General features: G+C 70.8%; 57 protein-coding genes (1 of these 57 only partly in view). 31 read left to right on the top strand and 26 right to left on the bottom strand.

All coding sequences use genetic code 11. The annotated features are described in order from the left end of the window. Window positions 1–34 precede the first annotated feature (34 nt). From FV234_RS05300 to FV234_RS26075, 11 genes are all read left to right on the top strand, one after another. The gene (locus tag FV234_RS05300; RefSeq protein WP_147763491.1) at window positions 35–1,246 is read left to right on the top strand and encodes an aminotransferase class V-fold PLP-dependent enzyme; all 1,212 of its coding nucleotides are present in this window, start codon (window positions 35–37) and stop codon (window positions 1,244–1,246) included. A 142-nt stretch (window positions 1,247–1,388) separates the two neighbouring features. Next, window positions 1,389–2,327 carry a D-2-hydroxyacid dehydrogenase gene (locus tag FV234_RS05295; RefSeq protein ID WP_147750975.1) on the top strand — a complete coding sequence of 313 codons (939 nt, stop codon included), beginning with the start codon at window positions 1,389–1,391 and terminating at the stop codon, window positions 2,325–2,327. Between the two features lie 211 nt (window positions 2,328–2,538). After that, window positions 2,539–3,399, top strand: coding sequence for an NADP-dependent methylenetetrahydromethanopterin/methylenetetrahydrofolate dehydrogenase (locus FV234_RS05290; protein ID WP_147828293.1), 861 nt, complete (start codon window positions 2,539–2,541; stop codon window positions 3,397–3,399). 18 nt (window positions 3,400–3,417) lie between these two features. Next, window positions 3,418–4,044 carry a methenyltetrahydrofolate cyclohydrolase gene (gene fchA / locus FV234_RS05285; RefSeq protein ID WP_147828292.1) on the top strand — a complete coding sequence of 209 codons (627 nt, stop codon included), beginning with the start codon at window positions 3,418–3,420 and terminating at the stop codon, window positions 4,042–4,044. Between the two features lie 233 nt (window positions 4,045–4,277). Next, window positions 4,278–5,450 carry a malate--CoA ligase subunit beta gene (locus FV234_RS05280; RefSeq protein WP_147750978.1) on the top strand — a complete coding sequence of 391 codons (1,173 nt, stop codon included), beginning with the start codon at window positions 4,278–4,280 and terminating at the stop codon, window positions 5,448–5,450. Window positions 5,451–5,479: 29 nt separating this feature from the next. Further along, window positions 5,480–6,370 (top strand): succinate--CoA ligase subunit alpha, encoded by an 891-nt coding sequence (sucD, locus tag FV234_RS05275; protein WP_147750979.1) that lies wholly within the window; start codon window positions 5,480–5,482, stop codon window positions 6,368–6,370. Between the two features lie 180 nt (window positions 6,371–6,550). Continuing rightward, window positions 6,551–9,310, top strand: a complete 2,760-nt coding sequence (locus tag FV234_RS05270) for a phosphoenolpyruvate carboxylase (protein WP_147828291.1) — start codon at window positions 6,551–6,553, stop codon at window positions 9,308–9,310. Window positions 9,311–9,424: 114 nt separating this feature from the next. Further along, entirely contained in the window at window positions 9,425–10,399 is a 975-nt protein-coding gene (locus tag FV234_RS05265) for a CoA ester lyase (RefSeq protein WP_147828290.1), read from the top strand. 163 nt (window positions 10,400–10,562) lie between these two features. Continuing rightward, window positions 10,563–10,997: a heme-binding protein gene (locus FV234_RS05260; protein WP_147750982.1), complete on the top strand. Its 435-nt coding sequence runs from the start codon at window positions 10,563–10,565 to the stop codon at window positions 10,995–10,997. A 266-nt stretch (window positions 10,998–11,263) separates the two neighbouring features. After that, the gene (locus tag FV234_RS05255) at window positions 11,264–11,980 is read left to right on the top strand and encodes a cache domain-containing protein (RefSeq protein WP_147828289.1); all 717 of its coding nucleotides are present in this window, start codon (window positions 11,264–11,266) and stop codon (window positions 11,978–11,980) included. A 92-nt stretch (window positions 11,981–12,072) separates the two neighbouring features. Beyond that, the gene (locus FV234_RS26075) at window positions 12,073–12,249 is read left to right on the top strand and encodes a hypothetical protein (protein ID WP_187273587.1); all 177 of its coding nucleotides are present in this window, start codon (window positions 12,073–12,075) and stop codon (window positions 12,247–12,249) included. 7 nt (window positions 12,250–12,256) lie between these two features. On the opposite strand, the gene FV234_RS05250 is transcribed toward FV234_RS26075, so the two are convergent. The 6 genes from FV234_RS05250 to FV234_RS05225 all read right to left on the bottom strand — a co-directional run bounded on the left by FV234_RS05250 (window position 12,257) and on the right by FV234_RS05225 (window position 17,734). Next, window positions 12,257–12,652, bottom strand: coding sequence for a hypothetical protein (locus FV234_RS05250; protein WP_147828288.1), 396 nt, complete (start codon window positions 12,650–12,652; stop codon window positions 12,257–12,259). Between the two features lie 117 nt (window positions 12,653–12,769). Then, window positions 12,770–12,976 carry a hypothetical protein gene (locus tag FV234_RS05245; protein WP_147828287.1) on the bottom strand — a complete coding sequence of 69 codons (207 nt, stop codon included), beginning with the start codon at window positions 12,974–12,976 and terminating at the stop codon, window positions 12,770–12,772. 308 nt (window positions 12,977–13,284) lie between these two features. Then, entirely contained in the window at window positions 13,285–14,079 is a 795-nt protein-coding gene (locus FV234_RS05240; protein WP_147828286.1) for a formylmethanofuran dehydrogenase subunit C, read from the bottom strand. Next, window positions 14,076–15,029 carry a formylmethanofuran--tetrahydromethanopterin N-formyltransferase gene (gene fhcD / locus FV234_RS05235; RefSeq protein ID WP_147750987.1) on the bottom strand — a complete coding sequence of 318 codons (954 nt, stop codon included), beginning with the start codon at window positions 15,027–15,029 and terminating at the stop codon, window positions 14,076–14,078. Before fhcD ends, FV234_RS05240 begins: the two co-directional genes overlap by 4 nt. A gap of 33 nt (window positions 15,030–15,062) precedes the next feature. Continuing rightward, window positions 15,063–16,706 (bottom strand): formylmethanofuran dehydrogenase subunit A, encoded by a 1,644-nt coding sequence (locus FV234_RS05230; protein WP_147828285.1) that lies wholly within the window; start codon window positions 16,704–16,706, stop codon window positions 15,063–15,065. Further along, the gene (locus FV234_RS05225) at window positions 16,706–17,734 is read right to left on the bottom strand and encodes a formyltransferase (protein WP_147828284.1); all 1,029 of its coding nucleotides are present in this window, start codon (window positions 17,732–17,734) and stop codon (window positions 16,706–16,708) included. The genes FV234_RS05230 and FV234_RS05225 overlap by 1 nt, the downstream gene beginning before the upstream one ends. A gap of 380 nt (window positions 17,735–18,114) precedes the next feature. On the opposite strand from FV234_RS05225, the gene FV234_RS05220 reads away from it, so the two are divergent. From FV234_RS05220 to FV234_RS26070, 8 genes are all read left to right on the top strand, one after another. Then, on the top strand, window positions 18,115–19,092 hold the full coding sequence (locus FV234_RS05220; protein WP_147828300.1) for a beta-ribofuranosylaminobenzene 5'-phosphate synthase family protein: 978 nt from the start codon (window positions 18,115–18,117) through the stop codon (window positions 19,090–19,092). A gap of 95 nt (window positions 19,093–19,187) precedes the next feature. Next, a complete protein-coding gene (locus tag FV234_RS05215) occupies window positions 19,188–20,081 on the top strand; it encodes an NAD(P)-dependent methylenetetrahydromethanopterin dehydrogenase (protein ID WP_147828283.1) in 894 nt (297 codons plus the stop codon). 7 nt (window positions 20,082–20,088) lie between these two features. Beyond that, a complete protein-coding gene (locus tag FV234_RS05210; RefSeq protein WP_147828282.1) occupies window positions 20,089–21,288 on the top strand; it encodes an ATP-grasp domain-containing protein in 1,200 nt (399 codons plus the stop codon). Next, on the top strand, window positions 21,224–22,192 hold the full coding sequence (mch, locus tag FV234_RS05205) for a methenyltetrahydromethanopterin cyclohydrolase (RefSeq protein ID WP_147828281.1): 969 nt from the start codon (window positions 21,224–21,226) through the stop codon (window positions 22,190–22,192). The genes FV234_RS05210 and mch overlap by 65 nt, the downstream gene beginning before the upstream one ends. 253 nt (window positions 22,193–22,445) lie before the next feature. Continuing rightward, window positions 22,446–23,354 (top strand): RimK family alpha-L-glutamate ligase, encoded by a 909-nt coding sequence (locus tag FV234_RS05200; RefSeq protein WP_147828280.1) that lies wholly within the window; start codon window positions 22,446–22,448, stop codon window positions 23,352–23,354. Further along, the gene (locus FV234_RS05195; protein ID WP_147828279.1) at window positions 23,354–24,202 is read left to right on the top strand and encodes a triphosphoribosyl-dephospho-CoA synthase; all 849 of its coding nucleotides are present in this window, start codon (window positions 23,354–23,356) and stop codon (window positions 24,200–24,202) included. The genes FV234_RS05200 and FV234_RS05195 overlap by 1 nt, the downstream gene beginning before the upstream one ends. Before the next feature lie 222 nt (window positions 24,203–24,424). Beyond that, entirely contained in the window at window positions 24,425–24,937 is a 513-nt protein-coding gene (gene fae, locus FV234_RS05190; protein ID WP_147750994.1) for a 5,6,7,8-tetrahydromethanopterin hydro-lyase, read from the top strand. 216 nt (window positions 24,938–25,153) lie between these two features. Further along, window positions 25,154–25,327 (top strand): hypothetical protein, encoded by a 174-nt coding sequence (locus FV234_RS26070; protein WP_187273586.1) that lies wholly within the window; start codon window positions 25,154–25,156, stop codon window positions 25,325–25,327. A 13-nt stretch (window positions 25,328–25,340) separates the two neighbouring features. On the opposite strand, the gene FV234_RS05185 is transcribed toward FV234_RS26070, so the two are convergent. Together FV234_RS05185 and ccrA are read right to left on the bottom strand one after the other, a co-directional pair. Then, complete coding sequence (locus tag FV234_RS05185; protein ID WP_147828278.1) at window positions 25,341–25,640, bottom strand: alkylphosphonate utilization protein; 300 nt, start codon at window positions 25,638–25,640, stop codon at window positions 25,341–25,343. A gap of 139 nt (window positions 25,641–25,779) precedes the next feature. Continuing rightward, window positions 25,780–27,078, bottom strand: a complete 1,299-nt coding sequence (gene ccrA, locus FV234_RS05180) for a crotonyl-CoA carboxylase/reductase (protein ID WP_147750996.1) — start codon at window positions 27,076–27,078, stop codon at window positions 25,780–25,782. A gap of 519 nt (window positions 27,079–27,597) precedes the next feature. Here ccrA and FV234_RS05175 point away from each other — a divergent pair. From FV234_RS05175 to FV234_RS05165, 3 genes are all read left to right on the top strand, one after another. Next, window positions 27,598–29,649 carry a protein meaA gene (locus FV234_RS05175; RefSeq protein WP_147750998.1) on the top strand — a complete coding sequence of 684 codons (2,052 nt, stop codon included), beginning with the start codon at window positions 27,598–27,600 and terminating at the stop codon, window positions 29,647–29,649. 77 nt (window positions 29,650–29,726) lie between these two features. After that, entirely contained in the window at window positions 29,727–30,734 is a 1,008-nt protein-coding gene (locus FV234_RS05170) for a glycosyltransferase family 4 protein (protein WP_147828277.1), read from the top strand. Next, the gene (locus FV234_RS05165; RefSeq protein WP_246686120.1) at window positions 30,731–31,666 is read left to right on the top strand and encodes an NAD-dependent epimerase/dehydratase family protein; all 936 of its coding nucleotides are present in this window, start codon (window positions 30,731–30,733) and stop codon (window positions 31,664–31,666) included. Before FV234_RS05170 ends, FV234_RS05165 begins: the two co-directional genes overlap by 4 nt. On the opposite strand, the gene FV234_RS05160 is transcribed toward FV234_RS05165, so the two are convergent. From FV234_RS05160 to FV234_RS05125, 8 genes are all read right to left on the bottom strand, one after another. Beyond that, on the bottom strand, window positions 31,660–31,923 hold the full coding sequence (locus FV234_RS05160) for a hypothetical protein (RefSeq protein ID WP_147751001.1): 264 nt from the start codon (window positions 31,921–31,923) through the stop codon (window positions 31,660–31,662). The genes FV234_RS05165 and FV234_RS05160 overlap by 7 nt on opposite strands. Window positions 31,924–31,996: 73 nt before the next feature. Next, window positions 31,997–32,326 (bottom strand): PepSY domain-containing protein, encoded by a 330-nt coding sequence (locus FV234_RS05155; protein ID WP_238271584.1) that lies wholly within the window; start codon window positions 32,324–32,326, stop codon window positions 31,997–31,999. 107 nt (window positions 32,327–32,433) lie between these two features. Continuing rightward, a complete protein-coding gene (locus tag FV234_RS05150) occupies window positions 32,434–34,425 on the bottom strand; it encodes an SDR family NAD(P)-dependent oxidoreductase (protein WP_147828275.1) in 1,992 nt (663 codons plus the stop codon). Window positions 34,426–34,475: 50 nt separating this feature from the next. After that, window positions 34,476–35,348 (bottom strand): DUF1206 domain-containing protein, encoded by an 873-nt coding sequence (locus tag FV234_RS05145; RefSeq protein ID WP_246686119.1) that lies wholly within the window; start codon window positions 35,346–35,348, stop codon window positions 34,476–34,478. Next, complete coding sequence (locus FV234_RS05140) at window positions 35,345–35,686, bottom strand: hypothetical protein (RefSeq protein ID WP_147751003.1); 342 nt, start codon at window positions 35,684–35,686, stop codon at window positions 35,345–35,347. The genes FV234_RS05145 and FV234_RS05140 overlap by 4 nt, the downstream gene beginning before the upstream one ends. A 74-nt stretch (window positions 35,687–35,760) precedes the next feature. Then, a complete protein-coding gene (locus FV234_RS05135; protein WP_147828274.1) occupies window positions 35,761–36,327 on the bottom strand; it encodes a Uma2 family endonuclease in 567 nt (188 codons plus the stop codon). Window positions 36,328–36,400: 73 nt separating this feature from the next. Beyond that, the gene (locus tag FV234_RS05130) at window positions 36,401–36,961 is read right to left on the bottom strand and encodes a Uma2 family endonuclease (protein ID WP_147828273.1); all 561 of its coding nucleotides are present in this window, start codon (window positions 36,959–36,961) and stop codon (window positions 36,401–36,403) included. Between the two features lie 72 nt (window positions 36,962–37,033). Next, window positions 37,034–38,491 carry a saccharopine dehydrogenase NADP-binding domain-containing protein gene (locus FV234_RS05125; protein WP_147828272.1) on the bottom strand — a complete coding sequence of 486 codons (1,458 nt, stop codon included), beginning with the start codon at window positions 38,489–38,491 and terminating at the stop codon, window positions 37,034–37,036. A gap of 380 nt (window positions 38,492–38,871) precedes the next feature. Between FV234_RS05125 and FV234_RS26065 the strand changes: the two genes are divergently transcribed. The 4 genes from FV234_RS26065 to FV234_RS05110 all read left to right on the top strand — a co-directional run bounded on the left by FV234_RS26065 (window position 38,872) and on the right by FV234_RS05110 (window position 43,904). Further along, window positions 38,872–39,042: a hypothetical protein gene (locus FV234_RS26065; protein WP_187273585.1), complete on the top strand. Its 171-nt coding sequence runs from the start codon at window positions 38,872–38,874 to the stop codon at window positions 39,040–39,042. A 106-nt stretch (window positions 39,043–39,148) separates the two neighbouring features. After that, window positions 39,149–39,850, top strand: coding sequence for an invasion associated locus B family protein (locus FV234_RS05120; RefSeq protein WP_147828271.1), 702 nt, complete (start codon window positions 39,149–39,151; stop codon window positions 39,848–39,850). 79 nt (window positions 39,851–39,929) lie between these two features. Then, window positions 39,930–40,319 (top strand): hypothetical protein, encoded by a 390-nt coding sequence (locus FV234_RS05115; RefSeq protein ID WP_238271580.1) that lies wholly within the window; start codon window positions 39,930–39,932, stop codon window positions 40,317–40,319. A 198-nt stretch (window positions 40,320–40,517) separates the two neighbouring features. After that, on the top strand, window positions 40,518–43,904 hold the full coding sequence (locus FV234_RS05110) for a hypothetical protein (RefSeq protein ID WP_246686118.1): 3,387 nt from the start codon (window positions 40,518–40,520) through the stop codon (window positions 43,902–43,904). Window positions 43,905–44,003: 99 nt separating this feature from the next. Here FV234_RS05110 and FV234_RS05105 read toward each other — a convergent pair whose 3' ends face one another. From FV234_RS05105 to FV234_RS05085, 5 genes are all read right to left on the bottom strand, one after another. Further along, entirely contained in the window at window positions 44,004–44,351 is a 348-nt protein-coding gene (locus FV234_RS05105; protein ID WP_147815716.1) for a DUF6883 domain-containing protein, read from the bottom strand. Further along, window positions 44,348–44,599: a DUF4926 domain-containing protein gene (locus tag FV234_RS05100; protein WP_147828269.1), complete on the bottom strand. Its 252-nt coding sequence runs from the start codon at window positions 44,597–44,599 to the stop codon at window positions 44,348–44,350. The genes FV234_RS05105 and FV234_RS05100 overlap by 4 nt, the downstream gene beginning before the upstream one ends. 68 nt (window positions 44,600–44,667) lie before the next feature. Then, a complete protein-coding gene (gene fliP / locus FV234_RS05095; protein WP_147828268.1) occupies window positions 44,668–45,429 on the bottom strand; it encodes a flagellar type III secretion system pore protein FliP in 762 nt (253 codons plus the stop codon). Window positions 45,430–45,571: 142 nt separating this feature from the next. Then, window positions 45,572–46,630, bottom strand: coding sequence for a lysylphosphatidylglycerol synthase domain-containing protein (locus FV234_RS05090; RefSeq protein ID WP_147828267.1), 1,059 nt, complete (start codon window positions 46,628–46,630; stop codon window positions 45,572–45,574). Beyond that, window positions 46,627–47,001, bottom strand: coding sequence for a (2Fe-2S) ferredoxin domain-containing protein (locus FV234_RS05085; RefSeq protein ID WP_187273584.1), 375 nt, complete (start codon window positions 46,999–47,001; stop codon window positions 46,627–46,629). Before FV234_RS05085 ends, FV234_RS05090 begins: the two co-directional genes overlap by 4 nt. Window positions 47,002–47,213: 212 nt before the next feature. Here FV234_RS05085 and FV234_RS05080 point away from each other — a divergent pair, with 212 nt between their 5' ends. The 3 genes from FV234_RS05080 (at window position 47,214) to FV234_RS05070 (ending at window position 50,233) form a co-directional block, all read left to right on the top strand. Continuing rightward, a complete protein-coding gene (locus tag FV234_RS05080; RefSeq protein ID WP_147828266.1) occupies window positions 47,214–48,521 on the top strand; it encodes a capsule biosynthesis protein in 1,308 nt (435 codons plus the stop codon). A gap of 61 nt (window positions 48,522–48,582) precedes the next feature. Further along, window positions 48,583–48,867, top strand: coding sequence for a hypothetical protein (locus tag FV234_RS05075; protein ID WP_147750165.1), 285 nt, complete (start codon window positions 48,583–48,585; stop codon window positions 48,865–48,867). Between the two features lie 190 nt (window positions 48,868–49,057). After that, window positions 49,058–50,233: a M20 aminoacylase family protein gene (locus FV234_RS05070; protein ID WP_187273588.1), complete on the top strand. Its 1,176-nt coding sequence runs from the start codon at window positions 49,058–49,060 to the stop codon at window positions 50,231–50,233. Between the two features lie 6 nt (window positions 50,234–50,239). Here the strand turns inward: FV234_RS05070 and FV234_RS05065 are convergent, their stop codons facing one another. Both FV234_RS05065 and FV234_RS05060 read right to left on the bottom strand, forming a co-directional pair. Continuing rightward, window positions 50,240–50,452, bottom strand: coding sequence for a DUF4287 domain-containing protein (locus FV234_RS05065; protein ID WP_147828265.1), 213 nt, complete (start codon window positions 50,450–50,452; stop codon window positions 50,240–50,242). 120 nt (window positions 50,453–50,572) lie between these two features. Continuing rightward, window positions 50,573–51,973 (bottom strand): leucyl aminopeptidase family protein, encoded by a 1,401-nt coding sequence (locus tag FV234_RS05060; RefSeq protein WP_147828264.1) that lies wholly within the window; start codon window positions 51,971–51,973, stop codon window positions 50,573–50,575. Between the two features lie 104 nt (window positions 51,974–52,077). On the opposite strand from FV234_RS05060, the gene FV234_RS05055 reads away from it, so the two are divergent. Next, window positions 52,078–52,869, top strand: a complete 792-nt coding sequence (locus FV234_RS05055; protein WP_147828263.1) for a tetratricopeptide repeat protein — start codon at window positions 52,078–52,080, stop codon at window positions 52,867–52,869. 206 nt (window positions 52,870–53,075) lie between these two features. On the opposite strand, the gene FV234_RS05050 is transcribed toward FV234_RS05055, so the two are convergent. The 3 genes from FV234_RS05050 to FV234_RS05040 form a co-directional block, all read right to left on the bottom strand. After that, window positions 53,076–53,474, bottom strand: coding sequence for a hypothetical protein (locus FV234_RS05050; RefSeq protein ID WP_147814897.1), 399 nt, complete (start codon window positions 53,472–53,474; stop codon window positions 53,076–53,078). Window positions 53,475–53,590: 116 nt separating this feature from the next. After that, window positions 53,591–54,334, bottom strand: coding sequence for an RNA methyltransferase (locus FV234_RS05045; protein ID WP_147828262.1), 744 nt, complete (start codon window positions 54,332–54,334; stop codon window positions 53,591–53,593). Between the two features lie 73 nt (window positions 54,335–54,407). Further along, window positions 54,408–54,956: a formaldehyde-activating enzyme gene (locus FV234_RS05040; protein ID WP_147750169.1), complete on the bottom strand. Its 549-nt coding sequence runs from the start codon at window positions 54,954–54,956 to the stop codon at window positions 54,408–54,410. 212 nt (window positions 54,957–55,168) lie between these two features. Here FV234_RS05040 and FV234_RS05035 point away from each other — a divergent pair, with 212 nt between their 5' ends. Next, on the top strand, window positions 55,169–55,201 hold the beginning of the coding sequence (locus tag FV234_RS05035; RefSeq protein WP_147814903.1) for an NADP-dependent isocitrate dehydrogenase. The gene runs 1,182 nt beyond the window's last position; the window shows 33 of its 1,215 coding nt (coding positions 1–33); its start codon is at window positions 55,169–55,171; the stop codon falls past the right edge of the window.

Here is a 55,201-nt window from a genome sequence, read left to right as displayed (position 1 = left end):
GGCCAACGTATCTTGGTAATCGGAGGACACACCCATGGCTGCAACGCGGCGCCCCGGACGCAACCACCTTTTCATTCCCGGCCCGACCAACATCCCGGACCGCGTGCTGCGCGCGATGCACGTCCCCTCGGAGGACCACCGCTCGCCGGACTTCCCGGCGCTGGTGAAGCCCCTGTTCCAGGACGCCAAGATCGTGTTCGGCTCCGAGGCCGGCACGATCATCTTCTATCCGTCCTCCGGCACCGGCATCTGGGAATCGGCGCTCGCCAACACCCTCTGCCGCGGCGACAAGGTCCTGACGGCCCGCTACGGCCAGTTCAGCCACCTCTGGGTCGACATGGCCCAGCGCCTCGGGCTCGACGTGATCGTGCAGGACGAGGCCTGGGGCACCGGCGCGGACCCGGAGAAGATCGGTGAGGCCCTGCGCGCCGACACCGACCACAAGATCAAGGCCGTGATGGTCGTCCACAACGAGACGGCGACCGGCGTCACCAGCGACATCGGCGCCGTCCGCAAGGCGATCGACGCCGCCGGCCACCCGGCGCTGCTGTTCGTCGACGGCATCTCGTCGATCGGCTCGCTGCCGTTCAAGATGGACGAATGGAAGGTCGACTGCGCCATCGCCGGCTCGCAGAAGGGCTTCATGCTGCCGGCCGGCCTCGGCGTGCTCTGCGCCAGCGCCAAGGCGATCAAGATCTCCGAGGGCGGCGGCGCGGGCGGCAACGACCGTCTCGGCCACGTCTACTTCGCCTGGTCGGACCAGCTGAAGCAGAACCCCACCGGCTACTTCCCCTACACCCCGCCGCTGCCGCTGCTCTACGGCCTGCGCGAAGCTCTGACGTGCATCCGCGAAGAGGGCATCGACAACGTCTACCACCGCCACCACGTGCTCGCCGAGGCGACCCGTCAGGCCGTGGCGGCGTGGGGCCTGAAGACCTGCGCCAAGGAGCCCAAGTGGAACTCCGACACGGTGACGGCGATCCTGGCGCCCGAGGGCGTCGACGCGGCCAAGATCATCAAGCACGCCTACGACCGCTACAACCTCTCGCTGGGCGCAGGCCTCAGCCAGGTCGCGGGCAAGGTGTTCCGCATCGGCCACCTCGGCGACCTGAACGAGCTGTCGCTGCTGGGCGCGATCGCCGGCGCCGAGATGGCGATGATCGATTGCGGCGTGCACGTCACGCCGGGCTCGGGCGTCGCGGCGGCGTCGAGCTACCTGCGCGAAAACCCGCTCTCCCGCGGCTGACGACGAAGGCCATCGCGCGGGGGCGGCGACGCCCCCGCGCACACCCGGACGAGAGGGGATCATCTCGAACTGGATCGGGATCGCCGCGGCCGACGCGTCGCGGGCTTGAGACTCGATCCGGCCGTCGCATGAAAGGCGTTCCATGACGAAGAAGATCGTATTCCTCGACCGCGAGTCCCTCGACGCCACGGTCCGGCCGTTCAACTTCCCGCACGACTACAAGGAATACGATTCGACCTGGACGCCGGAGGAGATCGTCTCCCGGCTGGCCGGCGCCGAGATCGCGCTGATCAACAAGGTGCCGATGCGCGCCGACACGTTGAAGCAGCTCCCCGACCTCAAGCTCATCGCGGTCGCCGCCACCGGCACCGACGTGGTCGACAAGGCCCAGGCCAAGGCTCAGGGCATCACCGTCGTCAACATCCGCAACTACGCCTTCAACACCGTGCCCGAGCACGTCATCGCGCTGATCTTCGCCCTGCGGCGGGCGATCGTGCCGTACGCCAACTCGGTGCGCCGGGGCGATTGGAACAAGTCCACCCAGTTCTGCTACTTCGACTACCCGATCCACGACATCGCCGGCTCGACGCTCGGCATCGTCGGCTACGGCGCGCTCGGCAAGTCAATCGGCCAGCGGGCCGAGGCGCTCGGCATGAAGGTCATCGCCTACGACGTCTTCCCGCAGGAGGGCCTCGTCGACTTCGAGACGATCCTGACCCAGTCCGACGTGATCACGCTGCACGCGCCGCTCACGCCCGAGACCCGGAACATGATCGGCGCCGAGCAGCTGGCGAAGATGAAGAAGCACGCCATCCTCATCAACACCGCTCGCGGCGGCCTCGTGGACGAGGCGGCGCTCGCCGAAGCGCTCAAGGCCGGCACGATCGGCGGCGCCGGCTTCGACGTGGTGGTGCAGGAGCCGCCCAAGGACGGCAACATCCTGTGCGACCTCGACCTGCCGAACCTCATCGTCACGCCGCACGTGGCCTGGGCGAGCAAGGAGGCGATGCAGATCCTGGCCGACCAGCTCGTCGACAACGTCGAGGCCTACGTCGCCGGCACGCCGCAGAACGTGGTCTAGGCCCCGAAGCGCGTCGGAAGTCTCACCGCGGGGCCGCAAAGCGGAGCCCGGAAGCTAGACACGCAGGGATTGTTCCAACCGTCCGCATCCGCGGCTCTGGATTCTGGACTCGCCTTCGGCGCCCCGGAGTGACGTCGCGGGGGAGGGCGCCCGAACCTCGAATTCAACACCAAACGCCAGCCGCGCCGAGACGCGGACGAGAGGACGCACCATGAAGAAGCTTCTGTTCCTGTTCGACACCGATGCGATGCCGTCCGTGTTCGACACGGTCGTCGGGTACGACGGCGGCGCCGACCACATCACCGGCTACGGAGGCGTGACCCCGGAGAACGTCGGGGCGCTGGTCGACGGCACGATCTACACCCGCGGCGGCTCCGAGAAGAAGTCGACGGCGATCTTCGTCGGCGGCGGCAACATGGCGGCCGGCGAGGCCGTCCTCGCCGCGGTGAAGAAACGCTTCTTCGGCCCGTTCCGCGTCTCGACCATGCTCGATTCGAACGGCTCGAACACCACCGCCGCAGCCGGCGTCGCATTGGTGGCGAAGGCCGCAGGCTCGCTCGAAGGCAAGAAGGCCGTCGTGCTCGCCGGCACCGGCCCCGTCGGCATGCGCTCGGCCGCGCTGCTGGCCAAGGAAGGCGCCGAGGTCATCATCGCCGCCCGGCAGTTCGACCGGGCACAGGCCGCGGCCGACGCCGTCAACAAGCGCTTCGGCGTCGCCGTGACCGCGGCCGCCACCCCCGACGAGGCCTCGCGCGCCGAGATCGTCAAGGGCAAGAACCTCGTGTTCTCGGCCGGCGCCATCGGCATCGAGCTGCTGCCCGAATCGGCCTGGAAGGACGAGGCCTCGATCGAGTTCGTGGCCGACTACAACGCCCAGCCGCCGCTCGGCTTCGGCGGCATCGACGCCATGGACAAGGGCAAGGATCGCCACGGCAAGAAGTCGTTCGGCGCGTTGGGGATCGGCGGCCTCAAGCTGAAGCTCCACCGCGCCTGCGTCGGGCAGCTCTTCGACAGCACCGAGCAGGTGCTGGACGCCGAGGAGATCTACGCCCTCGCCAAGAAGATGGCCTGAACAAAGGGAGTGGGGCGCATGGCCGAGCACGATACGATCGCCACCTTCCTCGACGGGCTGGCCAGCGCCGCCCCGACCCCCGGCGGCGGCGGTGCCGCTGCCATCTCCGGCGCCATGGGCGCAGCCCTGGTCTCGATGGTGTGCAACCTCACCATCGGCAAGAAGAAGTACGTCGAGGTCGAGGCCGAGCTCGAGGACATGCTCGCGCAGTCCGAGGCACTGCGGGCGCAGCTCACCGGCATGATCGCCGAGGACGTCGCCGCCTTCGACGCGGTGATGGGCGCCTACGGGCTCCCGAAGGCGACCGACGAGGAGAAGGCCGCCCGGGCGGAGAAGATCCAGGCGGCGCTCAAGGTCGCCACCGACGTTCCGCTAGCCTGCTGCCGCGCCTGCCGCGCGGTGATCGACCTCGCCGAGGTGGTGGCCGACAAGGGCAACCTCAACGTCATCTCGGATGCGGGCGTGGCCGTGCTCACGGCCCATGCCGGCCTGCGCAGCGCCGCCCTCAACGTCTACGTCAACGCGAAGGGCCTCGACGACCGCGACTTCGCGGACGCGCGCCTGAAGGAACTCGAAGGGCTGCTCGGCGACGCCGGCGACCTCAACGAGAAGGTCTACGACGTGGTCAAGGCCAAGGTGAACTGAGGCGCGTCCGGGTCGGCGGCGTTCTCACGGAAGCCGTCGATCCGATGCCGCGTGGTTCGCGACCCGTCTCGGCCGCGATATGCTGCGTCGCAGCAAGCACAATCCAAGCATTCCTTCGCCGATCAAGGCGAACTCAACGAGAATGCAAAAAAATTTGATGCGGCATCGGCCTCCCCCAAAGTAAAATGAGGGCGTAGAACCGTATCGAAGAACAATACGGAAGGAGGCGCCCGATGGACGTGCACGAGTACCAGGCCAAGGAACTGCTCGCGAGCTTCGGCGTCGCGGTTCCCAAGGGTGCCGTCGCCTTCAGTGCCGACCAGGCCGTCTACGCGGCGACCGAGCTCGGCGGCTCGTTCTGGGCGGTGAAGGCGCAGATCCATGCCGGCGCCCGCGGCAAGGCCGGTGGAATCAAGCTGTGCCGGACCTACAACGAGGTCCGCGACGCAGCCCGCGAGCTTCTCGGCAAGCGCCTCGTCACCCTGCAGACCGGCCCTGAGGGTAAGCCGGTGCAACGGGTCTACGTCGAGACCGCCGACCCGTTCGAGCGCGAGCTCTACCTCGGCTACGTCCTCGACCGGAAGGCCGAGCGCGTCCGCGTCATCGCCTCGCAGCGCGGCGGCATGGATATCGAGGAGATCGCGGCGAACGAGCCCGAGGCGCTGATCCAGGTGGTGGTCGAGCCGGCCGTCGGCCTGCAGCAGTTCCAGGCGCGCGAGATCGCGTTCCAGCTCGGGCTCAACATCAAGCAGGTCTCGGCCGCGGTGAAGACGATCATGAACGCCTACCGGGCGTTCCGCGATTGCGACGGCACGATGCTGGAGATCAACCCGCTCGTCGTCACCAAGGACGACCGCGTGCTGGCGCTCGACGCCAAGATGTCGTTCGACGACAACGCGATGTTCCGGCGTCGCAACATCGCCGACATGCACGACCCGTCCCAGGGCGACCCGCGCGAGGCCCAGGCCGCCGAGCACAACCTCAGCTACATCGGGCTCGAGGGCGAGATCGGCTGCATCGTCAACGGCGCGGGCTTGGCCATGGCGACGATGGATATGATCAAGCACGCGGGCGGCGAGCCGGCGAACTTCCTCGACGTCGGCGGCGGCGCCTCGCCTGAGCGCGTCGCCACCGCCTTCCGCCTCGTCCTCTCGGACAAGAACGTGAAGGCGATCCTCGTCAACATCTTCGCCGGCATCAACCGCTGCGACTGGGTCGCGGAGGGCGTGGTCCAGGCGGCCCGCGAGGTGAAGATCGAGGTGCCCCTGATCGTGCGGCTGGCCGGCACCAACGTCGAGGCCGGGCAACGCATCCTCGCCGAGAGCGGGCTCGACCTGATCACCGCCGAGACCCTGTCGGACGCCGCGCGCAAGGCCGTCGAGGCCTGCGACGGCACCAAGCACTGACGTCCGTGAGATAAGCGAAGGAACCCGCCATGAGCATTCTCATCGACGAGACCACCCCGATCATCGTCCAGGGCATCACCGGCGACAAGGGCACCTTCCACGCCAAGGAGATGAAGGAGTACGGCGCCAACGTCGTCGGCGGCGTCACCCCCGGCAAGGGCGGCAAGACCCATCTCGGCCTGCCGGTGTTCAACACCGTGAAGGACGCGGTCGAGGCCACCGGCGCCACCACCTCGATCACCTTCGTCGCCCCGCCCTTCGCCGCGGACGCGATCATGGAGGCGGCCGACGCCGGGCTGAAGCTGGTCTGCTCGATCACCGACGGCATCCCGGCCCAGGACATGATGCGGGTGAAGCGCTACCTGATGCGCTACCCCAAGGAGCGCCGCACCATGGTGGTCGGCCCGAACTGCGCCGGCATCATCTCGCCCGGCAAGTCGATGCTCGGCATCATGCCGCCCCACATCTACCTGAAGGGCAACGTCGGCGTGATCTCGCGCTCGGGGACGCTGGGCTACGAGGCCGCCTCGCAGATGAAGGCGCACGGCATCGGCATCTCGACCTCGGTCGGCATCGGCGGCGACCCGATCAACGGATCGTCCTTCCTCGACCACCTCGCCCTGTTCGAGCAGGACCCCGAGACCGAGGCCGTGCTGATGATCGGCGAGATCGGCGGCCCGCAGGAGGCCGAGGCCGCGGCCTGGATCAAGGCGAACTTCTCCAAGCCCGTGATCGGGTTCGTCGCCGGCCTCACCGCGCCGAAGGGCCGCCGCATGGGGCATGCCGGCGCGATCATCTCCGCCACCGGAGACAGCGCCGCCGAGAAGGCCGAGATCATGCGCTCCTACGGCCTCACCGTGGCGCCGGACCCGGGCTCGTTCGGCGACACCGTGGCCGAGGTGATGCGCCGGGCGGCGTAACGCTCGACGCGCGAACCTGAAAGCGCGAGTTCCCTCACCCGTCCGGTGAGGGACAGGATGAGGGGGATGCCCTCTCCGGATGGACCTGCATCCCTCACCCCAACCCTTTCCCGCACGGGAGAGGGGGCCGCGCGGTGCCACCCCCGCCAGAACGACATCCGCCCCAGGTGGCTTGATCCGATGCCAAAGACCCTCCACGCGTCCCTCAGCCATGCCGAAGAGAACGCCTTCGCGCCGCCGGTGATCACCGGCACCTCGTCGAAGGAGGCGCTCGACATCCTGTTCCACGCGCTGCTCGACGTGGCGCGCCGGCACGAGCCCGAACTCGAGGCGGTGCTGCACGGAACCGCCGACATCTCGACCTTCACGCCCGAGATGCTGGCCCGCGCCCTCCAGGTGCAGGGCATCTGGTTCCAGCTGCTGTCGATCGCCGAGCAGAACGTCGCCATGCGCCGGCGCCGGCACGTCGAGCGCACGGAAGGCCGCTCGGCCCTCGGCGGTTCGTTCGCCAAGGTGCTGGCCGAGGCCTCGGCGAGCGGCATCCCCGCGCATCAAATCCATGCGCTGCTGAAGGACCTGCGCATCCGCCCGACGATCACCGCCCACCCCACCGAGGGCAAGCGCGTGACCGTGCTGGAGAAGTTCCGGCGGATCTACCTCGTGCTGCGCGAGCTCGAACTGCCGCGCTGGACCACGCGGGAGCGCAACGGCCTGATGAACGAGCTGCGCGACCAGATCGAGCTCGTCTGGATGACCGGCGAGCTGCACCTGGAGAAGGCCACCGTCGAGCGCGAGGTCTCCTGGGGCCTGCACTTCTTCGACGAGACCCTGTTCGAGATGCTGCCGGAGGTGGTCTACTCGCTCGAGGAGTCGCTGGCGCAGTACTACCCGGACGAGAAGTTCGAGGTGCCGGCCTTCTTCCAGTTCGGCTCTTGGATCGGCGGCGACCGCGACGGCAACCCCTACGTCACCGCGAGCGTCACCCGCGAGACGCTGAAGTGGAACGCCCTCGCCTCGCTCAAGCGCTACCGCGACGGCGTGCTGCATCTCGGCCGTGTGCTCTCGCTCACCGAGCGCTCGATGCCCGTCCCCGAGACCTTCCGGGCCGAGCTCGCGCGGGCTTTGTCCGAGAGCGGCGACGCCAAGGCGATCGCCGGCCGCAACCCGGGCGAGGCTTATCGCCAATACCTGTCCTGCATCCTGCGCAAGCTCGAGGCGACGATCCGTCGCAACGAGGGCGGCCGCGCGAACGGTCCGGACTACCCGAGCGCCGACGGCCTGATCAACGACCTGCGCACCCTGGAGCAGGGACTCTCGGACGCCAAGTGCACCTCGCTCGCCACCGACCTGGTGCGGCCGGTGCGGCGGATGGTGGAAATCTTCCGATTCTCCACCGTCCGGCTCGACCTGCGCGAGAACACCACCCGCACCACCAAGACCCTGCACGCGCTCTATGCCCGCCAGAACGGCGGCAAGGCGCCGCCGGACCTCGACGCGCCGGAATGGAAGGCCTGGCTCGTCGCCGAGCTGGCGCGACCGCGGACCGGCGAGACCTCGTTCGAGGGCCTGCCGGACGACGCCCGCGAGACCCTAGCCACCTTCGCGCTGGTCGGCGAGATGCGCGACACCCTCGACCGCGAGGCCTTCGGCGCCTTCGTCCTGTCGATGACCCGCTCCGTCCCCGACATCCTCGGCGCGTACCTGCTGGCCAAGGAGGCCGGGCTCTACCTCGACGCGGCCGGCACCGAGATCTGCCCGCTGCCGATCGTGCCGCTGTTCGAGACCATCGAGGATCTGCGCGCGGCGCCTGCGATCATGAAGGAGCTGATCGCCGTCCCGGTGGTGCGCCGCTCGACCCGCTGGCAGGGCGGCGTGCAGGAAGTGATGATCGGCTACTCGGATTCGAACAAGGACGGCGGCTTCGTCGCCTCGAACTGGGAGCTGTACAAGGCGCAGTCCAAGCTGACGGCGCTCGGCAAGGAAGCCGGCGTGCCGATCGCCTTCTTCCACGGACGCGGGGGCTCGGTAAGTCGCGGCGGCGTGCCGACCCAGCGCGGGATCGACGCGCAGCCGCCTGGCTCGATCAACGGCCGCTTCCGCACCACCGAGCAGGGCGAGGTGGTCTCGTTCAAGTACGCCAACCGCGGCACCGCCGCCTACCAGATGGAGCTGCTCGCCGCCTCGGTGTTCGAGCACGCGCTGCAATCCGAGCGGCAGCGGGCGAACCAGCCCCGCCACGAGTTCGACGACGCCCTCGAGGCGCTGTCGGGCGCCTCGCGCGCGGCCTACGTCAACCTTCTCCAGGCCGACGGCCTCGTCGACTACTTCCAGTCGGCGAGCCCGCTGGACGAGATCGCGCTGCTCAACATCGGGTCGCGACCGGCGCGCCGCTTCGGCGCGAAGTCGCTGAGCGACCTGCGCGCGATCCCCTGGGTGTTCGCCTGGGCGCAGAACCGGCACGTGGTCACCGGTTGGTACGGCGTCGGCTCGGGCATCCGCAGCTTCCTCGACGTGCGCGGCGACCCGGGCGAGGCGCTGCTCAAGCGCCTGTTCCAGGAATGCCGGCTGTTCCGGCTGATCCTCGACGAGGTCGAGAAGACGCTGCTGATGGTCGACCTCGGCATCGCCCGCGACTACGCCGGCCTCGTCGCCGACCCCGAGATCCGCGAGCGCATCTTCGGGATGATCGACGCCGAGTACGCGCTGACGCGCGAGATGGTGCTGCGGATCACCGGCGGCCGGGAGCTGGCCGAGCGCGCGCCGCTGTTCCGCGACAGGCTCACCGGACGCCTGCCGACGATCAACCAGGTCGGCCGCGAGCAGGTCGAACTGCTGCGCCGCTTCCGCGCCGAGGCCGACGAAGACAAGCGCGAGGCGGTGAAGTCCGCCCTGCTGCTCTCGATCAACTGCATCGCCGTCGGCTTCGGCGCCACCGGCTGAAAACGTTCCGCCGGGCCTGTCGCGCGGTGCGACGCGGCCCATGTTGAAACACGACGCGCGTGCCCCTTAGCTGCGCCCGCGCTCCGACGACATCCACCCCATCAGGAGAGACCCATGAGCTTCACCCTCGTCCAGCAGGCCACCCCGCGGCTCCACCGTTCCGAGCTCGCCGTGCCCGGCTCGAACCCGACCTTCATGGAGAAGTCGGCCACCTCGAACGCCGACGTGATCTTCCTCGACCTCGAGGATGCGGTCGCGCCGGACGACAAGGAGAAGGCCCGCACCAACATCATCGCAGCCCTCAACGACATCGATTGGGGCACGAAGACCATGATGATCCGCATCAACGGTCTCGACACCCACTACATGTACCGCGACGTCGTCGACATCGTCGAAGCCTGCCCGCGCCTCGACATGATCCTGATTCCCAAGGTCGGCGTGCCGGCCGACGTCTACGCGATCGACGTGCTGGTGACGCAGATCGAGCAGGCCAAGAAGCGCGAGAAGAAGCTCGGCTTCGAGGTGCTGATCGAGACCGCGCTCGGCATGGCCAACGTCGAGGCGATCGCGACCTCCTCCAAGCGCCTCGAGGCGATGTCCTTCGGCGTGGCCGACTACGCCGCCTCCTGTCGCGCCCGCGCCCAAGTCATCGGCGGCGTGAACCCCGATTACAGCGTGCTCACGGACAAGGACGAGAGCGGCAAGCGCGAGACCCATTGGCAGGACCCGTGGCTGTTCGCCCAGCAGCGCATGCTGGTCGCCTGCCGCGCCTACGGCCTGCGCCCGATCGACGGCCCGTTCGGCGACTTCTCCGATCCCGACGGCTACACCTCCGCTGCCCGCCGCTGCGCGTCGGCCGGCTACGAGGGCAAGTGGGCGATCCACCCCTCGCAGATCGATCTTGCCAACGAGGTGTTCACCCCGTCCGAGGCCGAGGTGACCAAGGCCCGCCGCATCCTCGTGGCCATGGAAGATGCCGCCAAGGCCGGTCGCGGCGCCGTCTCGCTGGACGGCCGCCTGATCGACATCGCCTCGATCCGCATGGCCGAGGCGCTGATCGAGAAGGCCAACGCGATGTCGGCCAAGTAAGGACCGCAGACGTCGATCAATCCGCGGCCGCTCTGGACCATCCGGGGCGGCCGTCCTCGTTTTCGGCACCGGGCGCAAACCCGGCCGTTGTCGATTGGTATCCCCGCCGACCCCGCGGGGACGACGCGCCCCGGCCTGGCGGCGCCAACAGGGAGTGAACACCATGCACGTCACCATCGAGCAGGCGGAAACCGCGATCACTGCCGCGAAGGCCAAGGCGACCGAGCTCGGCACCCAGATGTGCATCGCGGTCGTTGATTCCGGCGGAAACCTGAAGGCGTTCTACCGGATGGACGGCGCCTGGGTCGGCTCGATCGACATCGCCCAGAAGAAGGCCAAGACCTCGGTGTTCTTCGGCATGATGACCGGCCAGATCGGCGCGCTGTCGCAGCCGGGCAAGCCCCTCTACGGCATCGAGCACTCGAACGAGGGGCTGATCACCTTCCCCGGCGGCATCCCGATCGTCGACGCGGACGGCGAAATGTCGGGCGCCATCGGCGTCAGCGGCTCGACCGTCGAAGACGACCACGCGGTGGCCGAGGCCGGCGCCAGCGCGATCGGCAAGACCGCGCTTCCGGCCCACCCCTGGCGGACCTGATCCCAGCAGGCGGCGCCGCCCTTCTTAAGAAGGGTGGCGCCGTCGAAGACGATGCATTGTTTTTCGGCCGCGCGATGCCTGCATTTCGAGCTTGAAGATTTGAAAAAATCAATGGATGCTGTCGATCGTCAGGTCCAGGCCGACGGCGAACAGTCGTCGGCCGGACAAATCGAGGCTCCCTTGCGTGAGGCTCCTTTGCGCGAGGATCCCTTGCGATGGTGCCTTCGCCGCGCAGGTGCCTCCGCTCGACCGTCGAGGCGCGACCGATGGGACCGTTCCGTTCGACCTTCGCCTTGACCCTCCTCGTCGCCCTTGGGCTGGCGGCTTCGCCCCAGGGCGCCCGCGCCTGCGGCGACGGCGAGGCGCCGACGTCCTGTGGCGACGTCGGCGCGGAAGCGAGCGCCAAATGGATGCTAAAGCACGTGGTCGCGGCGCTCGCGGCCGACAAGCCGGCGGCGCTCGCGCATTTTACCAAGGGCGAGGCGGGATTTCGCACCGCGGACACCTACGTGTTCTGCGTCGGGCCGGACGGGGTGATGAGCGCCCACCCCAACCCGGTCCTGCAGGGCCAGAACGTACGCGACCTGCACGACAGCGACGGCACCTACTTCATCCGCACGATGATGGAGACGGCGGCGCCGGGACAGGTCTCAGCGATCCGCTACCTTTTTCCGAAGCCGGGCAGCACCGTCGCGCTTCCGAAGACCACCTACTACACCCGCGCCGGCGACCAGGTCTGCGGCGTCGGGATCTACGAGTCGGATGCGGCCGCGCCGACGGACAGCCCCGGCGCTCGCGCCGCCCACCTACGCGACCGGCTGGACGGCGCGATGCCGCCGGCGCTGCGTGCGGACTGGAGGGCCTTCCTCGAAGCGCTGAACGCCGAGGCCGGCGCGAAGGCGGCGGCGATGGAGAAGGCGCGCGCCGGGCTGCAGGCGGCGCAGGCCGCCCTGGCGCCGCCCACGACGACGCCGGACGACTGATCCGCGCCTCGGCAGGCGGCTCGCACACCAACGGTTAAGCCTGTCGACCTATCACCGAACCTCCCCCAAGCGTCGTGCCGGGAGAGGCGCCGTTGACCCGTGACCAAGTCGCCACCGCACTCCGGCGCCTCGCCGCCTCGCAGGTCGAGGACATCGAGCGCGCCGTCAAGGACGGCCACAAGACCATCGCTTTGAACGAGCTGGCGGACCTGAACCGCCAGCTCAAGGCCTTCGCCGCAGCGCTGAAGAAGGCGCCGATCCGCGCCTGACGCCCGGCTACCAGCGCGGACCGCCCCATTCGCGATCCGGGATGTCGGCCGGCGGACGCGGCGGATGGTCGTAGAACACCGGCCGCCGCCGTGGACCCTCGTCGTAACCGCCGGGCTCGTCGCAGACGCGAACCCGGCGCAAAACCTCCTCGCCGTACGCGTAGATTCGGCGCTTCACGAAGCTGCGGCAGCGTTCGGGCGGCTCGAAGTCCGGCCCGACCGTGAAGTGCGGGCGGCGGAACGTCGGCGGGGGAGGCGGCTCGCGATACGCGGGCTCGGCGTATTCCGGCGGGCGCGGCGGGTAGGGGCCGTCGAAGTCCGCGGCCCGCGCGGCGGTGGCGAGGCCCTGGCCGGCAAGCGCCAAGGCGCAGAGCCCGGCCAGACGAAAACGGAGAAGCGACACGACATGTCCTCGCGGAGTGCGTGGCCGGCGGCCATCGAAGTCCGGAGGATGATCGCCCGAGTCTGAACCGTGCGCGAGCGCGTGGGTCGGCAACCGTTCAGCTTCGGCGGACGCCGGTCACAGGTCCCTCGGCACCGTTCCGCGCACCGCGCAGCGCCACTTCGCGACGTGGAGCTCGGGGTGGGCCGCCTGCCATTCGGCCAGCACGCTCTGGGCGTGCCGCAGGCAGACGAACGGGTTGGTGCCCTGGTAGGACATCGGGATCTGGTCGTCGTGGCACTGCGTCGGTTGCGACAGCAGGCAGGCGGACAGCAGGATCAGCATCGGCGGGGCGTCCTCGCATCGTCCCGGCTCCGTGGCCGGGTTGCGCCGACCTTAAGGCGCCGCCGCGGCACGGCAAACGGAGATATCTCGCGGCGCGCCGACGCGAATCACCGCATGTCCAGCGCGGCTCATCCGCCCATTCGGAGGCTCGCCTTCACGTATCCCAATGCGTCGCCTGATCGAACGTGGGTCCCCTCTCCCGTTCGGGGAGAGGGGACCGCGATAAGTGACCTGCGATCCAGTCGCCTCGGCGGACGCGTTCGACGCGGTGTGAATGCGGCATGCCCCTCCATGTGAGGGGCCGCGCTTCAAGCCGCCGCCCAGATCTCGCCCTTGGCGATCGTCGCGAGGTCGCCGGAGTAGCGGCGGAGCGGGCCGGCGGCGATCTCGGCGTGGCGTGGACTTAGGCGCTGCAGCGAGCGCGCCAGGAGGCGGAGGAAGACGAGGTCGTGGGTGCCGGTCTCGACGAAGGTCGGCGTCAGGCGGCCGTGGCTGCCGAGAAGGAGGGTGCCGCGGCGCATGCCGAAGCCGGGGTGGTCGCCGACGGAGCCCGCCGCGATCGTTCCGGCGATCATCCGCGAGCCGGCGTGGTCGCCGGCCCGCTCGACGAGGATCAGCCCGCGCCGCATGCGGTCGCCGAGGTGGCGGCCGGCCGTGCCCTTGACGATCAGCGTCGCGCCGTCGAGCCCGGCCTTGGCCGCGTAGACCGCGCCGCCGGCATGGTCGCCGGCATCGCCTTCGATCGTGATGGTGCCGCCGGTCGCGCCGGTGCCCGCATACGGGCCGGCGTTACCGGTGACGGTGAGCGTGCCGCCGGCCATGCCTTCGCCGAGGCGCTGCCCGACATCGCCGACGACGCGGATCGTGCCCTGGCCGAGCGCGGCCCCGACGCGGTCGAGGCGCTCGTGACCGCCCTCGATGGTGAGGCTGTCGCCACCGTCGAGCGACACCTGGAAGCAGTCGCCGAGGACGAGGCCGCGCCGGGTGGTGCCGATCGGCAGGCGCTCGGCCTCGCCTTGCGACAGCGCGGCCAGGGTCGCGGGGGCGATATTGAGGAAGTCGAGGCGCTCCGGGGGGGCCTGCCGCAGGGAGAGGACGCTCACGCTTCGGTCTCCTTCACGGCAGGATTCTTTTCAAGCAGATCGCGAAGGCGATAATGGTGCCGCCCGAGGTTGCCGCCGTAATTGCCCGCGGTGATCGCCACGAGTCCGTGCTGCGCGCCGACCTCGGTCGCCGCGTGCAGCGCCGCCCGCATCGAATCGGAAACGCCCTGAGAGGTCAGCGCGTCGATGACGATCTCCAGCACCACGCCGCATTCGGCCGGCAGCGCCGAGCCGGCCCGGCCCTTCAGCGTCGGGCAGTAGGCGTCGTTGGTCGAGGCCATCATGCCCTTGGTGCGGGCGCCGACCTTCGAGCCGGAGCGGACGATGCCGCCGGGGAAGGGCAGGATCGCCCCGGGGATCGCCTTCGCGGCCTCCACGGCGACCTCGGCCACCTTCAGGGTCTCGGCGTGGTTGCGGCCGAGGAACAGCAGGTTGCCGCCGCCGACCGCGCCGTCGACCGCGCGCACCGAATCCTCGCACAGGAACTCGCCGTCCATCACCGGGATGCGCCAGTAGCGGCGCATCTTGCCGGTGTGGTCGGGCAGGCGCTTGGCGATGGCGAAACCGTCGCCAAAGTAGCGGATCGCGCCGCCGAGCTTGATCTTGGTCGGCCCCTCGACGCCGGCGAAGCATGCGGTGCCGGGGCAGGTGAGGATGCACTGCCCGACGCGCTTCAGGAGCTGCTCCTTCAGCCCGTTCGGCTCGAAGCCGAACAGCAGGATGCGCACGCCCGGGCGACCGTCCGGCGTCTCCTCGGGCGAGAGCTCGGCGTCGATCCCGGCCTCGGCGCCGCAGCCGATCACCGAGGTGGCGAAGCCCGTCATCGTGGTGGCGGCGATCATCGCCCACTTCGCGGTGTCGTTGGTGACGACGATCGCGGTGCCGGCGACGTCGAACGCCTCCGCGAAGGTGTCCTCGACGCGGATGCCGTTGAGGGTGAGGTCAGACATTCGGGTTCAGGTCCCTCACGCGAAGCCGCTCGTTCATGCCCGGCATGCCACGTCCTCGAACACCTCGGCCTCGGGGAAGGCCGCATCCGGGACAGTGAAGCTGTCGAGGCCCTGGCCGAACCGGTCCTGCAGGTAGGCGTCGGTGCGGCGCTCCATCGCCTTGTCGGACTCGACGACGAGCGAGAGCGAACGGCCGACATGCCAGTTCACGATTTCGCCGTCCTCGACGATCGCCACCCCGTCCTTGAGCACGAGCTTGGCGCTCGCGAACATCGCGGTGCGGTTCTTGTCCTCGCGGTAGACCGCGATGTCGGCGCGCGCGCCGTCGCGCAGGTGCCCGCGGTCGGCGAGGCCCAGCAGCTTGGCCGGCCCGGAGCGCGTCAGCTCGGCGATCTCGGAGAAGGAATACTCGCGCTCGATCTCGGGCAGCGAGGAGCGCTCGTGCACCACCTTGGGCAAGGTCGCGATCTCGCGGTCGCGCTCCTCCTTGTCCATCAGCAGGTGGATGATGCGCGGGTAGGCGGTGAACGGGCCGCCGTTCGGGTGGTCGGTGGTCAGGATCGTGCGCTCGGGCTCGTTCGAAAGCAGCATGATCTCCAGGCCGATCGCCCATTGCAGCGAGCTCGTGGGCCCGCGCGGCTTGTAGAGGAACGGCACCACGCCGCCGCCCTCGGCGTCGCCCGCGTTCAGCACCCACTTCTTCGGGTTGGCGCCCTTGCGGCCGCCGAACTGGCGCAGGATGTCCATCGAGACGGTGACGGTCTGGCCGAACACCACCTGCCCGATGTCGAGCGTCGCGTGCGGGTTCGCGTGCATCGCATCGACGATGCGGCGGGCGGCTGAGCGGAAGCCGCCGGTGCCGGGGTTCGCCGGGTCCGCGGCGCCGTAGGCGTAGAACTGCGCGTGGGCGAAGTGGATGCGCCGGCCTTCCGCCGCCTCCAGCGTCTCGACGAAGCTGTCGTCGGCGCCCGGCAGGCCGAGGTTGTTGCAGTGGACGTGCAGCGGGTGCGGCACGCCGATCTCCTCGACCGCGTCGAGAAGCGAGCCCATGATCTTGCGCGTCGAGAGCCCGTAGACCGGGATCTCGTCGTCGAGGCTGAGCTTCAGCACGCCGTCCTTGAAGGCGGAGGCGCCGCCAGCGTTGATGCACTTGACGCCGAGCGCCCGGCTCTGTGCCACGTTGAGCGCCACGAGGTCGCGGATCGCGTCCTTGCTCTCGCCGTCGCGCAAGAGTTGCAGCAGCTGGTCGTCGTTGCCCATCACCGCGAGCGCGCCTCGGTCGAGGAGCGGGATGTCGGCGAGCTCGAGCTGAGTCGCCAGCGCGTGGGTCGGCGGCATCGCCGGCTCGACGGCGGTGGTGTAGCCCATCTTGGCGTAGGCGGCGCCGATCCAGGCCGCCGCCCCGCCGGCATGGGCGAAGGGGTGGCCGTTCGGCGCCGTCTCGCTGACGTAGAGGTCCGGCAGCAGCAGCCGCGAGGTGATGACGTTGCCGCCGGCGATGTGCGAGTGCACCTCGACGCCGCCGGCCATCACCACGCAGCCCGTCGCGTCGACGGTGCGGTCGGGCGTCCGCTCGGAGGGGGCGACGACGCGACCGTCCTCGACCCAGACGTCGCCGACGCCGTCGCGGCCGGCCGTGGGGTCGACCACCCGGCCGCCCTGGATCCGGATCAGCATCAGGAATCCTTCCCAGCGATATGGTGTTCGATGCGCGCCAGCACGTCGGCGGCGGACGGGCCGCCGCCCGCGCCGGGCCGGTAGGTGAGGGCCGCTCGGCCCTCGTTCCAGAGGACGCCGCCCGCGCTTGCGCCGGGCACGCCCACCGCGATGACGATCTCGGCGGTGCCGGGCACGGCCTCGGGGCTGCCTTCGCCGACGATGGCAATCGAGGGCAGGGCGCCGAGCCAATCGGGGCGCGCGGCCGGGAGCGACGAGAGCCAGAGCGCGGCGTCGGCCTCCCCGGCCGAGACCTGGCGCACGGCGTCGAAGCGCCAGGGATCGTGCTCGGGCACCTTGCGGCCGAAGCCCGTGCGCGGGGCCTGACCCGTGGTCCAGGCCGAGACCTGGACGACCGCGCGGTCCTGGTCGGAATCACCGAGCGAGAGCGCGAAGCAGCGCGTGACCTCGTTCACGTCCCGCACCAGACCCTGCAACATCTCGACGCCGAGCTCGCCCAGCTCGGCCGGGTCGTACAGGACCACGCCGTACTGTGCGGCGTAGAGGGCGCGGGCGATCCCGTTGAGCGGCGACTCGTCCTTCAGGTGGCCCTTCGCGTAGGCGCGGAGCAGGGCGAGGTCGGAGGGCAGGGTCTCAGCGGAGGCGCCCCCGACGGAGAGCACCTGGCGGTCGGCTCCGGCCGCCCGGCCGCGCACCGGCTTGCCGCCGCGCAGGGCGGCAACGAGGGCGGAGGCTTCGGGCTTCGCGCCGACGACGAGCGCCACGTCGGCGCGCCCGCGCGCCTCGGCCGGGGTCGTAGTCATCGCACCGACGCGGGCGAGCGCGCCGAGGTCGGCATAGGTGCCGGCGGCCCCTTGCGTGTCGAGGGAGGCGCCGATCGTGCCGGCGAGGCGGTAGGCTGCGCGAATCGCGGCGACGTCGGCGTTCAGGCCGGCGAAGACCGGTGCGTGCGCGGCGGCGAGCAAAGCGGCGGCGGCCGCGATGGCGCCCTCCGCATCGGTCGCGTCACCCTTCACCCAGGCTGTCATGCGTCCTCACCCGAACCGTTTCTGGAGGCGTCGCAGATCGTCGCCGTAAGACCGGGGAGGACGGCGGAAAAGCCGTCGAAGCCGGAATGGCCTGCCCGAACGGGATGCGATCCCGCCCAGGCGGCACTCGGAATGCCTGCGCTGGAAGGCACGTTTGCATCGCTCGCACGCCGCAGGCAACCCTTTGCCCGCGATTTGCGGGCGCCCGGCTCCGTCAGGCGGTTGCCCGGCGGGGCGCCTCCATGGGAGAAGCCGGCTTCCGCGCGGACCATTCCTGGAGGTTCGGAGCGACGACAGGGCGAGGCGGCGTGGCGAAGGCGGCAGGCATCGCGGAAGGCATCGCGGAAGGCATCGCGGAAGGCATCGCGGCAGGCATCGACATGTCGGAATCCGACCGCAGCCCATCCTGGGCCGCCGCGTCGCGTTCCGTTCGCGTCCACGCGCCGGCGCGATTGCATTTCGGGTTCCTCGACCTGCATGGCGGCCTCGGCCGTCGCTTCGGCAGCATCGGCCTGGCGATCGACGCCCCCGCCGTGCGCCTGACCGCGACCGCGGCCGAGACGCTGAGCGTCACCGGGCCGGAGGAGGCGCGCGTGCGCGGCTACGTCCAGGCGGCGGCGAGCCATCTTGGCGTGCCGGAGGCGGTGGCGATCCGGGTGGAGGAGGCGATCCCCGCCCATGCCGGCTTCGGCTCCGGCACCCAGCTCGCGCTCAGCGTCGCCGCGGCCCTGGCGAAGCTCTCCGGCAAGCCGTTCTCGGCGGAAGACTTCTCGAACGCGCTCGATCGGGGCAACCGCTCCGGCGTCGGCCTGTCGGCCTTCACCGAGGGCGGCCTCATCGTCGACGGCGGACGCGACGCCACCGGTGCGCCACCACCGGTGATCGCGCGGCTCTCCTATCCTGAGGCGTGGCGCGTGGTGCTGATCCTGGACGAGAGCGCCACCGGGATCCACGGCTCGCGCGAGCAGCGCGCCTTCGCCGAGCTGCCGCGCTTCCCCGAGCGCCAGGCCGCGGAAATCTGCCGGATCGTGCTGATGCAGGTGATGCCGGCCGCGGTGCTCGCCGAGCCCCAGGGCTTCGGCGCCGGCATCACCCAGATCCAGCGGCTGATCGGCGACCACTTCGCCCCGCACCAGGGCGGCCGCTACGCGAGCCCCGCCGTCGCCGAGGCGCTGCGGACGATCGCGGACCAGGGCGTGGCCGGCTACGGCCAGAGCTCCTGGGGCCCGACCGGCTTCGCGCTGATGCCCTCGGATGCCGAGGCGAACGCCCTCGTCGCCGGGCTGGCGCGGCCGGGCCCGCTGCGCTTCCTGATCGCACGCGGCCGGAACGCGGGCGCCGAGATCGCGGACGCATGATTCGTCACGCCTGAACCGTTACGCTTGACCACGAGCCGCGATTGCGACTCACACCGACGTCGAACGACGCTCCTCGCACCAGACAGGGAAACGCCATGGCCCGCTCGATCCTGCACATGCTGACGCCGCTCAAGCACATGAGCCCGTTCGACGTGAACATGGCCGTGGATGCCGGGTTCGAGACCATCGTCACCTACACCGACGTGACGCTGCCCGACGTGGTCTCGCTGACCCAGGACTCGATCTTCTCGCGCGCGCCCGGCGACGGCGCCCGCACCGGCATCTTCATCGGCGGCAAGAACGCCGAGGACGCCCTCGACATGATGGACCGGGCCAAGAAGGCCTTCGTGCCGCCCTTCGCCAACCACCTGTTCGCCGACCCGGCCGGATCCTTCACCACCGGTGCGGCGATGGTGGCGCAGGTCTCGCGGGCGCTGCGCGAAAAATTCGGCACCGGCCTGAAGGACAAGCGCATCGTCATCTTCGGCGGCGCCGGCGTCGTGGCCTACGTCGCCGCGGTGATCGGCGCGCTCGAAGGCGCGAAGACGGTGATCGTCGGGCACGATGGCGAGGAGCGCGTCTCGAAGATCGCCTTCACCATGAAGTGGCGCTTCGGCATCGAGGTCGGCGCCGTCGACGGCACCACCCCGGACGACCGCCGCAGGGGGATCGCCGACGCCGACGTGATCCTGTCGGCCGGCCCCGCCGGCATCCCGATCCTCTCGGCCGAAGACCTGAGCTTCGCGCCGAACCTGCTCGTCGCCTCCGATGTCAACGCCGTGCCCCCGGCCGGGATCGCCGGTATCGACGTCAACGCGGTGGACGTGGCGCTACCGGTCGGCAAGGGCGTCGGCATCGGCGCGCTCGCGGTCGGCAACGTGAAGTACCAGACGCAGAAGCAGCTGTTCGGGCGGATGCTCGCCTCGGAGACGCCGCTCTGCCTCGATTTCCGCGACGCCTACACCCTGGCGGTCGAGGTCGCCGGCTGACCTTGGCATGGCCGGCGACGCGGTCCTGATCGCGGCGCAATCCGGCCGCGCGCTGGCCGAGGCCGCGCGCCGCGCCGGGTTCCGCCCCTTCGTCGCCGACCTGTTCGCCGATTCGGACACGCTGGAGCTGGCGGAGGCGCATCGCCCGCTGGAGGGCCGATTCGGGACAGGGCGCCTCGGGGAAGCGGTCCTTGCGCGCCTCGACGAGCTGTCGGCGGTGGCCGGCGGGCGACCGCTCGGCGTGATCCTGGGAAGCGGGTTCGAGGCGGCGCCGGCTCTGATCGACGCGATCGGCGCGCGTCATCGCCTGCTCGGCGCGGGCGCCGCCGCCGTCTCGGCCCTGAAGGACCCGCTGCGCTTCGCGGCCCTCTGCCGAAGTCTCGACATCCCCCATCCGGCCGTGACGCTGGCGCGGCTCGACGAACCGAAGGCGTGGCTGCTCAAGCGCGCCGGCGGTTCGGGCGGGGGCCACATCCGGGCCGCGACCCGCGGGCCGGCCCCGCCGGGCGCGTATTTCCAGGCGCGGGTGCCGGGGCGGGCCTTCGCCCTGAATTTTCTCGCCGACGCGTCCGAGGTCCACGTGCTCGCGCTCACCGAACAGTGGAGCGCAGCCTCGCCCCTGCGCCCCTACCGCTACGCCGGCGCGCTGGCGCCGGGGCGGAACGAGGCGTCGCCGCTCGCCCCTGCGATCGTCTCGGCGATCGTGGAGGCGGCCGGGCGCCTCGTCCGCGCGACCGGCCTGCGCGGGCTCGCCAGCGCCGACGTCCTGTCCGACGGCACGAGCTGGCGGCTGACCGAGATCAACCCGCGCCCCGGCGCCACCCTCGACGTCCTCGACCGCCGCGGCGTGCCGCTGCTTGGCGCCCACGTCGCGGCCTGCCTCGGCGAGGCGCCCGCCCTCGGACCCGCCCCGGAGGATGCGGCGGCGTCCCAGATCTGTTACGCGGCGCGGGATCACGCCGTCATCCCGGCGGTCGCCTGGCCGGACCACGTGCGGGACCGGCCCCGCGCCGGGACACGCGTGACGCGGGACGCACCGCTCTGCACCGTCCTGGCGGGGGGGCCGGACGGGCCGGCGGCACGACAAGAATTGTGGACCCGGATCGCCAGCTTGCGCGACCGGCTGTCCGAGGAGGAAACACATGAGCACCAAACAGCCGAGCCTGAACGCCCTCGCGACACCCCTGGTGGAGCGCTTCGTCGCTGACGCCGGCGTGCTGCGCCTGTCGGTCACGCAAGAGCCCGGCGGCGCGCGCATGGTCGACGCCGGCGCCTCGGCCCGCGGCTCGATCGAGGCCGGGCGCCGTATCGCCGAGATCTGCCTCGGCGGCCTCGGCACCGTCTCGATCAGCCCGTCGGGCCCGATCCCGTCCTGGCCGTACTCGGTGGTGGTGCACGCGACCGACCCGGTGCTCGCCTGCCTCGGCAGCCAGTATGCCGGCTGGTCGCTGGCCGACGAGGACGGCGATTCCGGCTTCTTCGCCCTGGGCTCCGGCCCGGGCCGCGCCGTCGCCGTGGTCGAGGACCTCTACAAGGAGCTCGGCTATCGCGACACCGCCGAGAAGACGGCCCTGGTGCTCGAAGCCGCCGGCGGCCCGCCCGCGAGCGTCGTCGCAAAAGTCGCCGAAGCGTGCTCCCTGCGGCCGGAGGACCTGACCTTCATCTTCGCGCCGACCCAGAGCCTCGCCGGCGCGACCCAGGTCGTCGCCCGCGTTCTCGAGGTCGCCCTGCACAAGGCGCACACGGTCGGGTTCGACCTGCACCGGATCGTCGACGGCATCGGCTCGGCCCCGCTCTCGCCGCAGCACCCGGACTTCATCAAGGCGATGGGCCGCACCAACGACGCGATCATCTACGGCGGCCGCGTCCAGCTTTACGTCGACGCCGACGACGCGGAGGCCAAGCAGCTCGCCGAGCAGCTGCCCTCGACCACGTCGAGCGACCACGGCGCGCCCTTCGCCGAGATCTTCTCGCGGGTGAACGGCGACTTCTACAAGATCGACGGCGCGCTGTTCTCGCCGGCCGAGGCGATCGTCACCTCGATCCGCACCGGCGCCACCTTCCGCGGCGGCAAGCTGATGCCGGAGCTGGTCGAGGCGTCGTTCTCGTAGCATCGGACGAGGCCGGCTTTCTCGAAACGGTGGCCCTTGCCTACGGCTCTCCCTGGGTTTCCCCGCCACCGTCATTCCGGGGCGCCGCAGGCGAGCCCGGAATCCAGATCCGCCGAGGCGGCAAGCTCGGGCGCCGTCGGCGGCTTTGGATTCCGGGCTCCGCTTCGCGGCCCCGGGATGACGGCGTGGAGCGTGAGGGCGCTGCGGGTCGGCGGAGCCGGCGGCCTGAACCATCGTTAGGGTGAACGACAGCATGCGCATCGCGCTCGCGGCCGACAACGGCAATTGGCACAAGGCCCGGCTCCTGACGGCGCTTCGCGCCCAGGGGGTCGAGCCGGTGCTGTTCTCGCTCGCCGACGTGGCGATCGTCACCGGCGGCGGCGAACCGCTGCGGGTACCGGGCTTCCCGGAGACCCTGCCCGACGGCGTGTTGCTGCGGACGATCGCCGGCGGCACCTTCGAGGCCACGACGATGCGTCTCGGCGTGCTGCATGCGCTCGTCGCGTCCGGCGTCACCGTCTGGAACGGCCCCGTCGCGATCGAGCGCTCCGTCGACAAGGCGGCGACCAGCCTGATGATCGCCCGCGCCGGCCTGCCGACGCCCGACACCTTCGTGCTCTCCAAGCGCGCCGCCGCCGCCGAAGTGGTCGCGCGCGAGGCCGGTCCCGGCCGTCCCTTGGTGCTGAAGCCGCTGTTCGGCTCGCAAGGGGAGGGCTTGCAGCTCATCGAGCGGCCCGACGACCTGCCGCCGGAGGATGCGGTCTCGCGGGTCTACTACCTCCAGCGCTACGTCCCCCGCAGCGACGGGCTGTGGCGCGACTACCGGGTCTTCGTGTGCGAAGGCCGCGCCATCGCCGGGATGATCCGCGAGGGCGACGGCTGGATCACCAACGTCCACCTTGGGGGCCGGCCCCTGTCCTGGGCGATGCCGCCGCGCGCCGCCGAGCTCGCCGAGGCCGCCGCCGCCGCGGTGGGCGTCGACTACACCGGCATCGACCTGGTGGAGGACGGTGAGGGCGGCTTCCTCGTGCTCGAGGTGAACTCGATGCCGGCGTGGTCGGGCCTGCAGAAGGTCTGCGAGGTCGACATCGCCGGCGCCGTCGTGCGCGGCTTCGTCGCCGCCGTCCGCGCCGCGCACCGGCCGCGCCTCGTGGTCGCCTGATGCGCCTCGCGCCGGCGACGATCGCGGCTCTGTACCAGGCGGCGTGCCTGGCCGAGCTCGACGCCCTGAAGCCCGGCAACGTCCATGCCTACGCGGCCGGGCACCGGATGGCGGTGTCGGACTTCGTCGCCAGCGCCGCCGCCTCGGCACCGGCACTCGCGGGTGCCGGGACCGGCGTCGGCGCACGGGTCCGCGATGCGGTTGCGGCGACGTTTGCCGCGGTCGGCCAGAACACGAACCTCGGCATCCTCCTGCTCTGCGCGCCGCTTGCGGTGGCCGCCGAGCGCGCGAGCACCGTGGCCGCGGTGCTGGCCGGGCTCGAACCGGCAGATGCGCAGGGCGTCTTCGAGGCGATCCGCCTCGCCAACCCCGGCGGGCTAGGCCAGGCCGCCCGGCACGACGTGGCCGCGCCGGCCCCGGATTCGTTGCGAGCGGCGATGGAAGAGGCGGCGCCGCGCGACCGCATCGCCCGCGCCTACGTCGACGGATTCGGCGACCTGTTCGCGGTCGGGCTTCCGGCGCTGGCGGGCGCACGCGGGCAGGGGCTCGATCCGGCCTGGTGCACCACCGCCGTGCATCTGGCCTACCTGCAGGCCTTTCCCGACAGCCACGTAGCGCGCAAGCACGGGGCGGAGCGGGCTGAATCCGTTCGTGCGCAGGCCGTGGCGGCCTTGGGTGGGCTCGATCTGCGCACCCGGCCGGTCGCGCCGCTGCTCGCCCTCGACGCGGCCTGGAAGGCAGCCGGAATCAATCCCGGCACCAGCGCGGATTTCACGGTGGCGACGCTCTTCGCCGACGCGCTGGCATCCGCCGGCGCCCGGTTGGCGGACGCGGTGCGCGTCGCCTGAAAAAGTTCCCCGCGTCAAGCGCCGGGCCGCACTTTTAATATCGATTCCAGCGCGTTGCCATGGGTTGTGACGGGCCGGACCGCGCTGTAGGGTCCGCGCCGCTATCCGGGCTAACCGGCCCGGCTTTTCCAAGGCCGGGCGTCGCGAACAAGGATGGCTTCCGGCCGCGCCCGACACGACGGGCCGCGGTCCTCGAGTTTGGAATCCAGGGAGAAAACCCGAATGGCAAAGATCACCAAGGTCCAGGTCGGCGAAGCCCTCGTCGGCGACGGCAACGAGGTCGCCCACATCGACCTGATCATCGGACCGCGCGGTTCGCCGGCCGAGACGGCCTTCTGCAACGGCCTCGTGAACAACAAGCACGGCTTCACCAGCCTGCTCGCGGTCATCGCGCCGAACCTGCCGTGCAAGCCCAACACCCTGATGTTCAACAAGGTGACCATCAACGACGCCCGCCAGGCCGTCCAGATGTTCGGCCCCGCGCAGCATGGCGTCGCCATGGCCGTGCAGGACGCCGTCGCCGAGGGCATCATCCCCGCCGACGAGGCCGACGACCTGTTCATCCTGGTCGGCGTGTTCATCCACTGGGAGGCGGCCGACGACGCCAAGATCCAGAAGTACAACTACGAGGCCACCAAGCTGTCGATCCAGCGCGCCGTCTCCGGCGAGCCGAAGGCCGCCACGGTCACCGAACAGCGCAAGTCCGCGACCCACCCCTTCGCCGCGAACGCTTAGATCGGGGACAGTCCTGGGCAGAGCGCGCCTCCGCCCGCACCGCGGGGCCTGCTCCAGCGACTGGCCTCTATCTTCCTCGGACGATAGAAACACGAAGGCGGGACGGCGAAAGCCGCCCCGCCTTCTTTCGTCTGTCGCGTTCCCTTGCGATGGGCCTGCCGCGGGCGATCCCGACCCGGGCACGCCGATCCCAACGATCCCGAAGCGAGGCCGGGCATGAGCGAGACGAACAACACCTTCAAGAAGGCGCCCAAGCGCAAGGCCGAGAAGGCGCGCACGGTCTCGGTCTCCCCGGAGATGCGGCAGGCCTATGCCGACCTGATCACCGAGAAGGCGACCAAGCAGGAAAGCTACGGGCGCCACCTGCCGGGGACCGAGACGAAGCGGTAGCGCCGTCGGCAGGCTATCGCTTGCGCACGAACTCGGTGCGCAGGACGAGCCCCTTGATCGCGTCGTGGCGGCAGTCGATCTCTTCGGGATCGTCCGTCAGCCGGATCGCGCGGATCACCGTTCCCTGCTTCAGGGTCTGGTTGGCGCCCTTGACCTTCAGGTCCTTGATCAGCGTGACCGAGTCGCCATCAGTCAGCAGGTTGCCGGAGGCGTCGCGCACCTCCGCCCGCGCGGAGGTCGCGGCAGCCGCGCCCGGGGCCAGCCACTCGCCGGTGGCCTCGTCGTATACGTAAGACTCGTCGTCGCCAGCCACGTCCGTACCCTCCCGCCCAAGCTCGGCCCTTCTCGATGCCGGACCGGGCGGAGACAAGAGGTGCGAGACGCGTTCCGGCCATGCGACCGATGAGAGATATTGGGAGCGGGCCGGCCGCTCGGCCGGCCCGCGCGGGGGCTCAGCGCTTGAGCGGTCCCGCCTCGATCACGTCCTCGACCGTGCGCAGGCCGGCGCGCGGAGCGTTGACGAGGCAGGCCATGTTGCCGGGGGCGTGCTGGTTCTTCCACATCTTGGTGTGGGCCTGGGGGATCTTATCCCAGGGGAAGACCTCGCTCATGCACGGGTCGATGCGCTGGTCGAGGACGAACTGGTTCGCGGCCGACGCCTGCTTGAGGTGGGCGAAGTGCGAACCCTGGATCCGCTTCTGGCGCATCCAGACGTAGCGGGCGTCGAAGGTGATGTTGAAGCCGGTGGTGCCGGCGCAGAACACGATCATGCCGCCGCGCTTGGCGACCAGCGTCGAGACCGGGAAGGTCGACTCGCCCGGGTGCTCGAACACGATGTCGACGTCGTTGCCCTTGCCGGTGATGTCCCAGATCGCCTTGCCGAACTTGCGGGCTTCCTTGAGCCAGGTGTTGTACTCAGGCGAGTTGACCTTCGGCAGCTGGCCCCAACAATCGAACTCCTTGCGATTGATCACGCCCTTGGCGCCGAGGCTCATGACGTAGTCGCGCTTGGTGTCGTCGGAGATCACCGCGATGGCGTTGGCGCCGGACGCCGCGCAAAGCTGCACCGCGAACACGCCGAGGCCGCCGGACGCGCCCCAGACGAGGACGTTCTGGCCCGGGCGCACGGTGTGCGGCGCGTGGCCGAACAGCATGCGGTAAGCGGTGGCGAGCGTCAGCGTGTAGCAGGCCGCCTCCTCCCAGGTGAGGTGCTTCGGGCGGACCATGAGCTGGCGCGACTGCACCCGGCAGTACTGGGCGAAGGAGCCGTCACCGGTCTCGTAACCCCAGATACGCTGCGAGGGCGAGAACATCGGGTCGCCGCCGTTGCACTCCTCGTCGTCGCCGTCGTCGCGGTTGCAGTGGACGATGACCTCGTCGCCGACCTTCCAGCGCTTCACCTTGGCGCCGACCTTCCAAACGATGCCGGAGGCGTCCGAGCCCGCGATGTGGTACTCGCCCTTGTGCACGTCGAAGGGCGAGATCGGCTCGCCGAGGCCGGCCCAGACGCCGTTGTAGTTCACGCCGGCGGCCATGACGTAGACCAGCACCTCGTCGTCGCCGATGTCCCAGACCGGCAGGATTTCGAGCTGGTGCGACTGCTCCGGCGGCCCGTGCCGCTCACGGCGGATCGCCCAAGCGTACATCTTGGCGGGCACGTGGCCCAGCGGCGGGATCTCGCCCATCTCGTAGAGGTCCTTGACCTCGCCCGTCCCGGCACCGGCCGGTTGCAATGCCGCGCTGGCAGCCATCGTCGCTCTCCTGATCGTTTCGTGTCCACGCGCGGTTCTGACGACGCCGCGGTTCCGGCTTAGCGCTATAACGACGAAGCAGAGGGCGTCCAAGGGTCTGCAAGTCGTCCAAAAGGCCAGGAACCCGGCGACCGACAAGAAAAATGGCGCCGGCTTAGGCCGAGGCGCGCTGGATACAAAATTAACTTGGTTGCCGACCAAAAACTATTCGCGGACCGTGCACTTCGTCTGAACGCTCAAGACCTCGGTGAAAGAATTCGGCTTGCACCTGGTACCTGTAGCCGATCACCGAACCCTGGACAGGCCGGCCCTTGTCCAGCAGCGCGCACCGATTCCGGGACGCGCACGTCCTCAAATTTCCTTAGCGGCCGCCCTCAGTATTTTGCGCATCCAGCGCGCCACGGGAACGAAAGCCGACGCCCGGCATGTGATGACGGCTCGCGGCCGCTTCGCTACGGTGCGCCGCAAGGGGCGGGGCGAGCGGGCCGCGCGACGAACAAATCAGCGGAGACGGGTGACATGAGCGCGAGCGCGAGCGTCGACGAGGTGAAGCGCGACAAGCCTCAGCGCGACAAGCCCTGGATCATCCGCACCTATGCGGGCCATTCGAACGCCAAGGAGTCGAACGCGCTCTACCGCGGCAACCTGGCCAAGGGGCAGACCGGCCTGTCGGTGGCCTTCGACCTGCCGACCCAGACCGGCTACGACCCCGACCACGAGCTCGCCCGCGGCGAGGTCGGCAAGGTCGGCGTCTCGATCGCGCATCTCGGCGACATGCGGACCCTGTTCGACCAGATCCCGCTGCAGCAGATGAACACCTCGATGACGATCAACGCCACGGCGCCGTGGCTGTTGTCGCTCTACCTCGCGGTGGCCGAGGAGCAGGGCGCGCCGTTCTCGGGGCTGCAGGGCACCACGCAGAACGACATCATCAAGGAATACCTCTCGCGCGGCACCTACGTGTTCCCGCCCGCGCCGAGCCTGCGGCTGACCAAGGACGTGATCCTGTTCACGACCAAGGAAGTGCCGAAGTGGAACCCGATGAACGTCTGCTCCTACCATCTGCAGGAGGCCGGGGCGACGCCGGTGCAGGAGCTGTCCTACGCGCTCGCCATCGCCATCGCGGTGCTGGACACGGTGCGGGACGACCCCGATTTCGATCCCGAGAGCTTCCCCGAGGTGTTCGGCCGGATCTCGTTCTTCGTGAACGCGGGCCTGCGCTTCGTCACCGAGATCTGCAAGATGCGGGCGTTCTCGGAACTCTGGGACGAGATCGCCCAGGAGCGCTACGGCATCGACGACCCGAAGAAGCGCATCTTCCGCTACGGCGTGCAGGTCAACAGTCTCGGACTCACGGAACAGCAGCCTGAGAACAACGTCCACCGCATCCTGATCGAGATGCTGGCGGTGACGCTGTCGAAGCGGGCCCGCGCCCGCGCCGTGCAGCTTCCGGCCTGGAACGAGGCGCTCGGCCTGCCGCGCCCGTGGGACCAGCAATGGTCGATGCGGATGCAGCAGATCCTCGCCTTCGAGACGGACCTCCTCGAATACGACGACATCTTCGACGGCTCGAAGGTGATCGACGCCAAGGTCGAGGCCTTGAAGGTCGAGACCCGGGCCGAGCTGGAGCGCATCGGCGGCATCGGCGGCGCGGTCGCCGCGGTCGAAACCGGCGCACTCAAGCGCTCGCTCGTCGAATCCAACGCTCGCCGCATCTCGGCGATCGAGGCCGGCGACCAGATCGTCGTCGGCGTCAACAAGTGGCAGCAGGGCGAGCCTTCGCCGCTGACCGCGGGCGAGGGCGCGATCTTCACCGTGTCCGAGACCGTCGAGATGGAGGCCGAGGCCCGCATCCGCGAATGGCGCACCAAGCGCGACGACGCCGCCGTCGGCAAGGCGCTCGAGGAGCTGGAAGCCGCCGCGCGCTCGGGAGCCAACATCATGCCGGTCTCGATCGCCGCCGCGAAGGCCGGCGTCACCACCGGCGAATGGGGGCAGCGTCTGCGCGAAGTGTTCGGCGAGTACCGCGCGCCGACCGGCGTCACCCTGCAGACCGTCTCGTCCGGCGCGGCGGAGGAGGCGAAGCTCCTGATCGCCGACCTCGGCGAGCGCCTCGGCGAGCAGCCGCGCCTCGTCGTCGGCAAGCCCGGCCTCGACGGCCACTCGAACGGCGCCGAGCAGATCGCGCTCCGCGCCCGCGACGTCGGCTTCGACGTGACCTACGACGGCATCCGCCAGACCCCGGCCGAGATCGTCGCGAAGGCGAAGGAGACCGCCGCCCACGTGGTCGGGCTCTCGATCCTTTCGGGCAGCCACGTGCCCCTGGTGCGCGACGTGAAGGCGAAGATGCGCGAGGCCGGCCTCGACCACATCCCCCTCGTCGTCGGCGGCATCATCTCGCCCGACGACGAGCTCGTGCTCAAGAACATGGGCGTCTCGGCGGTCTACACCCCGAAGGACTACGTCATCGACACGATCATGATCGGCCTCTGCAAGGTGGTCGAGCGCTCGATCGACAAGACCAACCGCACCGCCGGCGCCGCCAAGGACGAGGCCGCGCAGGTCTATTGAGGCGGCGACGCCGCCGGGGCGAGGCCATGCGCGCCCGGCGGCTTCACCCGTCGGGCCGGCCGGCGTAGAGCGGCGTCATGCTCGCTCCCCTCATCGCAGTTCCTATGGCGGCGGCCCTCAGTGCCGGCCTGATCGTCCGGCTGCGACCGCTGCTGGTGCGCTACGCGTTGGCCCGGCCCAACGCCCGTTCCAGCCACACCGAGCCGACGCCCCAGGGCGGGGGGATTGCCGTCGTCGCGGCGACGCTGGCCGTCACCGGGTTGCTAATCGCCGCGCCGGAAGCGAGCCGGGACGTGCTGGTGCTGGGGTTCGGCGCCGTGGTGCTGGCGCTCGTCGGCGCCGTCGACGATATCCGGCCGCTGCCGGCTTGGGCGCGGCTGATGCTGCAGGCCGTCGTGGTCGGCGGGGTGGTGGCCGGCGTCGACGGGCGGCTGGTTCCGGCCCTGCCGCCGGCGGTGGAGCGCACGCTGGCGGTGCTCGCCGGCATCTGGTTCGTGAACCTCGTCAACTTCATGGACGGGCTCGACTGGATGAGCGTGGCCGAGACGGTGCCCGTCGCCGCCGCCCTGGCCCTGTTCGGCGGGTTCGGCGCCTTGCCGCCGGCCGCGATCCTGGTCGCCGCCGCCCTGCTCGGAGCGATGCTCGGCTTCGCGCCGTTCAACCGCCCGGTGGCAAAACTCTTCCTCGGCGACGTCGGCTCGCTGCCGCTCGGGTTGATCCTCGCCTGGCTGCTGTACCGGCTCGCCCTGGAAGGCGGGCTCGCCGCGGCGATCCTGCTGCCGCTTTACTATCTCGCCGACGCCACCCTGACGCTGATCCGGCGCGCGGCCCGGCGGGAGCCGGTGTGGCAGGCCCATCGCAGCCACTTCTACCAGCGGGCCACCACGAACGGCCTCACGGTCGGCGGCGTGGTCGGACGGGTGTTCGCGCTCAACCTCGCCCTCGCCGCCCTCGCGGCCGCGACCTTGCTTTGGCCGTCGCCGGTCGTCACGCTCGGTGCGCTGGCGGCCGGATGCGGGCTGGTCGCGGCCCTGCTGATCCGGTTCTCGCGGGCGCCGACGGCGGACGGAACGAGGGTGCCTTGAGCCAACTGATCGCGCTGACCGGGGCGACCGGCTTCATCGGTCGGCATGTCCTGCGGGACCTGACCGCGCGGGGCTACCGCGTCCGCCTGCTCCTGCGCCGCCCGGTCGACGCGATGCCGGAGGGCGCTTCGAGCGCCGTCGTCGGCGACCTGACCCGGCCGATGAACATGGCGGCGGCGCTGGCCGGCGTCGACGCGGTGGTCCATTCGGCCGGGCTCGCGCACGCCATGTCGGGCGCGCCGGAGGACGATTACCGCACGCTGAACACCGAGGCGACGCAGCGCCTGGCCGAGGCCGCCGCGCGCGCGCGGGTGCGCCGCTTCGTGTTCCTGTCCTCGATCCGCGCGCAAGCCGGCCCGTCCGCGCCCGGCATGGTGACGGAGGCCGACGACCCGGCCCCGACCGACGCCTACGGCCGGTCCAAGCTCGACGCCGAGCGGGCGCTCGCCGCCATCGGCATCGATTGGGTCGCGCTGCGGCCCGTCCTCGTCTACGGCGCGGGGGTGAAGGGCAACATGGCCGCCTTGGTGCGGCTCGCCCGCTCGCCGTATCCGCTGCCGCTCGCATCGCTCGCCGGGCGCCGATCGCTGGTCTCGGTGGAGAGCCTGTCGGCCGCGATCGACGCGGTGCTGCGAACGGACACGTCGCCGAACCGGCCGCTGGTCGTCGCCGACCCGGATGCCCAGACGTTGCCCGAGATGCTGACGGCCCTGCGCGCCGGACTCGGCCGGAGGCCCGGCCTCGTTCCGCTGCCCTCCGCCGCGATCGGGCTCGCCTGCCGGCTCACCGGGCGCGAGGCCCTGTTCTCGCGGCTGGCCGAGAACCTGGTCGCGCGCAGCGACGGATTGTCGGCGCTGGGCTGGGCGCCGGCCGGCACGACCCGCGACGGCCTCGCCCGGCTCGCGCGGGGACACGCGTCCGCAAATCAGTAGTCCCGGCAGAATGCGGGTGCGGTGCCGTCGTCGAACAGGCGGCAGCTGCGGACGATCTCGGATTCGATCAGCGCGCAAGCGTTTGACGCGTTGCAGGGCGGATGCGTCGCCGGCGAAACGGCGAGGCAGCGTTCGACGAGGCGGGCGGAGTCGCGTTCGCCGACGCTGGCGCGGCAGCTCTCGGCCCGGGCGGCGACGGACCCGAAGGTCACCACCGAGACGGCGACGACGAATGCACCGGCGCGGGACGACATCATCGATCAGGCCTCGGCCAAAAGAAAACCCCGGCCTCGCGGCCGGGGTCTTTGTTACGATGCCGAGGCGCCGATGTCAGCGGCGGACGTCGATCACGTCGCCCGAGCGGCTGTCCACCACCACGGTGATGTCGTCGCCGCGCCGGTCCGAACCGCGGACGATGATGCGCGGACCGCGACGATCGACGTTGTCGACGTCGGTGAGACCCTGGCGGCGCGCGATGCGGATCGCCTCGCCGCGGCTGAGGTCGACGTCGTCGCGCGGGCCGCGCTCGCGATAGCCGGGGTCGACGCGGACGCCGCCGGGTCCGATCTGGATGCCCTGAGCCGAGGCGGGGGCGGCGAGCCCGGCGACTCCCAGTCCGGCAACCATCATCAGGCCAGCGAGTACCGTCTTCGTCCGCATTGCTTCGTCCTTCTCTCGGCACGCTCCCTGTTCGGAAACTGCGCTCGGTTCGGTCGTCGCCTCAATCTGCGGGGCGAGGAATAGTTCCCGACCGGGACGTTCGCGAATCAACAGGGCTCGGCGTGGACTGTTCCGGTCGCGCGCTGGTCCGGGCTCGCCGGGGCGGCTTCGACCGGCTTGTCGAAGCGCTCGCGGAAATGCGGGATCGCCGCCTCGAACACCGCCTCGGCGGCGGCCCGGTCGCCGCGCGCCACCGCCTCGCGCAGGGATGCCGTCCAGACGTCGAGGCGGGCGCGGTCGGCGAAGACGGGCTTGGCCGCCATCACCCCGTCGATGCCGTCGAGGCTGACGCGGGGCTCCTCGCGGGCGAACAGGATCTCGTTCAGGCGTTCCCCGGGCCGGGCGCCGGAGAACACCAGCTCGATCTCCGCGCCGGGCTCGAAGCCGGCCAACCGGATCATGCGCTCGGCGAGCTCGGCGATCTTCACCGGCTGGCCCATCTTGAGGACGTAGACGGCCGCGCGCTGGTCGGCAGCGCCGGGCACGAGGCTGCGCGCCTCGCCGTCGGCATGCGAGGCTGCGGTGAGGACGAGGTCGGCGGCTTCCCGCACGGTCATGAAGTAGCGGACCATGTCGGGATGGGTGACGGTGACGGGGCCGCCGCGAGCGATCTGAGCCTTGAACACCGGCACAACCGAGCCGACCGAGCCGAGCACGTTGCCGAAGCGCACGGCGATCAGCCGGGTCGGGTGGCCGGGGATCGCTGCCTGCTCGGCGTCGCGGGCCTGCGCCACCATCTCGGCGAAGCGCTTGGTGACGCCGAGCTGCGAGACCGGCTCGATCGCCTTATCGGTGGAGATCATCACCAGGGCGCGGGCGCCGGCCGCCACCGACGCGTCGGCGACGTTGATCGAGCCGAACACGTTGGTCTTGACGCCCTCGCTCCAATCGCGCTCCAGGTAGGGCACCTGCTTCAGGGCGGCGGCGTGGAAGACGTAGTCGGGGCGGAATTCGGTGAAGACCGCGTGCAGGCGCTCGCGGTCGCGGATGTCGGCGAGCGAGCCGGCAACCTCGGCCTGGGCGTTGAGCAGGGCCGGCTGGCTCAGGATGCCGTGGAGTGCGGGCTCCGAGCTTTCCACCACCATCAGCGCCGAGGCGCCGAAGGCGAGCGCCCGGGCGCAGATTTCCGAGCCGATCGAGCCGCCGCCGCCGGTGACGAGGACGCGCTTGCCGGCGAGGAACCGTTCGAGCCGCGGCCGGTCGATCGCGACGGTCGGGCGCAGCAACAGGTCCTCGATCTCCAGCGGCGCCAGCTCGGCGTCGCGCATGCCCTCGCCGAGGCTGACGACCCGCGCAAGCGGCAAGCCGAGGCGCCGGGCGCGGGCGATCAGGTCGTCGGGCTCGGCCTCCGGCGCCAGGGCGCTCGGCGTCGCGACGAGGCGGCGCACCGGCTGGCCGCGGGCGGCCAGCTCTCCGACCACCCGCTCCAGGTCGGCGAAGCCGCCGAGCACGGTCACGTCGCGCATGGTCTGCCCGGCCTCGTCGGCGCGCGGCGAGAGGATGCCGCGCGGGACGAGCTTGCGCACCGAGCCGGATTCGATGGCGCGCAGCAGGGTCTCGATGTCGGCGCCGCGGCCGAGCAGCAAGGTCGGCACCGTAGCGGACCGGGCGCTCGACTGCTTGGAGCGGGCGTATTTCAGGTAGCGGAACGCGAGCCGCGTGCCGCCGAGCAGGAAGATCTGCAAGACCCAGTACAGGACGATGGCGATCTTGCCGAAGAAGTAGAACCCGTACAGGTCCGACGAGACCAGCACGTAGTCGAGCACCAGCAGCCCGAAGGCGAGCACGCTCGCGGCGCGGACGATGCCCGCGAGGTCTGGCAGCGAGGCGAAGCGCCACTTGGTGCGGTAGAGCCGGAACTGCCGGTAGACGAGGCCGGCCACGACGAGGAACGGCGGCAGCAGGACCGGAAGCGCGTGAAGGCGCTCGGCGAGGGCGTCGCCGGTGAAGCGGAACACGAAGGTGAGGACCACGGCCAGCGCGGTCGCCACGAGGTCGTGGACCACCATCACCGCGGTCTTGTAGGTACGCTGCTGCATGATGTTCCGCGGCGGTATCGGCTCCGCCTCGGGCGGTGTCAACGCGGGCGTCAGGCCCCCGGGCGCACCACCCGCGCCACCGCGTCGTCGGCCTGGTCGATGTCGGGTGCGTCGATCCGCCGGTAGCGCGCCTGGATCAGGCCGAAGGCGCCGAACGCCACGTGGCCGGCCGCCACGATCGCCAGTAGGACACGTCCGTAGGGCTGGGCGCGCAGCGCCTGGAACGCCCCCGACAGGCCCTTCACCTCCGAGGAGGCCTGGTACCAGGCCGCGACGACGACGAAGCCGCCGATGATCAGGAACGCGATGCCGCGGGCGGCGTAGCCGAACCGGCCGACCGGCTCAGCCCAGGCCTGCCGCGCCGCGTCGAGGGCGAGCCGTTCGGTGACGTCGCCCCGCGCCGCCTTCACCAGGAAGCCGACGCCGCCCCCGACGACGCCGAGGCCGATCAGCGCCACCGCGACCCGGCCATAGGGTTTCGCCAGCAGCCAGGCAGTCCAGTCCTGCAGGCCATCGCCGTCCGATTGCAGCCCGAGACCGAGGGCGAGGCTCGCCGCGGTCAAGCCGAGGCCGGCGTAGATGCCGGCGCTGATCAGGTGAGCGCCCCGCACCGCGAGACCCTTGGGGGAAGTGCCGCGCCGGTCGGCGTCGGTCACGGCCTCGACCAGCCGCCAGGCGGCGAAGCCCCAGAGCCCAAGCGCGATCAGGCCGACGATCCAGGGGCCGAGCGGGCCGAGCAGCACGAAGCGCAGCGCACCCGCACTGTCGCCGGCCTTGCCGCCGGCGCCGACGGCCGCGAGCACCGCCAGCACGCCGACGACGCAGTAGACGGCGCCGCGGGCGCAGAAGCCGAAGCGGGCCAGGCGCTCGATCGTGTTGCGCCCAGCAAAGCGGGTGGACGAGCGACCGGAAGGGCCGCTCACGCCGGATCGCGCTGCGGCTTCCCGGACAATGCCACGTAGAACCCGAGGCCGTCGCCGGCCGGCAGCGTCTGCAGGCGGTCGACCAAGCCGCGGCGCTTGGCGTCCAGCAGCAGGCGTCCGGCCGGCTGGAACAGCGTCTCCCCGCCCCCCTCGGGCGGCGGGTCGAGGCGGATCGCCACGGTCTTGCCCTTGGCGAAGCGGCTGCGTTCCAGCATCTCGTTGAGCGACGCCTCCGCCGTGGCCCGGTTGGCGCCGCGCAGGTCCATCACCGATTCCGCATCGGTGAGGCCGAGGCCGCCGCGCAGCTTGTCGGCGTAGAAGTCTTCGAAATGGGGCAAGGGCGACGACCTGCTGGGAGTTTGTCAAAGTACTGGCGAACGCGGTGGATGCCGGCTCGCGTGAGGAGGATGCTCTAGAACGACAGACCGGCGAAGACGGTTGCGACGGGCAGGGCGCCGCCGAACTCGGGCAGCTCGATCGCGCCGTCGAGGTCGAGCGCCTGCTTGCGCCAGGCGTTTCCCTCCTGGCGCCGCCAGACCTCCACCCGCGGTTCGTCCTGGTACACGATCAGGAAGACCTGAAGGCTTTCGACGGCGCGGTAGAAGTCGGTCTTGCGGCCGCGGTCGGCGCTCATGGTCGAGGGCGACAGCACCTCGGCGACGAGGACCGGATCGGAAGCGTAGCCGTCCGGGAGGATCGGACCGCAACGCACCACCACGTCGGGGATCGGCGCGAAGTCGTGCATGTGCCGGCTCACGATGGCGATGCCGGGGACGACGCGGCAGCCCTTCGGCTCCACGAGTTCGGCGAGCCTTCGTGACAAGGTGAAAACGATGGTCTGGTGCCGCTCGCTCGGCGGCGGCATCAGGACCGGCTCGCCGTCGAGCAGTTCCCAGCGCTCGTCGTCCGGGCGGCCGGCGACCCAGTCCTGGTACTCGGCGACGCCCATGCGGTCGTCCCGCTTTGCCGCGACTGCCATGCGAGCCTCCGAACCACGTGGGCGAGAATGTCACGAGATGGGTCGGCGTGCGACCGACGTCATCCGCGAACGATCAGAATTCCACCCGGGCATAGATGTCGGAGACCGCGAGCGTGCCGCCGAGTTCGGGAAGGTCGACGGCCTCGCCCTGGCCGAGCATCCGCATCGCCCAGCCGGCGTCCCGCTGCAAGACCTCCACGCGATGCGCGTCCTGGTAGACGATCAGAAACGTCCGGATCGATGCGACCGTCCGGAAGAAGTCGGTCTTGCGGCCTCGATCCATGCTCATCGTCGACGGCGAGAGCACCTCCGCGACGACGAGCGGGTCCCGCGTGTAGCCGTCCCGCGGCAGCGGCCCGCACTGCACGACGATGTCGGGAATCGGCGCGAAGTCGTCCATCGCTTCGCTGAGGACGGCGAGGCCGGGGAGGGCGTGCGCGTCCCTCCGCTCGGCGAGGTCGTCGAGGCGCCGGGCGTGATTCGCGACGATGCGCTGGTGCCGCCCGCTCGTCGGCGACATCAGCACCGGCACGCCGTCGAGCAGTCCCCAGCGCTCGCCATCCGGCTTGGCTTCGACCCAGTCCCGGTACTCGGCGACGCCCATGCGCGTGTCGCGCCGTCGGGCAACAGCCATCGCGGCCTCCTCCGGTGAGGCCGCGATGGTAGCATTCCGGGGGGCGTCCGCAACGATCGCGGACGGCCGGCTTCAGCCGTGCACGAGCACGTTGCGGAACTGCCAGGGGTCGCTCGCGTCGATGTCCTCCGGGAACAGGCCGGGGCGGCCGGCGAGCGGGGTCCAGTCGGTGTAGACGCCGACGACGGGCCCGAGATACGGGGTCTGGACCTCGAGGCAGCGGCGGAAGTCCATCTCGTCGGCCTCGACGATGCCGGCCTCCGGGTTCTCCAGCGCCCAGACCATGCCGGCGAGCACGGCCGAGGTCACCTGCAGGCCGGTGGCGTTCTGGTAGGGCGCGATCCGGCGGGTCTCCTCGATGGAGAGCTGCGAGCCGTACCAGTAGGCGTTCTTCTTGTGGCCGTAGAGCAGCACGCCGAGCTCGTCGATGCCGTCCTCGATCTCGTCCTCGTCGAGGATGTGGTGCTTCTCCTGCACCTTGCCGGCGTTGCCGAACATCTCGTGGAGCGAGAGCACGGCGTCGTTGGCCGGGTGGTAGGCGTAGTGGCAGGTCGGGCGGTAGGCGGCCCGATCGCCCTCGCGGACCGTGTAGTAGTCCGAGATCGAGATCGCCTCGTTGTGGGTGACGAGGAAGCCGAACTGCGACTGCGCCGTCGGCGTCCACGAGCGTACGCGGGTGTCGGCGCCGGGCTGCAGCAGGTAGATCGCGCAGCGCGAGCCCTTCTCCTGCTCGCGCGCGTTCGCGGGCATCCAGGTCTCGTGCGTGCCCCAGCCGAGCTCGGCCGGCTGGTTGCCCTCGGAGACGAAGCCCTCGACCGACCAGGTGTTGACGAACACGCCCTGCGGCTTGGGGTGCTTGGCCCGCTGCGTGTCGCGCTCGGCGATGTGCACGCCCTTGACGCCGACCTCGCGCATCAGCGCGGCCCATTCCTCACGGGACTTCGGCTCGGGGGTCGTGACGCCGGTATCCTTCGCAATGTTGAGCACCGCCTGCTTCACGAACCACGACACCATGCCGGGGTTGGCGCCGCAGCACGAGACCGCGGTGGTGCCGCCGGGGCTGGCGGCGCGGGCGTCGAGGATGTCCTGGCGCAGGGCGTAGTTGGTGCGGTCGCCCTGGCTCTTGTCCTTGTCGAAGTAGAAGCCCGGCCACGGCTCGGCGACGGTGTCGATGTAGAGGGCGCCGAGCTCGCGGCACAGCTCCAGGATCGCGCGCGACGAGGTGTCGACCGACAGGTTCACGCAGAACCCCTGGCCGCCGCCCTCGGTGAGGAGCGGGGTGAGCACGTCGCGGTAGTTCTCGCGGGTGAGGGCCACCGTCTCGAAGCGCAGGCCGTGCTTGTCGGCGAGCGCGCGATGCGAATCGTCGGGGTCGATCACGGTGAAGCGGGCGTGGTCGTATTCGAAGTGGCGCTCGATGAGGGGCAGCGTGCCGCGGCCGATCGATCCGAACCCGATCATCACGATGGGCCCGCTGATGCGGCCGTGGACGGGCGCCTTGTTCGAACCTGGCTGCGGCGTATCGGTCATGGCGGGGGCGGTCCTTCGGATGTGCGCGGCGCGCAGAGGCGGCTCGGGTTAGGCGGCCGATGTGACGATGGGGCGACAGGCCGGGCCCGTCCGCGAACGCGACGTCCCCTCAGGCCGCCCGGCGGCGCTGCCGTTCCGGGCTCTCGGCCGTCGCAGGGCGCCGCGTGGATGCCGGACCTAGTGCCGCCTCATGCCGCAAGGGTCAACCGCACGGCGCCCGCGCGAACCGCAGAGGTGTTGACGAAGTGTTGCGCATGCATGCGACCTCTGCATGCGAGACCTTCGAACCGGTGCGTTGCGTGCACCGCACAACGATCGCATGCTGCATCGCAAGATCGATCGAAGACCCGTCCTGGGTCGCAGGTCGCACGGAGTCGCCCATGCTGTCCGTCCTCACCGCGCACGTCCCGGCCCCCGCCGACGAGCCCCAGGATCGCGATCCCGGTTTCCTGACCCTCGCCTTCACGGTGGTCCGCGCCCTCCGTCGCGAAGGCCGCAACGCGTTCGAGCGTCGCTGCGCCCGCGCCGCCGAGACGCTTCCGCACGCCTGATCCGACCGCCGCGCCGGAAAATCCGGCGGCGCCGGATTGCGCCGCCCCGCCCCGGGCTTTAGGCGCCTTCCTCGAAGCCATGTCGGCCGAGGGGGCCTAGTCTCGCATGTCGCCGATCCGCGCATCTCGCCATTCTGCGCGCCTCGCCGCGCTCCTCGCGGCCTCCCTGATCGCGCTGTCCGTGGGCGCCGTCCCGTCCGCCGCGCAGGAAGAAGCGCCGGACGCCGCGCCTGCAGCGCCCCCCAAAGTCAAGCCGAAGCCGCGCCCGCCCGCCCCGAAGCCGGCACCGAAGGCGAGTCCGGCCGCGACGCCCGCGTCGGCGGCCGACGCCAAAGCCGCCGCCAAGCCGGCACCGGTCTGGCCCGCAGGCGCGCTCTCGATCACCGAGAATTACGGCGAGTGGACCCTCACCTGCACCCGGCCCGAGACGAATACGGCCTGCATGCTGATGCAGTCGCAAGGGGACAACAAGACCGGCAAGCGCCTGTTCGCCTTCGAGTTGCGGACGCCGAAGGACGGGCGGGCGGAGGGCCTGATCCTGATGCCGTTCGGTCTCTCGATCGACCCGGGCGTCACGTTCAAGCTCGACGACGTGGTGCTGGGCAAGGGCGCGCCCTACATCTCGTGCAGCGCGGAAGGCTGCCTCGTGCCGATCAGCTTCCCGACGCTTGCCACCGACGCGATGCGGACCGCCAAGACCCTCCAAGTGATCGGCGTGAAACCGAGCAACGAGGAGCCCCAGCCGATCGCGGTGCCGCTCGGCGGGTTCGCGGCGGTCTGGGACCGGGCGATCGCCTTCACCAACTGATCCGACGACGGACGGCAGACACCGAGAGCGGCCGGCAAGGCCGCCGACCCGGGCAGGCGAGACGACGAGAGGGCCGAGCATGCGCGACACGATGATCCTGGCGGGGCTGCTGGCCTGCCTCGCCACCCCCCTCGTCGCGCAGGAGGCCGCTCCCTCCGGCGGCCCGCCCGATTCGATGCCGGACGCCCCTCCGATGGACAAGAAGCGCGTCATGGCCGCGCGCCTCACCGGGCTGGTCGGCTTTACGAACAGCTCATGCCCGGACCTGCAGGGCGATCCGGTCCTCCTGAAGGGCGCCGTCGAGCGCCTCGGGATCGACCCCAAGGACCTGGAGCAGGGCGAGCTGGCGATGGTCGCGCGCTCGTTCTCCGAGACCTACCAGAAGGACGTGCCGGCGAACTGCAGGCGCGCGATCGAGACGTTCGGCCCGTCGAGCCGGATCGTCCCGAACCTCATCGTGAAACGCTGACCCTCGTCTCGACTGAGGCGCGCGGGGACGGCGCGGGACGGCGTCCGAAACCACGATTAAGCGTGCGTTAGCCGCGATCCGGCAGTGTCGGCCCTCAGCGGCGTCGGAGCGTTGCGTCCCTTGTCCGGGGCGCCCGCCGCCCCCGGGTGCGGCGTATCGATGGGCGGGTGGCTCGAGACGGGACCAAGGGTCCGCCGCATGCCCCGCCGCGCGGGCCTCGCGCTCGCGATACTGGCAGGCCTCGGGCTTCCGGCCGAGGCCGCCAAGCTCCTCGCCGTCTCCGGCACCGAGGCGCAGGGCTACGCCCGCATCGCCTTCACGTTCGACGGCGCGGTCTCGATCAAGGCGCGGCTCTCCGGCGGCGTGCTGGTGCTCAACTACGACGAGCGGACGGAGGCCGGACCGGAGCGGCTGGTCTCCGAGCTGCCCGGCTACCTCGCCGCCGTCCGGCGCGATCCCGACGGCAGCGGGCTGCGGCTGGCCCTGCAGCGGCCGATCCGCGTCAACGTGCAGGAGGCCGGCGAAAAGGTCTTCGTCGACCTGCTGCCCGAGAACTGGACCGCCCTGCCGCCGCCCCTGCCGCCGGACGTCGTCGCCGACCTCGCCCGCCGCGCCCGGGCCGCCGAGGCGATCCTGAAGGCGCGCAACCCCGCCCCCGTGCGCCGCCCGCTCGGCGTCGAGGTCGCGAAGTTGCCGACGCTCACCCGCCTGACGGTGCGCCTGCCCGAGGGCGTCGCGGCGACGATCGACCCGGAGGGCGGCGCCACTCGCCTGCGCGTGCCCGGCGCCTACAGCTTCGACCTGTCCGAGACCCGAGGCCGCCTGCGGCCGGACATGGCGCGCCTCACCGCGACCGCGGACGACGCCTCGGCCGGCCTCGCGGTCGCGGTCGCCGACGGGTTCACGGTCTCCACCGACCGCGACGACGGCGCCGTGGTGTTCGACATCGTCGCGAAGAAGGACCCGGCCAAGGCCGACGCGACCGCGTTCGAGGTCGTAAAGCTCGCCGCCGCCAGGGCCGAGGGCGCCGGCAAGGCCGAGCCCAAGGAAGCGGCGAAAAGCGAAGCGTCCAAGGGTGACGGAGGCAAGGGTGACGGAGGCAAGGGTGAGGGAGCCAAGAGCCCCACCAAGGCCGACCTTCCGGCGCCCGGTTCCCGCTCCGGCGCCTCGGAGGCCGCCGCCCGTCCGCCCCTGGCCGAGCCGCCCGAGCGTCAGGCCGGCTCCGGCCTGGTCTTCCCCTTCGCCAAGCGCCCGCCGGTCGCCCTTTTCGAGCGCGGCGGCATCGCCAACCTCGTCTTCGAGACCGCCGAGCCGGTCGCCCTCCCGGCTGCCGGAACGGGCACCCTGCGCGCCGTCGGCGAGCCGCTGCGGATGGGAGGGCAGACGGTGCTTCGCTTCGCGGTGCCCGCCGGCGCCCTGCTCGACCTCGTGCCGGTGAGGGCCGGCGCCGCCGCCGGCGCCTGGGAGCTGATCGCGGGCGACAACCTCGGCCCGAGCGACACCCTGGCCCCGACGCGCCTCCCCGATGCCGCCGGGCGCTCCCGCGTCGCGATCGGCCTGCCGCAGCCGGGGGGCGCCGCCTGGCTCGACCTCGACGGCGAACGCGTCGCCGTCGTGACGGCGCGGGGTTGGAAGCCCGCGGGCATCGCCAAGCGGCAGCGCTTCGTCGACTTCGAGCTGCTGCCGAGCCGCTTCGGCGTCGCCGTGCTGGCCCAGGCCGACGACCTCACCGTCCGCCCCGACCTCGACGGCGTCGTCGTCGGGCGCGACGGCGGCCTCGCGATCTCGGCCGTGGCACGCCCGCCCGACGCACCGCTCGCCGAGGTGTCGGATTTGGCGATCCAGCGCGAGCCCTGGGAGCAGGCGCGGCTCGGCGACGTGCGCGAGACGATCCGGACGCAGTTCGCGGCCTCGATCGCGGCCTCGGCCGGTACGCGCGGCCCGATGCGCGTGATGCTGGCGCGCACGCTGCTCGCCAACGGCCTCGCCGCCGAGGCCCTGACGACTCTGGAGTTGGCCTGCGCCGACGACCCGGTGGTGGCGAGCAGCCGCGAGGCCGCGATCCTGCGCGCCGCATCGCTCGCCGGCATGGGCCGCAACGCCGAAGTGCGGAAGGCGCTGGCAGCCGGGACGCTGGCGCGCGACCCGGAAGCCGTGCTGTGGCGCGCCGTCGCCGACGGGCAGGCGGGCCGCTGGCGCGAGGCCGAGGAGGGGCTCTCCCAAGCGATGCCGCTGCTCGAGCGCTACCCGCTCGCCCTCCAGGCGACGCTCCGCACGCTTGCGGCGGAAGCGGCGATCGAGACCGGCGACATCGACGCCGCGTCGCGGCGGATCGTACTGCTCACGACGTCCGACCTGTCGCACCTGGATCGCGACCGCGTCGCCCTGGTTCGCGCGCGCATCGACGAGGCGACCGACCGGACCAAGGCGGCGCTCGAGGCCTACGACAGCCTGGCCGAATCGGGCGAGCGCCCGGTGGCTGCGGCGGCGGCCCTGCGCGGCACGCTGCTCGGCCGCGACGCCGGCAACCTCACACCCGCGGAGGCGATCGATCGCCTCGAACGCCAAGCGATCACCTGGCACGGCGGGGAGATCGAGGACGCGATCACCGCGGGCCTGGCCCGCCTCTATATGGCGGCCGGGCGCTATCGCGAGGCCTTCACCGCCGTCCGCGCGATCGACGCCATCGCGCCGGACGCCGCGTCGAACCGGGCCCTGCACGACGAGGCGGCGTCCCTGTTCGACGACCTGTACCTCTCGCCGCGCGGCGATGCCCTGGGCGGCGTGGACGCGGTGGCTTTGTACTTCGACTTCAAGGAGTTCGCCCCGATCGGGCGGCGCGGCGACGCGATCGTGCGGCGCCTCTCCGAACGGCTCGTCGGCCTCGACCTGCTCGATCCGGCGGCCGAGCTGCTGCAATACCAGCTCGACCACCGCCTCACCGGCCCGGCCCGGTCGAGCGTCGCGACCCAGCTCGCCACGATCCGCCTGATGGACGGGAAGCCGCTGAAGGCGCTGGAGGCGATCGAGGGGACCTACCTGCCCGAGCTCCCGCGCGACCTGCGGCGCGCACGGGCGCTGCTGCGCGCGCGCGCGCTCTCCGACCTGTCGCGGACCGATCTGGCGCTGGAGACGATCGAGGGGGAGGCCGGCCCCGATGCGGTGCGGCTGCGGGCCGACATCCTGTGGTCGGCCCGGCGCTGGCGCGAGGCCGGGGAGGCGCACGAGGCCCTGCTCGGCGACGCGTGGCGGACCGGCAAGGCGCTCGACGACGCCACCCGCTCCGACGTGATCCGCGCCGGCATCGCCTACGACCTCGCGGGCGAGCCGATCGGGCTGGAGCGGCTGAAGGCCAAGTTCGCCGGCGCCATGGCCGAGAGCGCGGACGCCCGCACCTTCGCGCTGCTGACGAGCGCCGACGCGACCAGAAAGCCCGGCTTTCGCGAGATCGCGCAGAAGGCGACGAACGCCGAGACGCTGGCGGCCTTCCTGGCCGAATACCGCAAGCGCTACCCGGACACCGCGCTTCCCCCCCGCGGCGAAGCCGAGAAGCGCGCCGACGGGCAGGGGACTCCGCCGGGCTGAGCATCACGCGACCGATCGAACTCTGATCCGTGTCGGGATGAATGCGGTTGCCGCGAGCGTTCCCCGCTGATCGGTCGCCCCGTTGCATGGCCGGCGATCTCAGCGCGTCAGCGGCACCGCGGTGATGAGGCGCCAAGCGATCGTCGCCTGTCGCTGCCAGACGACGCGGACGTGCGGCCGCCGCCCGTCCGGGGCAACGACCGGCCCCTCGACGACGAGGCGCATCCGTCCGTCGATTTCAACGAAACGGAGCGCATCCGTGCCGAACAGCGCGTCGGCCTGTGCCAGCGAGGCACGGCCAATCTCGTCAGGCTTGGCCCGATCGAACCCGAAGGACAGGAAGAAGCGCGCTTTGGGTCCGCCGATCGGATGAGCGAGGTTCAGAAGATAATCGACCAGCTTGCGGTCCGGGATTTCCAGGACCGGCCACCAGCCCTCGTCGATCACGGAATCGCGCGCTCCGTGCGAGCGAGCTGAGCAGCGCCGACGGTGGCGAGTGGGCCGAGCGGTTCGGAGAACTCGACCTCGGAGGCTTCGCCCGCTCCCCAGACCGCGACCACGGTTCCCTCGGTGCCCGCCGGGATCGTGTCGCCGTCCAGGGTCACGACGCTGGCCAGCACGCGCACGTCGTCGAGATCCCGCAGCGGAGCGCTAGGATCGGTCCGCCGCATGAGATGGATGGTGTCGACCGACATGGCGAGGATGGGCCGGGCCGGCCGGGTCGTCAAATCGCGTCGGGCGGGAAACGCAGGGGCGACGCGCGTCAGCTCCCGCCGTAGCTCTGCACCAGCGACGCGGCGACCAGGGTCCAGCCGTCGACGAGCACGAAGAAGATCAGCTTGAAGGGGAGGGCGACGGTCGCCGGCGGCACCATCATCATGCCCACCGCCATCAGCACCGAGGCGACCACGAGGTCGATGATCAGGAAGGGGATGAACAGCAGGAAGCCGATCTCGAAGGCGCGGCGCAGCTCCGAGATCAAGAACGCGGGGGTGACGATCTCGAGGCCCACCGCCTCGGGGCCCGACGGCACCGGCACCTTGGCCATGTCGAGGAAGAGCTTCAGGTCCTTCTCGCGGACGTTCTTCAGCATGAAGGTCTTGAACGGCGCCGAGGCCCGCTCGAAGGCCTGCACCTGCGTGATCTGGTTGGCGAGCAGCGGCTCGATGCCGGCGCGGTAGGCCTCGCGGCCGGTCGGCGCCATCACGAAGGCGGTGAGGAACAGGGCGAGGCTGACGATCACCGTCGTCGGCGGCGCGGTCTGGGTGCCGAGCGCCGAGCGCAGGATCGACAGGACCACCACGATCCGCGTGAACGAGGTCGCCATGATCAGCACCGAAGGCGCCAGCGCCAGCACGGTGATGAGCGCGACGAGCTGCAGCGCGCGCTCGCTCGCGCCGCCCGTCCCAAGGTCGACGGTGAGGCTCTGGGCCGCGGCCGGACCCGCCCCGAGCCCGAACGCGAGGGCGGCCAGGGCGAGGCGGCGCAGGGTCCGAAGCTGAGGGTCGGGGCGGGCAGGGGTCATGGCGCCGGCACCCTGGGGCGGGTTCGGCGACCGTGCAAGCCTTCCCGGCGGCCCGAGCAGGTTCACGGCGTCTCTTGCGGGCTCATCGCGTCTCTTGCGGGCTCATGGCGTCTCTTGCGGGCTCATGGCGTCTCTTGCGGGGTCATGGCGTCTCGGCGCGCACGGCGCCGCGGCGCGCCTCGAGGTTCTGCCACACGATCAGCGCGGGCAGGCCGAGCACAATGTCGGGCACGCGCTTGGCGAGGGACAGGGCGATGGCGGTGCCCGGATCGATCCCGAACAGGGCGCCGACGAGCACGAACCCGCCTTCCTGCACGCCGAGCCCGCTCGGGATCGGGAAGGCCGCCGACTTGATCGCCTGGCTCAGGGCCTCGATCACCAGAACCTCGCAGAGCGTGACGCCCTCGACGCCGATGCAGGCGAGCACGATCGCGATCTCGGCGGCGCCCAGCGTCCAGGCGAGCGCGTGCAGCAGGATCGATTGCAGCAGCCGTGCCCGCCGGCCGCGGCCCCAGACCGCGTCGAGGGCATCCTGCACGCTGCCGCCCGCGCTGCGCGCCGGCTCGGCCTCGCGCACGAATCGGCGCGAGAGCGCCCCGAGGCGGGCCTCGACGAAGCGCGCCGCGCCGGTGCGCTGGAAGGCGAAGAAGGCGGCCAGCACGAGGCCGGCGACCGCGAGCGCCCTGAAGACCCAGCTCGCGAGTTCGGCCGCCGGCTCGCCCTGGACCTGCATCAGCAGGCCGGCGCCGAGCAGCGCGAACAGAGCCTGGGTGCCGACCTGGAACAGCATGTCGGCGAGGATCGAGGCCGCGGCGAGCGGGCCGGCCACGCCCCAGAAGGTCAACAGCCGGCCGCCGACCACGTCGCCGCCGACGGAGGCGACGGGCAGCAGCACGTTGATGCCCTCGCGCACGAACCGCAGGGTGGCGAAGGCGCCGAAGCCCGCCGGCGACAGGCGATCGAGGATGCGCTGCCACGCCAGCGCGCAGAGCAGCACGATCGCCGCCCGCATCGTCACGACGCCGGCGAGGCCGAAGATGCCGATCCGGCCGAAGGCGTCGGCGACGGCGCCGAGATCGTTGGTGGCGACGAGCCAGATCGCGAGCCCGAGGCCGAGCACGGTGCCGACGAGCGGCAGGCGCCGCAGGAGCGCCCGAGCGAGCGCGGGCCGGCCCGCGCGAAGAGGTTCCGGCGCGCTCACGCGGCCGCGTCGCGGGCGTCGTCGCGCTCGTCTTGACCCAGGTTTGCGCGCGGGGGCAGCAGCAGGGCGACGATCGCGTCCGGCGACGCCGTCGGATCGATCAGCAGGATCCGTCCGGCCGCGACGCTGGCTCCGGTGGCGACGGCGACCAGGCGCTTCGGGCAGGGGCCGAGGCACCCGGTCTCGACCACCCGCAGCTTCGCCCCGGAGCCGCCCTGCTTCAGGCCGGCCTTCACCCGGTCGCGGATCGCGCGCTTGGACAAGCCCTGGCGCTTGGCGCATTTGGTGCAGACGGCGACGACCTCCGAAAACTTCGCCTTCGCGGTGCGGACGGTTGGGGGCGGCGTGCGGTCGGCGGGGTCCGGTTTCATCGCCTATCGGGTAGGACGAGGCGGCGCGGCGCGCAACCGCGCGGATTCGCCCGAACCCGCCCAGGGCACGGCAGGCCCGACGCCTTAAAAAGGGCCGAAAAGAACGGGATTGCGGCATCGTTCCGATCGTGGGCGAGCGGCTTCCCCGAAGGCTCGGAAAAGCTGCCCGACACAGCACGGCCGAACGGACAAAGCGCAGGAAACCGGAACGGATGAGCGTCGACGAGGTCAGGCAAGGCGATCGACTCCGCGGCCTGCTGCAGGTCGCGCAGCGCTCGGTGACCGAGCTTCGCCGCGGCGCGGAGACGATCGAGCCGGTCCGCGCGCCGGAGCGGCGCTCCCTGGTGCAGCGCACCCGCGAGAGCCTCGCCTGGACGCGCCTGCCCGGCCTGCGCCCGGCCGACGCCGAGCCCAAGAGCTACGTCGCCCGGCTGGTGCAGCGATTCAGCCTGTTCGTCCTGCTGCCGACGGCGTTGGTTGCGTTCTACCTGTTCGCGATCGCGTCGGACCAGTACATCGCCGAGGCGCAGTTCGCCGTGCGCGGCAACGTCGAGCCGATGGAGAACGTCTCGCTCGGCGAGTACACGAGCCTGATTCAGAAGCACAACAGCCAGGACAGCTACATCGTCCGGGACTTCATCAACAGCCAAGCCATGGTCGACGCCGTCGAGAAGAGCCTCGGCGTGTCGCGGATGTTCTCGCGCAAGGAAGCCGATTTCTGGGCGCGATACCGTGCGCCGCAGCCGATCGAGGAACTGACCAAGTACTGGCAGGAGCACGTCCTCGCGCGGATCGACGCGATCTCGGGCGTGATCCAGCTGTCGGTGCGCGCCTTCACGCCGGAGGACGCCCTGGCGATCGCCAAGGACGTGATCGCGCGCTCCGAGGTGCTGATCAACGAGATCTCGCGGCGGGCGCAGGCCGACATGGTCAAGCAGGCCGAGGTCGATTCGGTCGCCTCCGAGGAGCGGCTGCGCAAGGCGACCCTCGACATCCAGCGCTACCGCAACCACTGGGGCATCATCGATCCGATCAAGTCGGCGGAGAGCACGCTGACGACGATGATGACCCTGCGCAAGGACAAGCTGAAGGCCGAGAACGACCTCCAGGTGCTGCGTGGATCGAACCTCGACGAGAAGTCGCGCTCGATCCAGGTGCTCGCCGCCACGGTGGCCGCGATCGACAGCCAGATGAAGGGGCTGCAGGACCAGCTCACCACCGACGGCGGCTCCGCTGGCGGCGCGACCATGACCAACGCGCTGCTCGAATACGAGGGCCTGATGGTCGAACGCACCATCGCCGAGAAGCTGAACGAGATGGCCAACACGATCCTCGACAAGGCCCGCGTCTCGGCCGGCAAGCAGCACATCTTCCTCACCGCCTTCGTGCCGCCGATGATCCCGACGGATTCGCTCTATCCGAAGCGCTGGCACCAGCTCGCGGTGCTGTTCTTCTGCTTCGTCGTTCTGTGGAGCTCGGTGTCGCTCATCGTCGGCGGGATCAGGGACCAGCGGATCTGACCGGGCGCCCCGCTCGACCGACTCACCCGACCTCGCCTTCAACGGACCCGATCTCACGCGCATGGCGGACTTCTCCGATCTCGTCGCCCAGGCGATCAAGCCCTCCATGAACCGGGCCGAGCGCGAGGCGGTCTACGGCGTGGTGCGGCAGGCGGTGCTGCGGCTGCGGCAGCGCGAGGACATGAGCCCGGACGATCCGCGGCTCGCGATCCAGCAGCACCTCATCGAGGAGACGATCCGCGACGTCGAGGCCGACATCGCGCGCTTCGAGGCGATGCGGAAGCTCGACGCGGCGCTCGCGGCGCAGACGCGTGCGCACAACGACGGCGGTTCCGGCCGCCGCTGAGGCGGCGCGGCCCGGATCGCGCGTTGACCGGGACCTTGGCCCCCTGTTTGCTGGGGAGACGAGCCGGCCGCGACGACCGGAGCCGAAGGCCTCCCGATCCATGGCGCTGCACCACTTCTCCACCGACGCTCCGTCTGCCGGCGACACCTCCGGCCAGGAGGCGGATGCCGCGCATCGATCCACCGGCAGCCTGCCGGAGATCGACGCCTTCGCCGACGAGATGGCGGCGTGGCGGCACGACCTGCACGCCCATCCCGAGCTGCTCTACGACGTGACGCGCACCGCCGCCTTCGTGGCGGGCAAGCTCGAAGCCTTCGGCTGCGACGAGGTCGTCACCGGCATCGGCCGGACCGGCGTGGTCGGGGTCGTCCGCGGGCGGGGAACGGGAAACGGCGCGAACCGCATCCGCACCCTGGGCCTGCGGGCCGACATGGACGCCCTGCCGATCCAGGAGGTGCGCGACCTTCCCTACCGCTCGACCGTGCCGGGCAAGATGCACGCCTGCGGCCATGACGGGCACACCGCGATGCTGCTCGGCGCCGCCAAGTACCTCGCCGCCACCCGCGCCTTCGACGGCACGGCGGTGCTGATCTTCCAGCCGGCGGAGGAGGGCGGCGGCGGCGGCGAGGCGATGGTCGAGGACGGCCTGATGGAGCGCTTCGGCATCGATGCGGTCTACGGCATGCACAACATCCCCGGTCTCGCGCTCGGGCGGTTCGCCATCCGTCCCGGCCCGATCATGGCCTCGACCGACCGCTTCACCCTGACGATCGAAGGGCGCGGCGGCCACGCCGCCCTCCCGCAGAACGCGATCGACAGCGTGCTGGTGGCGAGCCACGTGGTGATCGCGCTGCAATCGATCGTCTCGCGCAACATCGACCCGCTGCAATCGGCGGTGGTCTCGGTCTGCGCCCTCGAGGCGGGCGAGGCCTTCAACGTCCTGCCGCAGACGGTCACGATGCGCGGCACCATGCGCGCGCTCTCCACCGAGGTGCGCGCGGCGACGAAGGCGCGGATCGTGGCCATCGTCGAGCAGGTCTCGGCCGGCTTCGGCGCCGTCGGCGGCGTCGACTTCGGATCGAGCTATCCGGTGACGGAGAACCACCCCGCGGAGGCCGCCTTCATGGCCGACGTCGCCGCGGGCCTCGTCGGGGAGGGCGGGGTCGACCGCGCCGTGGCGCCGATGATGGCGGCGGAAGACTTCTCCTACATGCTCGGCCGCCGCCCCGGCGCCTACCTGTTCCTCGGCAACGGCGACAGCGCCGCGCTGCACCACCCGCGTTACGACTTCTGCGACGCAGCCGCCCCGCTCGGGGCCTCGCTCTGGGCGCGGCTGATCGAGACAGGGTTGCCGCTGGCGGGGTGAGGGCGTTCAGGTCTTCTCCGCCGCCAGGACGGACGCCACGATCGCGTTGGCGTGCCCGTGACCGAAGCCGTGATCGCTCTTCAGCATCGCGACCAGATCCATGTGCTTGGCCGGAAGCTTGTCCCGCACGATCTGCTGCCACGCGCTCACCGGGCGCCCGTATTTTTTCTCGATGGACGGGAAGTACGAGGCCGGTCCCTTGATCGGTTCAGTGGGCATGGCGGGGCCTCCTCCGGGTCCCGCCGCCCGGCGGCGCAGGATCTGTGATCGTCATCGGTGCCGGGTGTCCGACGGGACGATGCCGGCCGCGCGTCGCCTGGGTTCGGCCCAAGCCCGCCGTCACGCCGGGTAGCGCTCCTTCAGCAGCGCGTAGACCAGCCGCGCGGACTGCACCTCACCGCCTTCCGGGCGACCGGGCTTGGTCGAGGGGTTCCAGCCGTAGAGGTCGACGTGCACGTGGCGCTTCGTGTTCGGGGCGAAGCGGCGCAAGAACAGGGCGGCGGTGATCGCCCCGGCGAAGGGGCCGCCCGAGACGTTGTTAAGGTCGGCGACCTTCGAGGCGAGGAGGCTCGCATAGGGCGCGTGCAGCGGCAGGCGCCAGACCGGGTCGATCGCGGCCCAGCCCGCCGCCTCGAACGCGGCGGCGAGCGCGTCGTCCTCGGTGAAGTAGGCCGGCAGGTCGGGACCGAGCGCCGTGCGGGCGGCGCCGGTGAGCGTCGCGAAGTCGATCAACAGGTCGGGCGCCTCGGCGTCGGCCAGCGCCAGCGCGTCGGCGAGGATCAGGCGGCCCTCCGCGTCGGTGTTGCCGATCTCGACGGTGAGCCCGGCGCGGCTGCGGATCACGTCGCCGGGGCGGAAAGCCTCGCCGGAGATCGCGTTCTCCACCGCCGGGATGAGCAGGCGCAGCCGCAGGCGCAAGCCGGCGCCCATCGCCATGTCGGCGGCGGCCAGCGCCGCGGCCGCGCCGCCCATGTCCTTCTTCATCAGCAGCATGCCGGCCGACGGCTTGATGTCGAGGCCGCCGGTGTCGAAGGCGACGCCCTTGCCGACGAGGGTCACGCGCGGTGCGTCTTCCGGCCCCCAGTTCAGGTCGATGAGACGGGGCTGGCGGGTCGAGGCGGCGCCGACCGCGTGGACCAGCGGGAAGTCGCGTTCGAGCTCGGCGCCGGCGATCACGGACACCGTAGCGCCATGGCGCCCGGCCAACGCCCGCGCCGCCGCCTCGATCTCGGCCGGGCCGAGGTCGTTGGCGGGCGTGTTGACGAGGTCGCGCCCGAGGGCGACCGCGGCGGCGATGCGACCGACCTCGCCGGCGTCGACGCCGTCGGGCGCGACGAGGCGCGGTTGCTCCGGCCCGGCGGAGCGATAACGCGAGAAGCGGTAGGCGCCGAGCAGCCAGGCGAGCGCGGCCTTGGCGGCGGCATCGCCCGAGACCTGCGCCAGCGCGTAGGCGCCGGGCGGGAGCAGGCCGGGGAGCTTGCCGGCCGACAGCCGGTCGTGGCCGGCCTCGTCCGTCGCGCCGAGGCCGAACAGGACGCGGGCGAGGCTGCCGTCGGCGGCCGGCAGAAGCGCGAGCTGGCCGGCTTTCGCGGTGAAGCCGGTCGCCGCCGCATAGGTCCTCTGCGACGCCTCCAGCCCCGCCTCGGTCGCCGGCCAGCCGGCCTTGGCGACGAGCGTGACCGGGATGCCGGGAGTACCGGCCGGCAACAACGGAGGGATGGACGGTGCGGTGTCGGTCATGCGGTCCCAGCCGGCCGGGGCGTTTAACCCTGGGTTAGGGTTAACGCTCTATCACCGTCCCGTCGGGTGCGGGAAGAACCCGCCCGACCTCGACGGAGCATTCCATGATCGCGGCCTCCCGGCCGGTTGCGGCCACGTTCGCACGGAACTCGGCACCCCGGCTGATCGCCGCCTGCCTAGTCACCCTCGTGGCCGCGGGCTGCCAGTCGCGCTCGCCGGAGACCACCGGCTCGATCAACGGCGCGCGCCCCTCGGCCGGGCAGACCGAGGCGCTCGCGGAATCCTATGCGGCCAACCCCAACGACCTCGGCACCGCGATGCGCTACGCGCAGGCGCTACGGGCCAGCGACCAGCGCGCCCAGGCGAGCGCGGTGCTGCAGCAGGCGGCGCTTCGCAACCCGCGCAACACGGCGGTGCTCGGCGCCTACGGCAAGTCCCTGGTGGAGGTCGGGCGGCTGCAGGAGGCGCAGGAGGTGCTGCAGAACGCCCATTCCCCGGCCCAGCCGGATTGGCGCATCCTGTCGGCGCAGGGCTCCGTCGCCGACCAGCTCGGCGACCACGCCCGCGCGCAGGGTTTCTACGACGCCGCCCTGAAGATCCGGCCGGACGAGCCCTCGGTGCTGTCCAATCTCGGCCTGTCCTACGCCCTGGCGCGCCAGCTCGACCGGGCGGAGGAGACGATGCGCGTCGCGGTCTCGCGGCCTGGCGCGGATGCACGGGTGCGCGGCAACCTCGCGCTGGTGCTCGGCCTGAAGGGCCGCTTCGACGAGGCCGAGGCGATCCTGCGGCGCGACCTGCCGCCGGCGGAGGTCGCCGCCAACCTCGCCTCGTTGCGCAGCCTCGCCGCGCAATCGACCCGCGCCGTGACGGCGCGCAAGCCCGCCGATCGCGGCTAGGGCGTCATCCCTGATCTGCGGATCACGGAAAACGCTCCATCTCGTCGTGGGGTCGCATCGTCTCGACGCGAGCCGGGATCGACCGTGCTGGAAAAGGCTCTAGTGGTCGAAGTCTGACGGATGGAACCCATGCTTTGGGTCCGCTCCCGACCCATGGCAGCCAAATTTCACCGCTCAGAAACTATCCAGAAGCGTACATCGAAACGTCAAATCACTCGCTTGTTGAAAATCGCTTCTTCAACTTTTAGCGCAGCTTTGTTTTGAAACCAATCAATCATCCTGCGAACATCCGCTTCTGTTGTGGCAGAAACATTAGCATCGATGAGTTCAGCGCTGGCTTGCGCCATCGCGATCAAGATACGTGCCGCCTCTGGGACGTACGGAAGATCGTTCTGATTGTCATGGCGTGAGCGGATGATTTTATACCGAATGTTTTCGGGATAAGTCCACGCGCTGACGAGCATTTCATAGACGCTCACATCTTGCCCGGCCAGGACAGCGCTCGCGTCTCGATCATTTTCGGAGTAGCCGCAAGCCTCGATCCGTTCGCATGTATCGATGGCTGCGCTCATCATTTCACGGATCAAACTCCAGTCGGTTTTCATGATCCCTCCGAACGGTTCGCTCGGCAGCTTACCTCGAACTTTGGCGCAAAGCGGACGGGCAGAAACCCACCCATCGCAGACGTTCGGGGTGGGTTCCATCCGTCAGGTTTTCACCACTAGGCAGCCCCGTCCGGCCGGCGCCGGGCACCGCGTTCCAGCGCCTTCAGCGCACCGCGAAAGGTGCGCACGTCCTGCTCGGTCAGGCTCATGCGGTGGAGCCGGTCGCGCATGTTGCGGGCGATGCTCTCGCGCTTTTCCGGCGGATAGAAGCCGGCGCGGGCGAGCGTCGCCTCCAGGGTCTCGAACAGCGAGAGCAGCGCCTCGCGGGTCGCCTGCTGCGCGCGAATCTCGCCGGTGAAGGGGGCCTGGGCCAGCCCCGCCGCGCGGCGCCACTCGTATCCCACCAGCAGAACCGCCTGCGCGAGGTTGAGCGAGGGAAATTCCTCGCTCACGGGGAAGGTGACGATGGCGTCGGCCAGCGAGACCTCGTCGTTCAAGAGCCCGATGCGCTCGCGCCCGAACATCACGCCCACCTTTTCGGAATTCGCGATCCGCACGTTCGCCTCCGCCATGGCGACGTCGGGCAGCAGGACGCGCTTCATCTGCCCGCGCTCCCGCGCGGTCGTCGCGAACAGGACGTTCAGGTCGGCGACGGCCTCGGGGAGCGTCGCGTAGACCTTTGCCGCGTCGAGCACGTGCGTCGCGCCGGAGGCGGCCTCGCGCATGCCCTTCTTCGGCCAGCCGTTCCGCGGCGCGACGAGCCGCAGCTCCGACAGCCCGAAATTCGCCATCGCGCGGGCGGTCATGCCGATGTTCTCGGCCAACTGCGGTTCGACGAGGATGACGACGGGGACGCTCATGCGCGGGCCTCTCGCACGGACGTCCGCCGTGCGGAAGGGCCTCCGAGCGGACGGAGGCCATCGTTTGCGGCGCTCAGATCTTCCCGTCGAGACCCATCTGATAATACTTGTGCACGATCTTGTCCTGGTTCTCGAGGAGCCAGTCGATCGAGGGCTCGTTGGTCATCGCCTTGCGGATCGCTTCCGTCATCCCGCGACGCTGGATGTCGAACAGCGCCTTGTGATCCACGGTCTCGGCCTCGATCACGCCCGGGCTGAGCCAGACCGAGCAGATGATGCCGAGGTCGTTGGCCTTGTCCTTGGGGATGTAGCCGGCGCGGACCGCGTCGAGCACGCCGTTGGCGATGGCGAACTGCACCGTGCCCATCAGGATCGAGGTGTACTTCGATTCCGTGACGCTGACCTTGGAGACGCACAGCGTCACCGGGCGCACCATGATGTCGGTGTTCAGCAGGGCGAAGACGCGGGAATGGCCGACGACCTGGTCGCCGGTCAGCGTGGCGAGAGCGGTGCCCACCGGCCCGTCGAGCTCGCCGATGATCACCTCGGGCTCGGCAGCCGTGTTCGGGGGCCCGCCGGCGACCAGCGCCTCGCCGGCCCGCAGGATGATGCGCTCGCTCATGGTTGCTCCTGACGCTCGATGGATGCGCGCTGATTTCAGCCGGAGCGCCGGATGTCCACCCCTCGCGCCGCACGGCCCGGCGCGCATGACAGCCCCGGCGGCCTGTCCGCGCCCCCGGCTTTCGTCCGGGAAAGGCCCGCGCTATGACCCGCCCCGCGGCCGCACGGCATTTGCATGGGGTCCGCCCGGATTTCTACGGAAGGCAGTGGCTCATGGACAAGATCAAGGTGGCGAAGCCCGTCGTC

Origin of the sequence: Methylobacterium sp. WL8, assembly GCF_008040045.1 — a bacterium.
In the GTDB taxonomy this organism is placed as follows: domain Bacteria; phylum Pseudomonadota; class Alphaproteobacteria; order Rhizobiales; family Beijerinckiaceae; genus Methylobacterium; species Methylobacterium cerastii.
The sequence above is the reverse complement of the archived record's forward strand: the minus strand, read 5'-3'. Positions and strand labels throughout refer to the sequence as shown.

Bases quoted from the DNA above. Each gene is read 5' to 3' on its own strand.
- FV234_RS05300 (WP_147763491.1), top strand. From the start codon at position 35: ATGGCTGCAACGCGGCGCCCCGGACGCAACCACCTTTTCATTCCCGGC.
- FV234_RS05295 (WP_147750975.1), top strand. From the start codon at position 1,389: ATGACGAAGAAGATCGTATTCCTCGACCGCGAGTCCCTCGACGCCACG.
- FV234_RS05290 (WP_147828293.1), top strand. From the start codon at position 2,539: ATGAAGAAGCTTCTGTTCCTGTTCGACACCGATGCGATGCCGTCCGTG.
- fchA (WP_147828292.1), top strand. From the start codon at position 3,418: ATGGCCGAGCACGATACGATCGCCACCTTCCTCGACGGGCTGGCCAGC.
- FV234_RS05280 (WP_147750978.1), top strand. From the start codon at position 4,278: ATGGACGTGCACGAGTACCAGGCCAAGGAACTGCTCGCGAGCTTCGGC.
- sucD (WP_147750979.1), top strand. From the start codon at position 5,480: ATGAGCATTCTCATCGACGAGACCACCCCGATCATCGTCCAGGGCATC.
- FV234_RS05270 (WP_147828291.1), top strand. From the start codon at position 6,551: ATGCCAAAGACCCTCCACGCGTCCCTCAGCCATGCCGAAGAGAACGCC.
- FV234_RS05265 (WP_147828290.1), top strand. From the start codon at position 9,425: ATGAGCTTCACCCTCGTCCAGCAGGCCACCCCGCGGCTCCACCGTTCC.
- FV234_RS05260 (WP_147750982.1), top strand. From the start codon at position 10,563: ATGCACGTCACCATCGAGCAGGCGGAAACCGCGATCACTGCCGCGAAG.
- FV234_RS05255 (WP_147828289.1), top strand. From the start codon at position 11,264: ATGGGACCGTTCCGTTCGACCTTCGCCTTGACCCTCCTCGTCGCCCTT.
- FV234_RS05245 (WP_147828287.1), bottom strand. From the start codon at position 12,976: ATGCTGATCCTGCTGTCCGCCTGCCTGCTGTCGCAACCGACGCAGTGC.
- fhcD (WP_147750987.1), bottom strand. From the start codon at position 15,029: ATGTCTGACCTCACCCTCAACGGCATCCGCGTCGAGGACACCTTCGCG.
- FV234_RS05230 (WP_147828285.1), bottom strand. From the start codon at position 16,706: ATGCTGATCCGGATCCAGGGCGGCCGGGTGGTCGACCCCACGGCCGGC.
- FV234_RS05225 (WP_147828284.1), bottom strand. From the start codon at position 17,734: ATGACAGCCTGGGTGAAGGGTGACGCGACCGATGCGGAGGGCGCCATC.
- FV234_RS05220 (WP_147828300.1), top strand. From the start codon at position 18,115: ATGTCGGAATCCGACCGCAGCCCATCCTGGGCCGCCGCGTCGCGTTCC.
- FV234_RS05215 (WP_147828283.1), top strand. From the start codon at position 19,188: ATGGCCCGCTCGATCCTGCACATGCTGACGCCGCTCAAGCACATGAGC.
- FV234_RS05210 (WP_147828282.1), top strand. From the start codon at position 20,089: ATGGCCGGCGACGCGGTCCTGATCGCGGCGCAATCCGGCCGCGCGCTG.
- mch (WP_147828281.1), top strand. From the start codon at position 21,224: ATGAGCACCAAACAGCCGAGCCTGAACGCCCTCGCGACACCCCTGGTG.
- FV234_RS05200 (WP_147828280.1), top strand. From the start codon at position 22,446: ATGCGCATCGCGCTCGCGGCCGACAACGGCAATTGGCACAAGGCCCGG.
- FV234_RS05195 (WP_147828279.1), top strand. From the start codon at position 23,354: ATGCGCCTCGCGCCGGCGACGATCGCGGCTCTGTACCAGGCGGCGTGC.
- fae (WP_147750994.1), top strand. From the start codon at position 24,425: ATGGCAAAGATCACCAAGGTCCAGGTCGGCGAAGCCCTCGTCGGCGAC.
- FV234_RS26070 (WP_187273586.1), top strand. From the start codon at position 25,154: ATGAGCGAGACGAACAACACCTTCAAGAAGGCGCCCAAGCGCAAGGCC.
- ccrA (WP_147750996.1), bottom strand. From the start codon at position 27,078: ATGGCTGCCAGCGCGGCATTGCAACCGGCCGGTGCCGGGACGGGCGAG.
- FV234_RS05175 (WP_147750998.1), top strand. From the start codon at position 27,598: ATGAGCGCGAGCGCGAGCGTCGACGAGGTGAAGCGCGACAAGCCTCAG.
- FV234_RS05170 (WP_147828277.1), top strand. From the start codon at position 29,727: ATGCTCGCTCCCCTCATCGCAGTTCCTATGGCGGCGGCCCTCAGTGCC.
- FV234_RS05160 (WP_147751001.1), bottom strand. From the start codon at position 31,923: ATGATGTCGTCCCGCGCCGGTGCATTCGTCGTCGCCGTCTCGGTGGTG.
- FV234_RS05155 (WP_238271584.1), bottom strand. From the start codon at position 32,326: ATGCGGACGAAGACGGTACTCGCTGGCCTGATGATGGTTGCCGGACTG.
- FV234_RS05150 (WP_147828275.1), bottom strand. From the start codon at position 34,425: ATGCAGCAGCGTACCTACAAGACCGCGGTGATGGTGGTCCACGACCTC.
- FV234_RS05135 (WP_147828274.1), bottom strand. From the start codon at position 36,327: ATGGCAGTCGCGGCAAAGCGGGACGACCGCATGGGCGTCGCCGAGTAC.
- FV234_RS05130 (WP_147828273.1), bottom strand. From the start codon at position 36,961: ATGGCTGTTGCCCGACGGCGCGACACGCGCATGGGCGTCGCCGAGTAC.
- FV234_RS05125 (WP_147828272.1), bottom strand. From the start codon at position 38,491: ATGACCGATACGCCGCAGCCAGGTTCGAACAAGGCGCCCGTCCACGGC.
- FV234_RS26065 (WP_187273585.1), top strand. From the start codon at position 38,872: ATGCTGTCCGTCCTCACCGCGCACGTCCCGGCCCCCGCCGACGAGCCC.
- FV234_RS05120 (WP_147828271.1), top strand. From the start codon at position 39,149: ATGTCGCCGATCCGCGCATCTCGCCATTCTGCGCGCCTCGCCGCGCTC.
- FV234_RS05115 (WP_238271580.1), top strand. From the start codon at position 39,930: ATGCGCGACACGATGATCCTGGCGGGGCTGCTGGCCTGCCTCGCCACC.
- FV234_RS05110 (WP_246686118.1), top strand. From the start codon at position 40,518: ATGCCCCGCCGCGCGGGCCTCGCGCTCGCGATACTGGCAGGCCTCGGG.
- FV234_RS05100 (WP_147828269.1), bottom strand. From the start codon at position 44,599: ATGTCGGTCGACACCATCCATCTCATGCGGCGGACCGATCCTAGCGCT.
- fliP (WP_147828268.1), bottom strand. From the start codon at position 45,429: ATGACCCCTGCCCGCCCCGACCCTCAGCTTCGGACCCTGCGCCGCCTC.
- FV234_RS05085 (WP_187273584.1), bottom strand. From the start codon at position 47,001: ATGAAACCGGACCCCGCCGACCGCACGCCGCCCCCAACCGTCCGCACC.
- FV234_RS05080 (WP_147828266.1), top strand. From the start codon at position 47,214: ATGAGCGTCGACGAGGTCAGGCAAGGCGATCGACTCCGCGGCCTGCTG.
- FV234_RS05075 (WP_147750165.1), top strand. From the start codon at position 48,583: ATGGCGGACTTCTCCGATCTCGTCGCCCAGGCGATCAAGCCCTCCATG.
- FV234_RS05065 (WP_147828265.1), bottom strand. From the start codon at position 50,452: ATGCCCACTGAACCGATCAAGGGACCGGCCTCGTACTTCCCGTCCATC.
- FV234_RS05060 (WP_147828264.1), bottom strand. From the start codon at position 51,973: ATGACCGACACCGCACCGTCCATCCCTCCGTTGTTGCCGGCCGGTACT.
- FV234_RS05055 (WP_147828263.1), top strand. From the start codon at position 52,078: ATGATCGCGGCCTCCCGGCCGGTTGCGGCCACGTTCGCACGGAACTCG.
- FV234_RS05050 (WP_147814897.1), bottom strand. From the start codon at position 53,474: ATGAAAACCGACTGGAGTTTGATCCGTGAAATGATGAGCGCAGCCATC.
- FV234_RS05045 (WP_147828262.1), bottom strand. From the start codon at position 54,334: ATGAGCGTCCCCGTCGTCATCCTCGTCGAACCGCAGTTGGCCGAGAAC.
- FV234_RS05040 (WP_147750169.1), bottom strand. From the start codon at position 54,956: ATGAGCGAGCGCATCATCCTGCGGGCCGGCGAGGCGCTGGTCGCCGGC.